Source organism: uncultured Traorella sp. (assembly GCF_944327115.1).
GTDB lineage: Bacteria > Bacillota_I > Bacilli_A > Erysipelotrichales > Erysipelotrichaceae > Traorella.
Genome location: NZ_CALVGS010000047.1, coordinates 1 through 52,793, shown reverse-complemented (window position 1 = coordinate 52,793; position 52,793 = coordinate 1). Strand labels below are relative to the sequence as shown.

Sequence of the window (52,793 nt, the reverse complement as noted above, 5' to 3'; positions counted from 1 at the left end):
TCGCTTTCTTTTCCCAGATAAAGCAGGATCACGGATAGTTTGTCGTAGTCTTCTTTTCTAATCCTATTGTATCCGACATGTACCTTTTTGTCCAGTGAGATTTCCGTAATGCTCCCTCTTTCTTCCTTTGGCGCATTCAAACAGATCCAGATCGAATAGACTTTTTTTAGGTTGCCATAATTGGAATGTCTGATCTGATCTTCATACTGCATGGAAAGCATTCTTCCACCATAATAGACACCCCTTGATGATAAGGGATAGCCGGGATAGAAGTCATCCTGAATTTCGATATTGATATAGAAATCGATATCATGGCTGCTGTCCGGAAGACGTGCCACAAAGAAGATGTCGAAGACAGCTCTACCTTCTTTTAGGGAATCATCTTCAAACTGGGAAAGAAAAGGGGAGAAGCGATGAATATTTTTCTGATTGACATAGATATCACGGATACAGTCCTTAGCAATGACAGAAATATCGACTTGTTTAAACTCGCTGACACATTGTTTGAGGATATGTGCGAGGAAGATAGGACGAGCAAGGACCTGTTTACAAAACGTATCATACTGATAATTGATATTGTTCATAAATTCCTCCTACTCTTATATATCCGTCAAATCGTCAAAATTCCCACTTTTTTTGAAATTTGTTTATTATTTTTGTTTATTAACATTACCATATAAAAATGCAACCGGTTACAAAAATATAATTGATGTATTGACAACTGGTTATAACAAGTTTATAATGCAATTATGAAGAAGGAATATGAAGATAGAATACCTTTATATTATCAGCTGATTGATAAGATCGAAGAGAAAATTGAGAATAACGAATGGCAGCCGGGTGAATGCATACCTTCTGAAAGAGAACTTTGTGAAATATATGGAATGTCGCGAATCACCGTTCGAAATGCAATTTCAAAATTAGAAAATCAAGGTAAATTGAGGAAGGTGCAAGGAAAAGGGACTTACGTTGTTGGGAAAGGGGTTACTCAAAATTTAACAAATCGTGTATATAGCTTTACTTCGGAAATGGAGAAGCAAGGAAAGATATCAAAAACCAAGCTGGTCCGGCGCGAAGTTATGGAATGTACACCTGCAGTTGCACAGAAGCTCGGATTATCTATTCAAGATAAAGTAATCTATATCGAGAGATTACGATGTGATGATACGACAGCGATTATTGTAGAGAAGGCGTATTTTCCTTATGAAGGATTTGAATTTCTGTTAAATCTTGATTTCGAGAAATATTCGTTATATAAAACATTGGAAACAAAGGCGGGAATTTTCATCAATCACGTCGTTGAAACGATTAGCGGTTGTGAGCTTAATGTTCATGAATGTCAGTTGCTGGAATGTAAATCGCCGATGTATGGCTTACTGGTAAAAAGAATTTCTTATTTTAATGATCGGATCATCAGCTATTCGACCATGGTGTCAAAGGGAAACAGCTTTAAGTTTACAGTAAGTCTGGAAAATTAGTTTGAAAGGATCTTTACTTGACAGGTAAAGATTCATTTAAACAGTTACTGGTTATAACGTTATGATGATGTAATGTTTAATCTTAAATCTAACATTTGTCAAAAGCAAATGTATAGATATAAATCAATTCATGACTTGTAAGTGCATGCTCGATCTTTTGCCGGCAGAGCAGGGCGGCTGCAATCTTGAATTGAGATCTCAGTTCTATGAGAGGAAAGGATCAGGTCACACATATTATGGCCTGGGGTGGAGGATGAAGCACTTAGAATTTTATGAAATTGTGAAAGAACAGATGGAAAGGCAGTTTCAGGAAGAAAAAGAGAACATCAATAAGGCAGCAGAATACTGTGCCAACTCAATTCAAAATGAAAGGCTGGTCCATGTGTTTGGATGTGGACATTCACAAATGTTTGCGATGGAAGTGTTTTATAGAGCAGGGGGATTGCTCCCGGTCAATGCGTTACTGATACCGCATTTGTCATTATTTCCAAAAGCAAAACTGAGTACTTATGGTGAGAGAATCGAAGGCTTTAGTGATAAATATCTTCAACAGGTCAATACAAGTCCTTTAGATACGATGATCATTGTTTCTATATCAGGACGTAATGCGGGTGTTGTTGATATGGCACTGGAGGCGAAGAGAATAGGAATGAAAGTAATTGCACTGACATCAAAGGAATTCACAAGTCACGTTTCTTCCAGACATAGCAGTGGAAAGAAATTATGTGATGTTGCTGATTTAGTTATTGATATCAAGTGTGTATTAGGAGATGCTTGTCTGGAAATGCCGGAGATTCAAGGTAAATTTACCGGAACAAGTACCATTTTAGGAATGCTGGTCATGGATTGCATCACATCGAGAACAGTTGAAATTTGTGTTGAGAACGGATATAAACCGCCTCTATATGTCAGCTCCAATTTAGATGATGGGGATGAAGCAAACCAGAAACAGATCAAAAAATATCAGTCACTTATTGATTGCCTGTAAAAAGAGAGGTGAGAAGATGCCAATTGTACATTTTCGTGTTGATCAGCGGATGATCCATGGCCAGGTAGCGATATCATGGTCAAAAGCAGTAAATCCAAATCATATCATTCTGGCAAATGATGCGGTCGCATCAAATGCTTTACAGCAACAGATCTTGAAAATAGCTGCACCTAAACAGGTAAGACTGTCTATGGTAAGCGTGGAAAAGGTCATTGGTTATTTAAATAGGGGCTTGGCACCAAATGAAAATGTATTTCTGTTAACACAAAATATACATGATGCAAGGAAATTGTTTGAAGGTGCTTTGCTGAATAAATATGATAGTTTAAATATTGGCAATATGACATTTAAAGAGGGAGCCAAGAAATTGAATGAAAAAATCTTTGCTACTGATGAGGAAATCAAAGATATTCAATGGTTTATTGATAACAATGTTGATATTTATTTTCAAATGTTGCCAAATGATCAGAAAAGAAGCTTTAAGGATATCATGAAAGGAGTATAGAATGGAATTATCAATACTGCAAATAATTATATTATCGATATGGGCAGCAATTGCCCAGCTGGAAGTTCTTACGACAGGTGTAGGTTTCTGGAATCGTCCGATCATCGCAGGAACGGCAGCCGGACTTATTGCCGGTAATGTGGAGCTTGGTGTTTTAATAGGATCCATGCTGGAAATGACTTCTTTGGGAGTATGGTCTTATGGTGGAGCTGCTGTTCCGGATTATACGACAGGAGCAGTTATCGGTGTCATGGTAGGTGTCTTGACAAACAATTCTGATATTGGTTTAACGACAGGTGTTGCTATGGCTGCCATTACGCAGAATACTGATGTATTAGCACGTACGCTCAATTCCTTCTGTGCACAAAGAGCTGACAAATATGCTGCTGAAGGAAATATCAAGCAGGCCCATATATCCCACTATCTGGGTGTCATTCCTTGGGGATTATCAAGAATCATTCCTGTATTGATCGTAGGTGTGCTTGGAAATACCTTTGCTGCCCAGGTAGTAGAGATGCTGAATGAAAACAGCTTTATATTAAGTGGCTTCCAGGCAATCGGTGCAGCGATGCCGGCTTTAGGATTTGTAATCCTGTTAACATATCTGCCATTTAGAAAACAATGGTGGTGGGTCGTATTAGGATTTGTATTAAGTGCATATTTAGGTGTTCCGACATTGGGCATTGCTTTGCTGGGCCTGGTTTGTGCAATCGTTTATACGACATTATGGTATAGAAATAAAGAAAATAAAACAGATGAGGCAGTTGAACAAATTGGAGGTGAATTCTAATGAGTAAGCAGGAAACAAAAGAATTATTAAAGAAAGTTTATATTCGTGCTTTGACCTTTCAGCTTTCATGGTCATATGAGCGTATGCAAGGCATTGGCTTCTTAAATTCAATTACTCCTGTTTTAGAAGAGGTTTATAAAGATGATCCAAAAGGATTAAAGAATGCCATGATGCGTCATACTCATTTCTTCAATACCTCAACGATTTGGGGAGCCTATCCTATTTTAGGTATGGTTACTGCCTTAGAGCTCGGTAAGGCTGATGGGGAAACTATCGAAGGTATTAAGACCTCTTTGATGGGCCCGATGGCAGGTATCGGAGATACCATGAACTTTTCGATCATTTTGCCTATCTTCTTCTCAATTCCTGCTTCAATGGCTATTGGCGGTAATGCCATGTCTGCGATTGCGGTGTTGGCAATCATAGATCTGTTATTGATCATAGGATTATCTATTGTAAAATGGAAATTGATGAATATCGGATTCTCACAAGGATCGAAGCTGACTCAGTCAATGGAGTTGATGGATAAATTATCTTTTGGTGCAGGTGTCTTAGGCCTGGTAGTCGTTGGTGGTATGGTTGCTTCCATGCTGTCTGTTTCTACACCAATCTCATTTTTGCTGGATTATCAAGGTGTACCGCTTCAAGTCATCACCAGTGCTGTTCCTGAAGACGCAGCAGGAGCTGTCGTACTGCAAAATGTTTTAAATTCTTTCATGCCTAAGTTGCTGCCGGTAGCATTGATGGCTGTTGTCTATTGGATGTATCAGAAGAAAAAGATCACGCCGATCAAGATCACGTTCATTCTCATGGTTGCCATGTTTATCTTAGGCGCTTTAGGAATTATTGCCAGAGGTTGATCAAAATGAGCTTAAGCTTTGATTATTATGATAATGTGATCAATCAGTTGAAGGAAGTAAAGGAGAATGAACAAGAGAATATCCAAAAAGCAGTGGATATGTTCTGTGATACGATCACTAAAGGCGGAATGATTCATGTGTTTGGCAGCGGTCATTCTCATACCCTGTCTATCGAGCTTTGCCATCGTGCGGGCGGACTGGTTCCGATCAAGGCAATGGATGAAGCGGGAAGAGGATTATATGAACAGGTAGAGGGTGTCGGAACAAGATTTATGCAGAACTATGATCTGCAGGAAAATGATCTGGTTTTGATTACTTCTAATTCAAGCCGTAATCCGATAAGCGTAGAAATTGCCCAGTATGCAAAGAATATGGGTGTAAAGGTCATTACCTGCTATGCCAAGAAGTTTGCGGAAAAATGTACACCGCGTCATTCATCAGGAAAGATGGTATATGAACTGGCCGATCTGGTCATTGATAACCATTGTGTTTATGGAGATGCCACGATAACTGTTGAAGGACTTGCAGATAAAGTAGGACCGACTTCTACGATCATAACAGCCTTTATCTATGACTGGATCGTAGTAGAAACAATTAAACAATTGAAACAAAACGGTTATGAGCCGCCTGTTCTGAGAAGTGTTAACATTGACGGCGGAGAGCAATATAATCAGCATCTTCTTGATAAATATAAATATCGTTTATTCTACAAAAAATATCTTAAAAATTAAATGTATCGATACAAAAACAAACCCCTGTATAGAAAGACCTCACATAAATATACATAAATGTATCGTATTTGATTAAAAAAGATATTTAATACATCTGAAACGCTAAAAGCACAATGCATTATTTGCATTGTGCTTTTAAAATATACCCAGATGTTCCAGTAATATCTTAATGCCCAAAAGAATCAAGACGATGCCTCCGGCTAATTCAGCTTTTGATTTTAAACGTGAACCGAAGACATGACCTATTTTTACACCAATTGCTGAAAGTACAAAGGTAATGATACCGATAGATGAAACTGCTGTAACGATATTGACATCTAAAAAAGCAAATGTGATTCCCACAGCTAAGGCATCGATACTGGTAGCAATCGCTAAGATCAGCATGCTTCTAAAAGATAACGAAGCATCTTCACACTCCTCACATTCATCTTTATCCAATGATTCTTTGATCATGTTCAGACCGATAAAGCCTAGAAGAATAAAAGCGATCCAGTGATCGATCGAAGTGATGTAATCTCTGAAATTAATGCCTAGAAGATAACCAAGCAAAGGCATCAAGGCTTGGAAGCCGCCAAACCATAATCCGACGAATGCCTGTTTTTTAAAATTGATTTTTTTTAGTGCCAATCCTTTGCAAATTGCAACTGCAAAGGCATCCATTGATAAACCGATTGCACAAGTAATTAATGTAAATGTGTCCATGTAAACCTCCCAAAATAAAACTCATGGACAATAGAAAAAAACCATTGTCCATGAGTCTTGTTGTTTAAGATAACACCAGATTTTCATCAGTATGTTGATATTACCGCTATATAGCCAACTACTCCCTCAAAGGATAGTATAAATTTAACCAATTTGGACCTCTTTGTCAATAGAAACTAATGAATTATATGGAATTTATTTCAAGCTTATGACTATCTGAATATATTATCGATAAAAATTATATGAATGATCATTTTAATAATAAAAAGTAGAAAATTAATAAAACCAAGTTTTTGTCTGAATCCTTCATGACCGGTTTATGGGCTTATCTGATTGCGAAAAAAATTTTTTGTAAAAATTTATAAAAAAAGTGGGAAAAATGACGATGGAGTGCATATATAAGAGTAGGAGGTGAATAGATGCAGTGTCCTCGCTGCGGGAATGAAGATCCTAAATATTTTTATCAGGATGGGGAACAGATCTATTGTCGTAAGTGTATCCAGTTTGGCAGAGTGAACATAACCGATGTCATTCAACCGAAACCATACAAGTGTAGAAAACACCGTGTAAAAGCTCATTTAAATTTTGAATTGACAGATGCGCAAAAGAGGGCTTCTGTCAGGCTTAAAGAAAATGCACTTGGAGGTATTGATTCTTTGGTGTATGCCTGCTGTGGGGCAGGGAAAACAGAAATCTGCTTTGAAACGATAACTGCCTTTCTTAACGCAGGAAAAAAAGTAGGCTTTGCGATTCCCAGAAGGCAGGTGGTGTTAGAAATCTGTGAAAGATTACGAAAGGCCTATCCACGGCTAAAGGTCATTGCGGTTTGTCAAGGTCATACCGAGGTTGATGATGGGGATTTGATCGTTTGTACGATGCACCAGCTTTATCGTTATCATCATACGTTTGATCTTCTTATTCTTGATGAGGTTGATGCATTTCCTTACAAGGATAATGAAATGCTGGAAGCAATCGCGATGAATGCCTGTAAAGGTGTCAAGGTGCTGCTAAGTGCCACTCCCTCCCGGCAATTGCTTCGAAAAGCAGAAAGTGGCAAGCTATCAATGATCGAGTTATTCACTCGTCCGCATGGTCATCCGTTAATCGTTCCCCAATGCTTCATTCTTCCGCATTATTTTCAATTGATACATTTATTGTGGTTTATGAAAAAATATGGTGGTCAGTGGTTAGTTTTTGTACCTGCGATTGCGATGTCTGATGCTTATGGAAAATGGTTGTCTGTTTTTATGCCGTGTGCTTCATTCACGTCAAAGACGATATGTAAAGAGGAAGTGCTAAGACGATTTAAAGAGCATCAGCTGACTGTACTATTTACCTCCACGATTCTTGAAAGAGGCGTTACCTTTAAGGGAGTTCATGTCGCTGTCTTACAAAGTGCACATCCGGTATTTGATGAAGCCAGTCTGATTCAGATCGTGGGACGTGTTGGAAGGGATCCAAAGGAGCCAAAAGGATTTGCGCTTCTTTATGCCGATAGGAAAAATCACGCAATGAAAAGATGTATCTATGCACTGCAGAAAATGAATGAATCACTGTTTGATTTGCATGAATGCACTGGATGAGGGAGTTACTTTGAAAGAGTACCTTTTTGAAGAGGATATCATTTGTGGAAATTGCCGGCATCGTTTTATAAAAAATGATTGTATCTATACATATGGATATCTGAGGGTACATGCATTTTATCGGTATGATGACTTTTTGGAGAGCCTTTTATATCAATTTAAGGAAGGATGTGATGTGGCTTTAGAGAATGTTTTTTTATGGAAATACAGGAAAAAAATGGTTGACATATTTCGACATCGCCAATGTGTGATCATGCCCAGCAGTGAGGATAAGCTGAAAAGCAGAGGCTTCCATCACCTGAAAAAAATGCTGGCTTGCTGTGAGGTTGAGGTATGCGATTGTTTCATCAAAACTAAAAATTACAAGCAAAGCTTACAACGTGCACAAAACAGGGAAAAAATCCATTCGGTCATTCAACGGACCTCTTTTCCGGCAAAAGATTTTTATCTGTTTGATGATGTGGTAACAAGCGGTCATACGCTGCTTGCGGCAGCTGCTTTATTAAGAAAAAAAGATGAGATCATGGAGGCGTATGCATTGAGCGTGCATCCCCGTTTTGTCGAAATGTGCGATAAACAACAGTTGTAAGTGAAAACGGAATTTCCTATACTGAAAGTGCGGAAAGGAGTAATTATGCAAGGCAAAGTGAAATGGTTCAACCAGGAAAAAGGATTTGGATTTATTGTAGGAGATGACAATAAGGAATATTTTGTACATTATACACAAATTCAGATCACAGGGTTTAAGACTCTTGAAGAGGGTGCTTTGGTAGAGTTTGATCCGATCGAGATTGAAAAAGGGCTTCAGGCCAAAAATGTAGTAAAAAAAGAAGTAAGCGTTGTCTGAATTTTATTTGCAAAAGGAATCAAAAACATTTATAATGATGTGTATGAAGTTGCTTCATAGAAAGGTATAAGATTATGCAAGGAAAAGTAAAGATGTTTAACCAGGAAAAGGGGTATGGTTTCATTACGGTCGAAGGCGGAAAGGATGTATTTTTTCATTATTCACAGCTTGTGATGGAAGGATATAAGACAATTGAAAATGATACGGCCGTTGAATTTGAGCTGGTTGAAACAGATCGTGGCCCGCAGGCTCACAATATCGTCAAACTATAAAAAAATGTAATAACTGAAAAAAGTGGGCATTGCCTCACTTTTTTGTTTAATTGCTTTGATTATTTTGATATAATAAATTAGTAATGCTATATCTATATAGACATGGAGGTACGAAGATGGGATTTTTAACCAATATATTCAATGAAGAAAAACGTATAATGAAACAATACGAAAAAAAAGCCAATGAAGTCGTTGCTTATGAATCAACGATGGCAGCCTTGAGCGATGATGAGCTGAAGGCTAAGACAAATGAATTTAAGGAAAGGCTTAAAAACGGAGAAACCAAGGATGATATTCTCCCGGAGGCCTTTGCGACGATTCGTGAGGCTGCCAAAAGAGTTTTAGGCGAATTTCCGTTCTATGTCCAGATCTTAGGTGCCTTGATCCTCAATGGCGGAGATATTGCCGAGATGAAAACAGGTGAAGGTAAGACATTGACATCTATCATGTGCGTATATCTGAATGCGCTTGAAGGCAAGGGCGTTCATGTCATTACGGTCAATGATTATCTGGCAGGACGTGATGCGGCATGGATGGGACAGATCTATGAATTTTTAGGAATGACGGTCGGTGTAAATAAAAGAGAATTAAATATTTATCAGAAACAGGATGTGTATAAGTGCGATATTACATATACGACGAATGCTGAATTAGGTTTTGATTATCTTCGTGATAATATGGTCACTCGTCCACAGGATCGTGTCATGCGTGGCTTGCATTTTGCGATCATTGATGAGGTCGATTCTATTTTGATCGATGAGGCGCGTACACCGCTGATCATTTCCGGAGGCAAGAAGCAGACGGCTGATTATTATCGTCAGGCAGATATCTTTGCTAAATCATTGTCACCGGAAGATTATGTGATCGATGTCCAGTCAAAAGCGATCAACTTAACAGATTCCGGTGTGGATAGAGCAGAGAAGATGTTTAAGATCAATAATTTGTATGATCTTCAGCATGTCCAGCTGGTACATCATATCTCACAGGCATTAAAAGCCAATTATATCATGACGAAGGATGTGGAATATGTCGTTAGTGATGGTGAGATCGTGATCGTTGACCAGTTTACGGGACGTATCATGAAAGGACGTGCTTTCTCTGATGGTCTGCATCAGGCTTTGGAAGCCAAAGAAGGATGTAAGATCCGGGAAGAAACGGCAACATTAGCTACGATCACATATCAGAATTTCTTCCGTTTATATGAAAAGCTTGCCGGTATGACAGGTACGGCCAAGACTGAAGAAGAAGAATTTTTAGATACTTACAATATGCGTGTTTTGGTGGTTCCTACCAACCGTCCGGTTCAGCGTATCGATTATCCGGATGTTGTTTATCGTACTCCAAAGCTTAAATTTGATGCATTGATGGCTGAGGCAAAGCAGCTGCATGAAAAAGGTCAGCCGGTTCTGATCGGTACGATTTCGGTAGAGGTTTCAGAAAGATTGTCGGAGATGTTTACCAAAGAAGGTATCAAGCATCAGGTATTGAATGCGAAGAATCATGCCCGTGAAGCAGAAATCATCAAGCATGCCGGTGAGAAGGGCGCTGTTACGATTGCGACCAATATGGCCGGACGTGGTACGGATATTAAGATTAATGATGAAGTGCGTGCATTGGGAGGCCTGGCTGTTTTAGGAAGTGAACGTCATGAATCCCGCCGTATCGATAACCAGCTGCGTGGACGAAGCGGACGTCAGGGGGATCCGGGATTCTCACGCTTCTATGTTTCATTAAAGGATGAGCTGATGGTTCGTTTCGGCAGTGAAAGACTGGAAGGCTTATTTGAAAAGATGGGAGATACCCAGATTGAGTCCAGCATGGTAACAAAGGCTATTTCAAGTGCTCAGAAGCGTGTTGAAGGACAGAACTATGATATTCGTAAGTCCTTGTTGGAATACGATGATGTCTTAAGACAACAGCGTGAGGTCATGTATGAACAGAGAGATTATGTATTGAATAATGATGACGTTCATTCAGTTGTATATGAAATGTTTACAAGGGTCTTTAATCAGGTCGTTGCGAATAATTCGGATCCTAAATCTTCAAAGGTCAACGGTGAACAGCTGTTGGCGGGTTTAAAGGTATTGGGATGTCCGGAAGATATGGTAACTTTAGAGGAAATTGACGGTAAGGATCTCAAGAGCGTTGTGGATCTGTGTCTTGAAAGAGATTGGAAGTTCTACAATGATAAGATCGAGGATGTGAAAGAAAATTATCTTCCTTTTGAAAAGACGATCGTTTTGAAAAATATGGATCGTAACTGGATCGATCATATTGATACGATGGATAAATTAAGAAGCGGTATCTATCTTCGTTCATATGCACAGGACCGTCCTTTGCAGGCTTATGTAGAAGAGGGTTATGCAATGTTTGAGGAAATGATGGAAAATATTGCCCGTGAAGTTGTATTCTTTGCCAACAGAATGAAGATTGAAGTAAGATACAGAGAGTATAAGAAATAATGGAATTGTTTGAGATAAGGCAGGGAATTGACCACTATCGTTCACGTTTGGAACAGTTGGGTGAGTCCCTGGATCTTGAAAAGAAAGAGGCAAAGATATCAGAGCTTCAAAAGCAAATGGAACAGGATGGCTTTTGGGATGATGCCAGGGCTGCACAGAAGGTGATCAATGAATGTAATCATCTAAAAGATCTGGTGGAATCTTATAAAAAGCTGGAGGAAACGTTTGAGTCCTTTGCTCAGACAGCGGCTATTTTAAAGGAAGAGATGGATCAGGATCTGATGGATCTTTTGGAAGAGGAATATAACGAAAGCCTGAAAACCTTTGGAGATTTTGAGATCAAGGTTTTGTTGTCGCATGAATATGATCATTCCAATGCGATTCTGGAAATTCATCCGGGTGCCGGCGGAACCGAAAGTCAGGATTGGGCAGAAATGTTGTATCGCATGTATTCCCGCTATGCTGCCAGACATAACTATAAGGTAACGGTGCTGGATTATCTGGCCGGAGAAGAAGCAGGCATCAAATCGGTTTCGATGCTTATTGAAGGTGATCTGGCATATGGTTATCTGAAAGCAGAAAAGGGTGTTCATCGCTTGGTGCGTATTTCACCTTTTGACAGCGGTGGCAGAAGGCATACCTCGTTTGCAAGCGTGGATGTGGTACCTCAGTTCAATAATGAGATTGAAATCGAAATCAATCCGAATGATTTAGAGATCGATACACATCGTGCTTCTGGTGCCGGCGGGCAGCATATCAATAAGACCGATTCTGCTGTACGCATCGTTCATAAGCCGACAGGTATTACCGCAACCTGTCAGGCAGGAAGAAGTCAGCATGAAAATCGTGAGCAGGCGATGCTGATATTAAAGTCCAGGCTGTATCAGCTTCAGATTGAGGAGCAGGAAGCCAAGCTTGCGGCAATTAAGGGTGAACAAAAACGAATAGAATGGGGATCACAGATCCGCTCATATGTATTTCAGCCTTACCGGATGGTGAAGGACCTAAGGACCGGCTATGAAGTCGGAAATGTTCAGGCAGTCATGGATGGTGACTTGGACGGATTTATTTTCGCATATTTGAAATCACAGATCGAGTAGACAGTGTCTACTCTTTTTAAAGGAGGGATGTCGATGAAGAAAGATACGGTTTTAAATATTATTTTGATTTTAGTTGGTAACTTTTTTGTGGCACTGTCTGTTTCCTGCTTCATTGTTCCAAATGAAATCTTATCAGGAGGTGTTGCCGGTGTTGCAGTTGCCCTGCATCCGATTTTACCTTTTATCGACACCACTTTGTTGATCAATGCCATTACGATAGGATTATTTTTGGTGGGGTCGGTATTGCTGGGGAGATCATTTTTCCTCAAGACGCTGCTTAGTACGCTTTGTTATCCTATTTTCTTAAGCGGGCTTACCTATCTGGTTCAAGGCAGGCCTTTGACAGAGAGTCCTATCTTAGCTTCCTTATATTCCGGTGTCTTTATAGGATTAGGTGTCGGTATCGTTTTCCGTACGGGTTCAAGCACAGGTGGAATGGATATTCCTGCTTTGTTAATGGAAAAATATCTGCATATACCGCTGTCAACCGCTTGCCTGATCATTGATGGCCTGACAGTGGTCTTAGGTATCAGCACCTATTCGATCGAAGCAGCATTGATCGGTCTGATTTCTGTATATGCCAGCTCGTTTATGATTGACAAGGCCATCAGCTTTGGCGGACAGAAAACAAAGTCTGTAATGATCATTTCAAATCGTTATGAAGAGATGCTGAAGGCCATTATTGCGGAGATTGATCGCGGTGCTACCCTGCTGCATGCACAGGGCGGTTATACACGGGAGGAACGTGAGGTGGTCCTTGTTGTCATTGACAATAAGCAATATCCTAAATTAAATAAGCTTATAAATGAGATCGATCCGAATGCCTTCCTGGTTGTCCAAGATGCACAGGAGGTTACCGGCAATGGATTTACATATTATCAGGAGCTGGAAAAGATTGCTCCTAATCATAATGAACGATAATGATATGAATGGACATCTAAGGATGTCTTTTTCATAGCCGGAATTTACATGCCGGGGTATTTTATGTGTTATCATGTTGAGATCATATTTATGGACGGATATGAAAGAGTGTGATAGAAAAGGCTAAATAATTAAGTTTTATCGGGATAAAATGGAAAAGAGAGCTTTTTCAAATATATAAAAGGATGTGTTTGGTTTTGATATGATCGATGTAATTTATCACAAATATATCCCACAATTTACCACGAAAAAAAGTCGTTTTGGGAATTCATGAAAACGGAAACTATGTTATAATAATTTGGAGGATGTGATAAAAGTGATATCATTAGAGAATGTTTCTAAATCGTATAAAAACGGTGTGAATGCTCTTAAGAATATTTCATTATATATTGATGAAGGTGAATTTGTTTATATCATCGGTCCTACCGGATCCGGAAAATCGACGTTGATCAAGCTTTTGGATGGTGAAGAAATTCCTGATGAGGGGAAGGTCATTGTAGCCGATACAGATGTAGGAAGCTTAAAACATAAGCATGTACCATTATATAGAAGAAATTTGGGAATCGTATTTCAGGATTATCGTTTATTGCCGAGCCTTACCGTATTTGAAAATATTGCTTTTGCGATGGAGTGCATCGGTCAAGATAAGCTATCGATCCGCAGACGTGTAAGAGAGGTTTTGGAATTAGTTTCGCTGGAGGATAAGGCGAAATCTTTTCCTAATGAGCTTTCAGGCGGACAGCAGCAGCGTGTTACGATCGGAAGGGCGATTGCCAATCATCCAAAAGTGCTGATTGCCGATGAGCCTACGGGAAATCTTGATCCTGAAATGTCCAAGGAGATCATGGAGCTTTTAGAGAAGATCAATGAAAAGGAGAAAACAACGATTGTCATGGTGACTCATGATTCAACGATCGTCAATAATATCAAGAAAAGGACGATTGCGCTTGAAGAGGGGTATATCGTGGCTGATATAAAGAAGGGAGGATATCTAAAGAATGATTAAATTTTTTAAATCAATTCCCTATCATACAAAAACGGCGTTTAAAAGCATTGCCCGTCATTTGGCTCTGACTTTTTCAAGTGCCAGTGCTGTCAGTGTAACGTTAACATTGCTGATGGTGTTTTTGGTGCTTGCGGGTAATGTATCAAGCTTTACATATAGTATCGAAGAATCGCTGCAGATATATGCAACGATCGAAAATACATTGACACAGGAAGAAATTACTGTTCTTCAATCAGAAATAGAAGCGATGGATCATGTGGTCAAAGTTACTTTTTCAGATAAAGAACAGGAATTAGAAAGTTATATTGGCAATAACGATGATGAAGCTTCGCAAAGGTTATATGCTGCTTATCGGGGTGAAGGAAATCCTTTGTTGAATGCGTTTGTCATCGAAGTTGACAATGGAAATAATTTGGAAACAGTAAGTAAGGAACTGCAGGATCTTGAGGGAATCTATGATGCTGCTTATGGTGGTGACAGCGTTGTCATGCTTGTAAAAGCCATGGATGGCGTTCGTATTGCGGGCGGTATCTTTGTGGCGGCACTTAGCGTATTGGCTATATTTTTGATTTCTAATACGATCAAGAGTGCGATCTATTCAAGAAACAGTGAGATTTCGATCATGCGTAACGTAGGTGCTACCAACGGCTTTATCAAAATGCCTTTTATGATCGAGGGAATGATGATCGGAGTTATCGGGGCGATCCTTCCGATATTGCTTACGATCTTCGGTTATAGTTATGTGTACAATGCGCTTAATGGTGTACTGCTGATTCCTATGTTTCGGATGCAGCCCGTGATTCCTTTTGCGGTATATGTATCTTTAGCGCTTTTGGCGACCGGCATGATCGTCGGTATGCTGGGAAGCTTCTTTGCGGTTAATAAGTATCTGAGGTGGAAGAGATGAAGAAGAAGGTCAGTATATTGGTTATCTGCGCAATGCTGTTATATTCGATTTCGCCGGCGTATGCGATCGATTACAGCGGGGATGAAGATTACTGGTACAGTGTCTGCAACGGCCGTATCTCTGAGGATCTGATTGCTTCATGTCAGGGATTTAATGCCTATCTGATTCAAAAGGCAAATAACGTAGAAAACAGCATGGACAGTCTTGATGAACAGATAGCGGCTATTCAGGGCGATATTGATGCATTATATGATGTGCTGCATGATATTCAGAGTCAGATCGAAGCAAAAGACAGTGAGATCCAAACGCTTGAGAATCAAATAAGTGAACTGGAAACAAACATTTCTATTTTAGAAGAAGAAATTGCTGCGAAAGAGCAGGATATCGAACAGCGTGATAGTCAGATCAAAGAACGTATGGTGGAAACGCAGACGTTTAAAAGAACCTTTGGTTTTATTGATTTTCTGATGGGTGCTACGGATTTCGTTGATTTGATTCGCAGATTCAGCATCATGAATCAGATCACCGCTTCTGAACAGGAGCAGATCGAATTGTTAAGTGCGGATATTGCCCAGCTTGAGCTGGATCAGAATCAGCTTGAAGTACAGAAAGAAGGCGTTGAAGCACAGAAGGCGGTTTTGGATAGTGAAAGAAACGATCTTGCCGCTCTTGAAAGTTATCAGAATCAGTTGATTGCGGAACAACATGAAAAAGAAGCAGATTTGATGGATGAATATAGCCGTTTGGAATCTACTGTAAATTCTATACGTAACAGCATGCCGTCATTCAGTGTCGGAGATGGTGATATTTCAGATACTACCGGCTTTGGTATGGTCGTATCAGGTTACCGTTCAGCAGGAACATGGTACTATCCTGCCAGTTTTGGAGGTGCCAGACACTCCGGCATGGATATCGCTGGTTCTCGTGGAACACCGGTATATGCAGCGTTTAACGGAATCGTTGCCATTGCTCAAAATATAACATCGGTAGAAGGTACAAAAAATCCTGCTACGGGAAATAATGTCATGATCATCGGTACGGTCAATGGAACGACATATGCGATCCATATGCTGCATCTGCAGTATAATTCGATTACGGTATCACCGGGTCAGGTCGTGACCCAGGGACAGGTTGTGGCAGCCAGAGGTTCGACCGGAAACTCCACGGGACCTCACGTACATATCGATTTATATAATTTAGGTTCGATGACGGTAGAGGAAGCATATAACTATGTTCGCAATACAGGTAATTATACATTTGGTATGAGTTATCATGCTTATGGCTGGGAATGCAGCAATAAAGCACCTGTATGCCGTGAAAGACCGGAAGATTATATTCCATATTAAAAAAAGATTTCGCTTGATGCGAAATCTTTATTTCATGATACACTGTACAGCAAGACAACCAGGGCCGCCTTGGGTAATGAATACCGGGCTTAAATCATAAATCTCTATCTCTGTATTTGGAAATTCATTTTGGAAATAAGCCTTTGTTTCTAATACTTGTTTTTCAGTTGTCGCATGTGAAATCGTGATGATATAATTTTCATCAACACCTTTTTCCTTAAAGGATTCAGCGATACTTGCCAGTGCTTTTTTATAAGTTCTTGCAACGGCATGTTTCTCAAGGACCTTGCCATCATCTGATTGCTTCATGACGATCGTCAATCTCAAAAGACCGCCAACAGATGCTGACAGTGCTGAGCATCGGCCTCCTCTTTTTAAGAATTCAAAGTTTTGAGGAATCAGGAATGAAACGCTGTTATCAATGGATGGCATGAGTGCCGTAACGATTTCAGCGCTTGATTTTCCTTCTTTTGCTAATTTTAATGCTTTGTTGACAAGATAACGGTGAGGTCCGCACAGCGTTTTTGAATTTAATACGGTAATGTCTTGGTTTGGACATTGCTGCTGGGCCATGATTGCATTTTGATAGGTACCGCTTAAACCATCCGCCATCGTTATATTCAGTAATGGCTGATCAGGATTTGATTCATAAGCATTTAATACGTCACCGATAGAAGGCTGAGATGATGAGGGGATCGCACCGTTTCTTATTTTTTCAAGAAGCTGTTCTGATGTGATTTCTTCATACTCATAATAAGTTTTCTGATCAATGGCAATCTGTAAAGGCAGAATGATCAAATCTTTTTCTTTGCCTTCGGCAACGCTATAAAGAGTTGAGGTGTCGCTGATAATTTGTGTCATAGTTTCTCCTTACCATACTATCTAGTATTCAATACTAGAATAACTTGTAAATGTTATATTGTCAATAGTTGACAATAAAAATGTGTATGATAAAATTATCAAAAGAAGGTGAAAATATGGAAACATCAATACATTTACCGCGATGGGAGGAGCTTCCGGTAATTGACTTATATATCGATCAGGTTGTAACTTTGCTTGAAGAATGGCTTGATTTCATACCGCATAATGATGAAAAATTGATTACAAAATCTATGATCAATAATTATGTCAAGCATGGGATCGTCGATGCACCTAAAAAAAGAAGATATACGACCACTCATATAGCGTATTTGATCGTTGTATGTATTTTTAAACAGGTATATTCCATGAATGAGATCACACAGATGATACGGCTTCAGGTTCATGCGTATCCGATCGAACAGGCCTATAATTATTATATCGAAGATCTCGAGGCTTGTATCTTATCTATTTATAATGGGGAGCCGGTTAAGCATCAAAAGGCAGATACAGATGATCCGTTGACCAAGATCTTACATTCAGTCAATGAATCATTGGTCAATAAATTCAATGTGCAGCGTCTGATTAAAGAGGTCAAAGAGAAGAATGTGGAGTGACATTCTTTTTGTTGTGGAAAGATGTAATAATTAGATAAATCGTGGTATAATACAAAAGTCACAGGAGTATGATTATGAGCGAAGAAAAAAAGGTAGTAAGAGTAAAACTCGTAAAGCATGAATGGCCGGATGAAAGACGTGCCAGACATAGAAAATATATAAAGGTGACGCTGGGTGTCGTATTAGCTGTTGTTTTATTTTTTTGTGGGATGACTGCAGGAACCCTTTTGGCGGAGCCACAGGATTCAAAGAGCATTTCAAGCAGTAAATTGAATACGATCCTTAAGATCATGAATGAGTACTGGTATTTTGGTAATGAAATTGAGAATCTGCCCACACATTTGCTGGATGATGCCATTTACGGTCTTACCTCACAGGAAATAGATATTCATACACAATATATGGACAGTGAGTATGCCAAGCAGTTTATTTCAAGCATGGAGGGTGCATTTGTGGGAATTGGCGTCCAGTATTCGACGGCCACACAAGACTATATCATCCTAAGGGTATTCAAGGACTCTCCTGCGGAGAAAGCAGGATTGAGGGTCGGTGATATCATTCGCAAGGTCGATGGCGTTGCGGTAGAAGATATCGAAGATATTTCGGCTGCGGTAAAAGGTGAAGCAGGAAGCCGGGTAATGATCAGCGTGCAACGGGGCAAGGAACTGTTGGATCTTGAATGTCTTCGCGGGGATGTGAATTCCAGTGCAAACGGTTATATCGATGGTGATGTGGGCGTTTTGGAAATTTTGACAGTGGCTGATAATACGGCTTCGGTCGTTGGAGATATCTTAGCTGATTTTGAAGAACAGGGCATTAAAAAGATATTGATCGATTTACGGGATAATGGCGGTGGATATTTGACTTCTGTGGTTGATATCGCTTCTTATTTTCTGCCTCAAGGAAGCATCGTGCTTCAGGAGCAGGATAAGGAAAAAAATGTTGTCGTGGATCGGACCAATTCGAATATCCAGCCTTATGAATATGATCAGATCGAGGTTTTGATCAATCAGGATACGGCAAGTGCTGCTGAGGTTCTTGCGATTGCTTTAAAGGAAACGCTGAATGCAACGATCATCGGGGATGTTTCTTATGGCAAGGGAACGATTCAGACGACGATTCCGTTCAGTGATGGAAGCATGTTGAAATATACGAAAGCCATTTGGTTGTCACCAAATGGTAATTCGATCAATAATGTCGGAATTACACCGGATATTTTGGTAGAAACGGCGAACGCTTTATTGACACCGGCACCGAAGGATTTCGAAACGGTGGGCGTGGACAGCGTTTCATCTGCCTGTCATACGATGCAGATCTATTTGGATTATCTCGGTTATGATATCGATCGTCAGGACGGTTATTTTTCAACACAAACGTTACAAGCACTGCGCCAATTTGAATCGGATTATGGATTGGATGCCCAAGATGAACTGGATGATGAACTTTTGACGGTGATCTTGTCGAAGGTTATTTATGTCAGTCATGTTGATGAGAGCAAGGATGTTCAGAAGCTTCGAGCTATTGAAGAATTTAATAGATAAAAAAAGGGCATAGATAGTATCTATGCCTCATTCATCAGAAAGGAGCATTGTATGGATTTTGAATTAGTATCAAATTACAAGCCTCAAGGTGATCAGCCTCAGGCAATTGAAAAATTGATCGAGGGCATAAAATCCGGTAAAAAAAGCCAGGTTCTTTTAGGGGCGACAGGAACCGGTAAGACATTTACGGTCAGCAATGTCATTCAGGCGGTCAATAAACCGACCCTGGTATTTGCTCATAATAAGACCTTGGCAGGTCAGCTTTATGCGGAATTAAAAGAATTTTTTCCTCATAATCGTGTCGAATATTTCGTTTCCAATTTTGATTACTATCAGCCGGAGGCCTATATCCCAAGCAGTGATATGTACATTGATAAAACAGCGACGACAAATCAGGAGCTGGATATGCTGAGGATGGCAGCGACCAATGCCGTTTTAGAAAGAAGGGATACAATCATTGTCGCTTCTGTTGCTTGTATCTATGGTGCCAGCAATCCTGCCCAATATAAGGATATGTTTTTTACGATCAGAGTCGGTGAAACGATCGATCGTAAAGAATTATTAAAAAAATTAGTGGATCGGCAATATCATCGTAATGATACGGATCTGGAAAGAGCCAGCTTTCGTGTAAGGGGTGATTCTATCGAAATTGCTCCGGGACATACGGACAGCTACGTATTACGCATTGAATTGTTTGATGATGAGATCGAACGAATCTGTGAGATAGAGCCTGTCAGCGGTAAGGTGCTTAATGCTTATACCGTATATGTCGTTTATCCGGCCAGCGGTTATGCAACTGAAAAAAGCATCATCCTCCATGCCTGCGATACGATCGAAGAAGAGCTTGAAGAAAGGTTGGATGAGCTTGAAAAACAAGGCAAGCTTTTAGAGAAACAGCGCCTGGAACAGCGTACCCGCTATGATATAGAAGCCTTACGAGAGTTTGGTTTCTGTTCGGGAATTGAAAATTATTCAAGGCATATCGACGGCCGAAAGGCGGGTGAGCGTCCTTATACGCTACTGGATTATTTCCCTGATGATTATCTTCTGATCATTGATGAAAGCCATGTTTCATTACCGCAGATCCGTGGTATGTATAATGGTGACCGGGCCCGCAAGGAAACGCTTGTAAATTATGGCTTCCGTCTGCCGAGTGCTTTAGATAATCGTCCGATGCGTTTTGAAGAATTCCAAGAGAAAATCAATCAGGTCATCTATGTATCTGCGACTCCGGGCGATTATGAGCTTGAACAGACGCATGGTGAAGTAATCGAACAGATCATCCGTCCGACGGGATTATTGGATCCGATCGTAGAAGTACGTCCGACCCAGCATCAGATCGATGATCTGGTAGATGAGATCAATGAAAGGATTCAAAGGAATGAGCGTGTATTGATTACGGCTTTGACAGTAAGGATGGCTGAGGAACTGACGAATTATCTTAAACAGCTGGACTTGAAAGTAGCGTGGCTGCACCACGAAATCAAAACGATCGAACGAAGTGAGATTATACGAGATCTTCGTTTAGGAAAAATTGATGTCTTGATTGGTATCAACTTGTTAAGAGAAGGCTTGGATATTCCTGAAGTATCGCTGATTGCGATTCTGGATGCTGATAAAGAAGGCTTTTTAAGAAGTGAACGTTCTCTGATTCAGATCATCGGACGTGCTGCCCGTAATGCACAAGGTAAGGTCATCATGTATGCGGATACGATGACGGACAGCATGCGTAAGGCTATCGAAGAAACGAATCGTCGTCGTTCGATTCAAAAAACATTTAATGAAGAGCATCATATTACGCCACAGACGATCATAAAGCCGGTGCAGGAGGTCATGCATTCGAAAGAAACCCAGCAGATGAGCGCTAACTATCTGAAGAAGAAAAATAAGATGAGCAAGAAAGAAAAGGATAAGCTTTTATCTTCATTAGAAAAAGAAATGAAGCAGGCTGCCAAGGATCTTGATTTTGAAAGAGCAGCAGAACTGAGAGATATGTTAATTGAATTAAGAAATGAATAGATATCAGAATTGATGTCATACTATGAATGAGGGAGAAACTCATTTCCCTAAGACGCAGAAATGCGTCTTTTTTTTATAAAAATCGTTAAAAATCTTTATTTTGTGATAGAATAAAGATGGAGAAATATATGGACTATAAGCAAATTTTATTGAGTAAAAATGGTTATGTGACCCTGACGCTCGCAAAGGAGTTTTTAAAATACAGTGTCGGTGATAAAATTCCTACGGTAACTGAGATCAGTGATCGTTTTAATCTTGCACGCGGAACGGTGCAGAATGCTTTAAAAACGCTTCAGAACAATGATGCGATAAGAATTGAATCAAAGGGACATCTAGGCTCTTATCTCATTAAGAAAAATATGAAGGTATTACTTGAATTTGCGGGGATTACCTCTATTGTCGGTGTGATGCCTCTGCCTTATTCACGACGTTATGAAGGATTGGCCAGCGGTTTATTGGTAGCGATGGAAAATCATTATAATATTCCGGCTTCCATGGCGTATATGCGTGGCTCTTTGAACCGAATCAGCATGCTGGAATCGAATCGTTATGATTATGCCATCATTTCCAGAGATGCGGCTGAACAGATATTGGATAAATATAATAATATCATCATCGTAAAGTCCTTTGGAAGATATTCTTATCTGAGCGAGCATGTCATCATTTTTAAAAACAATAAATATGATGCGGTTGAGGACGGTATGAAAATCGGTGTCGATAATGATTCCGTGGATCAAAAACGTTTGACTGAAGCTATATGTAAAGGAAAAAAAGTAGAATTTGTTCATATTGATTATTCGCAGAGCTTAAAGCGTGTCATGTCCGGTGATATTGATGCCTCTGTATGGAACAAGGATGAGATATTGGATAAGATGATCGAAGTGAATTATGTGGAAATTCAAAATCTGGATATTCTTGCGGATGAAGCAGTTTTGGTCGTAAATAAAGAAGAACCTGAAATGGCCTCATTATTGGATGAGATCATTGATGTCAAGACAGTGACAAACATTCAGAAGCTGGTTTTAGAAGGAAAAATAACACCTAGTTATTAAGAAAATCAAGGTCTGCTTTTTTATAGGGATATTTGTTTGTTTGATTATAAAATACATAAAAATGTATATAAAATATTGACATCAGCAAACGAGTAGTTTAATATAATAATGTAAATATACAAAAATTTGTACGAGGTGATATCTTGACAAGATCGGTGAAATGTTATCGATGCGGACAGCCTATAGAGCTAAATTATAAAAATATAAGACAAACGATCAGCTGTTCTCATTGTCATGCGAAAATGACATATGATCTCAGGTCGATCAGAAAATTAAAGATGGTTCGCTATCTGTTTGTGATGATCGTAGTCGCTTTCTTGATGATTGGTTTTATGCAGGTACAGAATATGAATAATTATGCTTTATTGATTGTTACATGTATGTTTGCAATCGTGATATCTCTATGGGCAGATAAGCTTTGCTTATATATCTCTTATCAATTTTTAAAAGGAGAATATGTTGAATATCATCCTGATGATAAAAGAAAGATGCCGGTAAAGAAGAAAAGGAAGTAGGTGGGATCATGGATTTTAGTGAAAGATTACAGCTTTATCTGGAAGGCGGTATGATTACTGAAAAAGATGTTGAAAATGTGAATAAGGTCATATCTTTATTTGAAAAAGAATATGGTGTTACGTTACAGGAAGAAAATGCTGATACGTTCATCGCTCATTTATGTGCAGCGTATGCACGTCTGCATAGTGAGGAGGATATCGATGAACTTCCTGAGGAAGTATTGAACGAATTAACTTCTCTGGATACTTATCCGCTCTCAACAGAAGTGTTAGATAAGGTTATGAAAGCAACAGATATACCGTTGAATGCAACCGAGCAGGGTTATCTTTTGCTTCATATAAATAACTTAATTTCATTCTTTCAAACAAATGATGAGTGGAATTAAGAGAAAAGAAAAGGAGATAAAATATGGAAGGAATTATTACTAACTTTGAATTTCCAATGTTGGCCAGAACCGTTGTATTAGTAATGATTTGTGCATGGGCAAGCTTATTGTCGCATAAATGTATTTCTAACTTTAACGATGGTGCTAGACCGGTGTTCCCAGAACTGATCGAAAAGAGAATGTCAAGAGCAGAATTTGCTGTTGTTATTACAGGTATGGGCTTTGGTTGGGTGCTTGCTGGTTTCAGTCAGTGGCTCGGTACTGGCTTGATTGCATGTCACTTAACGCTTATTGCGACAGACTGTTTAGGTGCTTGGTCACCAAATAAGTGGGTAGCCTTAGGTATCGGTGCTGGATATGGTTTGCTTTGTGCTTTTGGTACGAATGTTATCAATCAGGCTTTCATGGCATTGCCTTATAATTTCTTAAATGACCTGACGAACATTTCTACCCCTACATTGCCGATTTTCAGTATGTTCCCGGCAGTAGCAATAGCCGGACAGTTTGGTGCAAGAAAAGGTATCGGAACAGGTGTCATTGAAGCAATCGTTTATATCTTATGTACACTTGTTGGAACCGTAACTATCGGCTCTATCAACATCAGCTTATATCCATACACTTTCGCAATGCTGGCAGGTATGATCTGCCTGATCGTCTTTGCCGCAAAAGGAAGCAGCAATTCAGAAAGTGTTGAAACAGATGCAGAAGAAGAAAACTTATTCTCTAAAAATGCAGATCGAATCAAATCAAACTGGAAGTATCTTTGCGTTCAGGGTGCATTGAATGCTTTAGGTATCAAGATCTTAGCTCAGGCATATCAGCCTTATATCTTATCAGCAGCTGTTTTATCAAACGATATGACGCCATTCTACATTGCCATGGTAGGTGTCATCATTGCCTTTATTCCGTTGATCGTATCAACTTCACTGGCTACCGGTGTTTATCAGGCAGTTGGTCTATGTTCAGTTATGTTGTTTGGTGTTTTGGCACCGACATGGTGGCTGGCTCCGATCTTAGGCTTCGCAGCAGAATTTGTTGAAATCCAGTTGATCGGTCTTTTAGGAAAATTGTTATCGAAATTCCCGGAACTCTCGAAATGTGGCGATCATATTCGTGATGGTATGATCTCTACGATCGGTTTGGCATTGACGATTGGTGCTTTCCTTGCTGCTAATGCAACTTGGGGTGAAGTAGGTATCATGCTTGTTGGTGCATTCTATGTTGTAAATGAAGTAACGGGTCAGAGATTACCAAAGAGTGCAGTTGGTCCTATTGCGGCAGTTGCCGTAGGTATCATCTACAATATTGTTGTAGCACTAGGATTTATCGTTATATAATGATTATATAAATAAAGGAGGCTTTCTGTGATTAAGATTGAATGTTGCGGTTTAACGGCAACCCAGACAAAAGATATTATAGATAAAAATTTTGCTGATCAAGTTGAAACTTATACGGATCCGGATATGATAGCTGCACGTAAAGTAAAAAATAAAGAAATCGATTATTATTTAGGCAGCTGCATGACTGGTGGCGGTGGTTCATTAGCGACAGCGATCATGGTTTTGGGATATGGTAATTGTTTAGTAGTTTCAAAACAGGGCAATTGTCCTAATGAAAAGCAAATTCGTCACATGGTTTATAGTGGCAATCATAAGGCATTCGGTTATGTAAAGACGCATACGGATATTGTTGTTCCTGCTTTAGTTAAAGCGCTGGTTGATAAAACGGAAGGCAAGCCTGAATAAAATCGTTCATTAGGGTATCAAGTCAACTTGATGCCCTTCATTTATATGAGGTAAGTTAACATGATTAGAACAGTACTTGGTGATATAGAAAAAAGTGAATTAGGTGCTACGATGTGCCATGAGCATTTTATTATTGATTTAGATCGGGTGCGGCATGATGGTGTTTCGAAGATAGAAACGGTAGAAGAGGTAGTACCGGAAATAAAGATGATGATGGAGCTTGGTGTCAAAAGTGCCATTGAGGTTTCAACGATCGATTTATCAAGAGATGTATTGAAATTAAAAGAAATTGCGCTCCAGACAGGTTTGAATATTATATGCTCGACAGGTTTTTATCTGTCTGAATACCATCCCGACTGGATGGATGGTGCCAGTGTTGAAGAGATTGCGGATATATATGTCAAAGAACTGATGGAGGGCATCGATGATACAGGGATCAAAGCCGGTATTATCGCGGAAATCGCATCAAGTCCGAATTCATTTGTAAAGAATGAGAAAAAGATCTTGGAAGCAGCGGGAATGGCAGCAAAAAAAGTAGGTTGTGCTGTCAGTACGCATACATCACGCTATACAGCAATGGAAACGATTGATACGTTGCTGGCTTGTGGAATGGATCCGGATAAGATCATTATCGGGCATCAGGATCTGATTAATGATTCACAGTATCATTTAAGCTTATTGGAAAGAGGTGTCAATATAGCTTTTGATACTTGTGGAAAGGTAAGCTATATGGCTGATGAAGTAAGGGCAAGAAATGCCGTTAGGATCATTGAAGCTGGATATGGAGATCATTTGATGGTTAGCGATGATGTTTCAAGAAGAAGCTATTTTGTTGCCCATGGCGGTGTCGGTTATCTTGCGGCATATAAGACCGTTTTGCCTTTGATGAAGGAATATGGTGCAACCGATGAAGATATTTATAAGATTACGACACTGACACCTGCAAGAGTTTTAGATAATGAATGGAAATAAAGAGGAGGGAAGGGTATGTTTATAGAAAAAGTACAGGAGAATAATCGTGCTTTAATTGAATTTGCCTTTCATCTTCATCAAAAGGGACTTATTTTACCTGATACCTATGTATTGGATTATGATACGATTATGGAAAATGGCAGGAAAATGAAAGAAATTGCCGATCCATTAGGAGTTAAATTATTTTTCATGCTGAAACAGCTCGGACGTAATCCGGAAATTGCCAAAGGTCTGCAAGAATTAGGTTTTGATGGTGTTGTGGCAGTTGATTTTAAAGAAACACTGGTCATGTTAAAAAATCATATCAAGCTTGGCAATGTAGGTCATCTTGTTCAGATACCAAAAGCATGCATCAAAGAAGTGGTAGCAGCACGACCGACGGTCATGACCGTTTATTCTTATGAAAAGATATTAGAAATCAATCAGGCAGCTCAAGAGCTGGATATGATCCAGCCGATCATGCTGCGCATCAGTGATTCTGATTCAGAATTCTATTCGGGCCAGGTCGGCGGCTTCATGGTGGATGAATTAGAGGCATTGATCGATCGCATCGAAATGCTTAAGCATGTGAGAATCGGTGGCCTGACCATCTTTCCTGCACTTTTATATGATGAAAGCAAAAATGAGATTACTCCGACAGCGAATTATCATGCATTAAAGCGTGGACGTTTATTGCTTGAAAAGAGAGGATATCATGATTTATTGATCAATCTTCCTTCTGCCACTTGTATGGCATCTATCCCACTCATTCATGAGCTTGGCGGTAATAATGGAGAGCCGGGTCATGGACTTACAGGAACGACACCCTTCCATAAAAATAATGACGGATATGAAAGAACGGGTTATGTGTATGTAAGTGAGATCTCACATAATTATCTGGATAAAGCGTATTGTTATGGCGGCGGACATTATCGTCGCGGACATTTGAAATATGCACTTGTGGGTCACTCGGCAGATGATCTGAAGCTGACAAAAGCCTATGCGGTCCATGATGATTCAATCGATTATCATTTTGAGCTGGATGGCAGATTTGATGTAGGTGATACCGTGCTGATGTGTTTTAGGGCACAAATGTTCACGACACGCAGTCATATCGCAGTTGTAAAAGGACTGAAAGATCATAGGCCTGAACTTTTTGGAATCTATGATGCCTATGGTCATATGCTTAAGAAAGGTGAAACAAATGAAGGATAAGTATGAAAAACAGCATCGTCTGGCCTTGTTGAATCCATATCAATCGGTCGTTCGTGTTTTTGATCCCGATGAAGATAGTATTCTTGTAGGAATCAAAAATGTAGCGTCCATACCTAATACGCTTATGAAAAAGCTGGAGCCACATGGTTTTGGATTGCATACGATCGATAAGAAATCACAGTTGGCGGGAAGAGCGGTAGATACCCAGCTGATCAATCCGATCACCGGACATTATATGTCAGGCTCATCCTCAGGTACTGCCTTGAATGTTTTTGCCGGTATCAATGATTTAGGTATTGGCAATGATGGGGGCGGAAGCGTGCTGGCACCGGCCATGTGTGTCAATATCTATGGGATGATCTCAAAGCTGATCGAAAAAGATCGCAATATCTCGCTTAAAGCGAATACGGATGGAATCGTTGCCGGTAATTCAATTGGCTTTATGGCTAGAGATCGTGAGATCTTATTTAAAGCTTTTGAAGTTGCGACAGGGATAACGAAAGCTGATGGATATGGCAAAGTTTTCAGCGATCAGAAATATGAAGGTATCGATTCAACGATCATCGATGTCATGGAAGCACATGCGCCAAGAAATGAATTAACCGCTTATTTAAAAGATGTGTTGAAACAATGTGATGTATTGATGGTTACTGAAGGTCCTGTTGATTTATATGGTTTTGGTGATTCTTTATTTGGTCATTTTGATAGCCGGACTCAAGAGATTCAAAAAGCAGCCAATAAAGGTTATGTACGTGTGTGCAATATCGCTGAGGCAACAGCATTGGCCATTCCTCAAAAGGGATTGGGCATGGCGACCTTGCTGATGTGTGAAAGCAGAAATGATAAGATCGCACGTTTATTGAAGCTAAGTGAAAAGATCGAACATGTTCATGATGAATTGATCGAACGATATTTTTTAGATATTGACTCTTATTTTAATGAGGGTTATCAGGTAGAGTGAGGCAAGTTATGAAAGTATATCCTTTAGAAAGTATTCATATCGAAGAAGCGATGCAGAAGCAGTTTCGTATGAGCGCATGTGCCATGCATTATTTTACGGGAAGTGAATTTCTGACACGTGGTGATCTAGGAGTCCATCAGCCTGAAAATCAGCCATTGACGACCCATAAGGCTGAAAAAGCGATTGCGGAATTTTTTCATGCCGAAGACTGTATTTTAGTCAGAGGTGCCGGTACCGGTGCCATACGTTATGGATTATCTTCGATTTTCAAACCGAAAGATAAGATTTTGGTCCATGATGCTGCCGTTTATTCAACAACTCAGATCAGCTTAGATATGCTTGGACTGGAAATCGTAAAGGCAGATTTCAACTCGTTGGACCAGCTGCGTCATGTCATGGAAGAACATACAGATATCAAGGGTGCTTTGATCCAGTTTACACGACAGAAACCGGATGACCGTTATTCGATGGAAGAAGTGATCAAGACCATTCAAGACTGTCGTGATATTCCTATCATTTGTGATGATAATTATGCAGTCTTAAAAGTAAGCAGAATCAGCTGTGAATTAGGTGCCGACATGTCCTGCTTTTCTTGTTTTAAGCTGCAGGGACCGGAAGGCATCGGCTGTGTCGTAGGTAAGAAGCAATATATTGAAAAAATTCGCAAGATGCATTATTCAGGAGGCTGTCAGGTTCAGGGATGGGAAGCCTTGGAGGTGCTTAGAGGCTTGATCAATGCACCGGTGATGCTGGCCATTTCTGCGCAGACGGGAGAAGAAATCTTAAAAAGAATCCATGAGCAAGGTATTAAAGGTGTAAAACATGCTTATCTGGCTAATGCTCAATCGAAGGTCTTATTGATAGAATTTGAAAGACCGATCGCAAAGAAGGTGTTGATAGAAGCTGAAAAGCTGGGAGCATTGCCGAATCCGGTCGGTGCTGAAAGTAAATATGAATTTGCGCCATTGTTTTATCGGGTATCGGGAACCTTTTTGAAGAGCGATCCTTCCTTTGCTGACACGATGATTCGTATCAATCCGAATCGCTGCGGTGCAGACACTGTTTTAGAGGTTCTCGAAAAAAGCATTATAAAAGCTTTGGAGGAATAAAAATGGATAAGAGGTTTATCGTAATCGTATTGGATGGATTTGGTATGCAGGCGATGGCCGATGCTGCCATCGCTCGCCCGGGTGATGAAAAAAGCTCTACCTTGGGCAGTATCCTCCATGATCATCCTGATTTAAAATTACCGAATCTGGAAGCTTTAGGACTTATGAACGCCTTTGGAAAAGAAAGCGAGAAGATGAAATTCTCTGATAAGGCTGTTTGGGGCAAAAGCGAATTGATGCATTTTGGTGCAGATACGTTTATGGGGCATCAGGAAATCATGGGTTCACTTCCTAAAAAACCGGTGGTCCAGCCATTTCAGGAAAAAGTTGATGAGATCAAAGAACATTTAAAAAAGCATGGTCATAAAGTAGAAGTACGTCAAAATGGTCATTTAAGATATTTGTTGGTCGATGATTATTGTACGGTAGCAGATAATATCGATGCTGATCTAGGTATGGCTTATAATTGTACGGCACCGCTTGATTATCTCTCTTTTGATAAGGAATTGGAAATCGGCCGTCTGGTACGTGAGGTTGCCACCGTGAATCGTGTGATTCCATTTGGCGGCACCAATACTACGATCGATGATATTCTGGCAGCAGAAGAAACACGTGAGGATCGATTCATCGGTATTCATGCTGTTAAATCAAAATCGTATGAACATGGCTATCAGTGTCGTCATTTAGGTTATGGTGTCGATGAAAAAGTACAGGCCCCGACGATTTTAGGTCATGCTCATATACCGGTATCACTGTTTGGGAAGGTAGCCGACATCGTTGCCAATGATGCCGGTAAGTCAGTATCATGTGTTGATACGGCGGAAGTGCTGGATCTTACGATTCAGGAAATCAAAGATATGAAAAACGGTTTTATCTGTACCAATGTACAAGAAACGGATCTTGCCGGTCATTCACAGGATTCGACGTGGTACAAGAATCTTTTGGAAATTGCGGATGAAAAGATCGGTATCATCATGGATCTGATACATGATGATGATGTATTGGTCGTCATGGCGGATCATGGAAATGATCCAAATATCGGTCATAACCGTCATACTCGTGAAAATGTACCACTGTTAATTAAAAAAGCAGGTGTTGAGGGAGTCAGCATCGGACTTCGTAAGACACTTTCAGATGTTGGTGCCAGCGTATGTGATTTCTTTGGAGTCAGTGCACCGCAAAATGGTCAATCCTTTATGAATTTACTTAAATAGGGCTGTAATACAGCCCTTTTACGTGCTAGAATAGTAAACATGGAGGTAATATCATGAAAAGCAATGAATATGAATTATTAGAAAAATTATATTTTGAAAGAATAGGCGGGACAGATCAAGAATTAGAAGCCTGTCATATCATTCAGGATGAATTGAGTAAGATTGGTCTGGAAAGTCATATCGAAGCTTTTGATGTAGTCACCAATCATGTATCAAAAGTTTCACTGGAGGTATTGCAGCCTTATCAGAAAACATATGAGGCAACAGCTTATATGGGCTGCACCAATACTGAAGGGCTTGCCGGAGATCTTTGTTATTTTGAAAGCGATAATGCCGTCAGCAGGAAACAGGTCAGCGGTAAGATTGCCTTGGTAAATGGTTATTTGGGAATGAAGACATTCAAGGCCATTACAGAAGCAAAAGCCATTGGTTTTATCACATATAATGGAAACATTGACAGAGAAGAAAACGATCTTGATCCAAGAGAATTAAGAGAAACCTTACAGGAATTCGGCAACCTTCCGGGAGTTAATATTCGTGTAGATGATGCGATGGAAATGGTGGCAAAAGGGGCCAGCGAAGTCCGTATCGTTGTAAAACAAACCATTGAAAAGGTTCATTCCCATAATCTTGTTTGTGATATAAAAGGTGAAAATGATGATATCCTTGTTTGCACCGCTCACTATGATTCCGTTCCGCATTCAAAGGGAGCTTATGATAATGCGACAGGAAGTGTTTGTCTGTATGGTCTTGCGAAAGAATTGAAGGATAAAAAATTAGGACACAGCATACGGCTTATCTGGTGTGGCAGTGAGGAGCGGGGACTTTTAGGTTCAAAGGCATATGTAGAAGCACATCAGGAAGAGATGGAGCATATCGGGCTATGCGTCAATGTAGATATGATCGGATCGATCATGGGACGTAGAATTGCCGTGTGTACAAGTGATATGTCACTTGTTCATTACATTGATTATTTTGGAAAGATCAAGGGATTCCCGATCGAAGTATCCCAGGGCGTTTATTCCAGTGATTCTACACCGTTTGCTGATAAAGGTGTACCGGCCGTTTCTTTTGCACGTATCACTACATCAGGTACGGGTGAAATTCATTCCCGCTATGATGTAATCGAGCATTTATCTGAGCAGATGCTGGTTCAGGATACTTCTTTTATCTGTGATTTTGTGGAAAAAATGGCGAATGCGTATGTCATTCCGGTACCGAAAGAAATTCCGGATAATATGAAAGAAGAAATAGAAAAATATTATGGAAGAGATTTGAAAAAGAAGAAAGAGGAAGAAAAGAAAGCATGAGCATAAAGCTGGCAGCTGTTGATATGGATGGGACCTTCCTTACCCATGATAAGACATATGACCGGGAAGCTTTTCATCAGTTTTTTAATGATTTCTATCAGAAAGGCGGTCATTTTGTCGTTGCTAGCGGTAATCAATATTATCAATTGAAAAGCTTTTTTGAAGAATATGGTGATAAGATCAGCTATATTGCAGAAAATGGCGCATGGATCATAAGCGAGGGGAAAGAGCTTTACTGCGGTATCATGGAAACAAAAACGGTTAATATGGTTTTAGAAGAGCTTCAGAAATACAGACAGATCAAGATTGTCGTATGTGGAAAAAATTCAGCGTATGTATTAGAAAAAGACGGTCTTGTTTTTTATGAACAGATACATCGCTATTATCATAAGCTGAAGCGGGTGGATGATTTCAAAGCATACATCGTCAGGGATCATATATTGAAATTTGCTTTGATGTGTCCGATAAATGAAACAAAAGAGCTGATGGAAGGTTTATCATTGCCTCCTGATATCGTGTCTACAAGCGGTGGTCAGGGATGCATTGATCTGATCATCAAGAATCAGAATAAGGGAAATGCGCTTTTAAAGCTGTGTGATCATTTTGGTATATCCCCGGATGAATGTATTGCGTTTGGCGATGGCGGTAATGATGTGGAAATGTTGTCGATGGCAGGCTGTGGTTATGCAGTAGCGAATGCAAGTGAGGAAGCAAAGAAAGCAGCGGATAAAATAATTGATTCAAATGAAAATCAGGGAGTGATCAAAGAATTGCTGGAATTGATGGACAAGGCAATCCTTTGATTGCTTTTTATTATATGAAACATTGATTTTGAAAAAGAAAGTGGTAAAATAAATCAGTATTCAAATGGGGTGAAGATATGCTGGATATTTTGATCAAAGCAATAGGGTTTATTTTAATTATCGTTATGGGGTATGTTTTTAAATCAAAGGGAATCTTTCAAAAAGAACATGCCCGATTTTTATCGTTTGTAATCATGAATGTTACTTTGCCATGTGCACTGTTTACTTCAGTCGGTCATATTGAAGTTTCATCATCACTGTTATTAGCCTTGCTGATTGGTTTTGGGTCAAATATCATTACGATCGTTGTAGGATATATGATGGTCAAAAAGGAATCTTTGATGGAAAAAGCAATATATATGATCAATATGTCCGGGTATAATATCGGAACATTTACGCTTCCTTTTGTTCAAAGTTTTTTCCCATCCAGCTTATTGGCCTATGTCATAATGTTTGATACGGGAAATGCGATCATGTGCTTAGGGGGTACTTACTCGGTTGCCAGCTCGATGGTCGTACGATCAAGAGGGATAAAGATCGTAGTTGAGTTTATAAAAAGACTGCTTTCTTCTGTACCGTTTTGTACTTATGTGCTTTTATTCATCCTTTCGTTTTTAAATATAACGATTCCTGAACAATTGATCAGTGTCGCAAGTATTGCAGGTAATGCAAATGCCTTTTTGGCCATGCTCATGATCGGTATATCATTGGAGATAAAGCTGGATTTATCACAGGTAAAAAAAATCCGTGATATCTTGATCGGCAGATATGGCTTGATGATCTTGATCTCAATTTTTGTTTTTGTTTTTTTGCCGGTAGAAGTTACCGCAAAACAGATGATCGTTTTAAGCTTATTTGCACCGATCTCATCAGTAGCTCCTGTTTATTCTTACATGATCGATTCAAAAACACCTGTACCGGCAGCTGTTAATTCCTTAAGCATGATCATAAGTATCATTACTCTTACGATCCTGATCATTCTTTTTTCATAAATCACAAGTAGTTGTTTAAATATTAAATAATGAGTAAAAATGCAGCCATTCATTTGGCTGCATTTTCATGAAGAAAAGCATGACCTTTTTTGGAACGATGCATGTTTTCATCATTTTATAAAATTGAAGGATTGTCCTATTTTTATTTTAATGTTATAAATTAAGAAAGAATAGGAGGAATTAAAAGATGAGTTTTCCAAAAGGATTTTATTGGGGCGGTGCAACAGCAGCTAATCAGTGTGAGGGTGCATGGCAGGAAGGAGGCAAAGGAATTTCCTGTCCTGATATCTGTACAGGAGGAACGGCGACTCGAAGCAAGAGAATCACGCCTGTTTTGGAGGAAGCAACCTTTTATCCAAGTCATGATGCGATCGATCATTATCATCGCTATAAGGAAGATATTGCGTTATTTGCGCAAATGGGTTTCAAAATGTATCGTTTTTCGATTGCATGGACAAGGATCTTCCCAAATGGTGATGAAGAGCGACCAAATGAAGCCGGGCTAAAGTTTTATGAAGGTTTGATCGATGAGTGTTTGAAATATAATATTGAGCCAATGATTACCATTTCACATTATGAAGTACCTTTTGGTCTGACCAAGAAATGGAATGGATGGGCAGATCGCAGGATGATCGAGTGTTATCTGAGATACTGCAGGGCTATCTTTACCCGGTACAAAGGCAAGGTAAAATACTGGCTGACCTTTAATGAGATCAATTCCGCAACTGGAAAGATGGGAGGCTTTTTAAGTCAGGGTATTTTAAATGAGATCAAAACAATGGAGTTCATGGATCAGAAAGATGTTCCTCAGAATCGTTTCCAGGGATTGCATCATCAGTTTATCGCCAGTGCTTTGGCAGTAAGGATGGCGCATGAGATCGATCCGAATTACCAGGTAGGATGCATGAATATCATGGCAACGACCTATGGGCTGACCTGTGATCCGAATGATCAGATTGCGGCACAGAAGCAGAATCATCTGTTTAACTGGTTCTGCAGCGATGTACAGTGCCGGGGAGCTTATCCAAACTATATGCAGCGATATTTCAAAGAAAATAATATAAAAATCAAAAAAGAAGAGAAGGATGATGAGATACTGAAAAACGGCTGTGTTGATTTCTATACCTGTTCTTATTACATGTCAAACTGTCAGAGTGCCGATCCAACAAAACAGGATGCAGGGAAAGGGAATATATTGAATGGAGTGCCAAATCCATATTTAAAGGCCAGTGACTGGGGATGGCAGATCGATCCGATCGGCTTACGGTTTTCGCTCAATGAGATCTGGGATCGCTATCAGCTGCCGATCTATGTGGTAGAGAATGGTTTAGGAGCTTATGATAAGATCGAAGAGGATGGCAGCATTCATGATGACTATCGAATAGACTATCTGCGAAGACATATCGAACAGATGCATGAAGCCATATTGGATGGAGTGGATCTGAGAGGATATACACCATGGGGCTGCATTGATTTGGTGAGTGCATCTACGGGAGAGATGAGGAAGCGATACGGATTTATTTTTGTGGAGCGGTATGATGACGGAAGCGGTGATTATTCGCGAAGAAGAAAAGATTCTTTCTATTGGTATAAAAAAGTTATCGCCAGCAATGGTGAAGATTTAGATTAAGGAACAATGATCGTTGTTCCTTTTTTTGTATATTAGGAAATTTCAATTTTGATGGACAGGAAGATAATGAAAGAGAATGAAAAAAGTTAAGTATACTTATATTATGATTTTATGTGTCATTAATATCTGTGTGAATACTCTTTTTTCTATCAAGGAGACATCTTGAAAGTCTTTTCTCTTTCCAACCGTTTCTATTACCGTGAATTCCCTGATCTGAAGAACAGCATTCTTCATGATCTGAGAGTCTATAACCGTGTTCTTCATAAGGCCTATAAATGTCTTTACGATCGTGCATACGATTTTGGTTACAAAATCATTTTCTTATTGGAGATCGAAGATATTTTTTGCACTGTGACGGGGCAGATCTGATGAATTTTCTTTAAAGTTGCATAACCCTCGTGCAAGAGTGAAGCTTGAAAGAAAGCTTCATTTTAGAAATAATGATAACAGAGGTGATAGTGTGAAAGAAATGAAATATCCGAATCTGTTTGCTCCTTTACAGGTAAATGGAGTGATGTTGAAAAACCGAGTGATAGCAGCTCCTATGGGGGTACCAAGAGCCATGCTTTTATCTTCGACTTACTATGGTGGGATTTCTTTACCGGATAAGGCACAGGGCGGCAGCAGTGCGATCGTTGTTTCAAGCTATGGTACAGCGGATATTGCGAAATGTTCCAGTCCCTTTGATAAATATGCCCGTGATGTGACACGGGAAACCTGGTCATTGATCGAAGAAAGCGGAGCTGTCGGAGTCATGGAGTTTAGTTTTCATCCGCTGAAAAATGAGGATGGTACGATTCAAGCGCCTAGTGATGGCATTGCTTATACGGGTGAGAAGGCTAAGGCGATGACTCATGAACAGATGCGTGCCCAAATTGATGCTTTATGTGCAGAATGCAAGAAGGCAAAGGATTTTGGAATCCGTATGATCATGCTTCATTTTGGTCATGATTCACAATGCTCGATCTTTTTATCTCCTGTATGGAATCAACGCAGTGATGAATATGGCGGCAGCGTGGAAAATCGAACGCGTTTTGCCAGAGAAGCATTGCTTGCTGTTAGAAAAACAGTAGGTAAGGACTATCCGATCATGGTACGTGTTTCTCGTCAATTGGTGATTCCTGAAACTTATTGTGAAGATGATATGCTTTATTTTATTGATTCTGTGAAGGATATCGTTGATATCTTTAATATTTCTGCCGGTATGGATTGTTATGGTGGGGATGTTGATCATTATGAGGCCAATGTATATACGCATACCACGATTTTTGAACCACGGTATTACAATCTTGATTTTGCGCAAAGGGTAAAGAAAGAAACAGGGGCCATGGTATGTCTTGTCGGTGGTGTTTCAGATCCGAAAATTTGTGATGAGTTGATCGGTGAAGGAAAAATTGATGCGGTCATGCTGGGAAGACAATTAGTGGCTGATCCTTATTGGCCATTAAAGGCGGAGAAAGGTTTGGATGAAGAGATCGTACCTTGTTTGCGCTGTTTAAATTGTTATCATATAGCTACGGAACATGCCAATGTCCAGTGTTCGGTCAATCCAAGATTTAGAAGAGAAAATCGAGTTCCGTTAAAGGAAGAAAAAAGTGATCATCCAAGAAATGTCGTCGTTGTCGGCGGTGGCCCTGCAGGCATGAAGGCGGCATTGAGTGCAGATGCGAAAGGACATCATGTGACCCTGATTGAAAAAGCGGATGTGTTAGGCGGGCAGCTCAATGTGGCGGATAAGGGTGTTTATAAAGAAGATTTACGTAAATTTAAAGAATATCTGATTCATCATATTGAGAAAAGCCATGTCAAAGTCATGCTTTCTACTAATGCTGATCAGAAACTTTTGGAATCATTGCAGCCGGATGATGTTATCATCGCAATCGGTGCCGATTATATAACGCCTCCGATCAAAGGTGTTGAGTATGCAAGACAGGCCGTAGAGGCTTATGAGCATGGATTGGAAAATATCTGTGGAAAGACTGTTGTGATCGGTGGTGGTACGATTGGTACAGAGTTAGCACTTGAATTAGCGGAACAGGGAAAAGAAGTATCAATCATTGAGATGAGTGATACGTTATGTGCTAAAGGAAATAAGCTTTATCGTATCGCTTTGCGTCATCATATGGAGAAGTGTGAAAAATTGCATGTTCATTTGAACTCACAAGTAACTGAGATAACAGAGCAAGGTGTATTTGTGGAAGATCGTGAAGGAAATAAGAGCTTTATCGAAGCAGATCAGGTATTCCTTAGCGTTGGCTTACGTTCAAAGAAAAAAGAAGCTTATGGTTTATATGGCGTGACACCGGAAACAACGATGATTGGCGATTGCCGGAGCGTTGCAACGGTGATTGAAGCTGTCAATGACGGATATTTTGCGGGGGTGAATGTAAAATGAATTTGAAGTATCCACATCTTTTTGAACCGATACAAATTAACTCATTACGGTTTCCTAACAGGATCGAAATTGCACCAATGGGCAATGGTGTACCTGAAATCTGTGAAGAATTTGGCCAGTCAGGAGCTTCACTCATGACTCTTGGCAGTTGGCAGATCGATGATGAATGGTCACAGCTGATGGGCTATCCTGACCCTTTTGTCAAACCAAAAGGTCAGCAGGTGCATGGATTGGAAGGTGCGAAGATGCTGCGTCAGCAGATGCTTGCCTTACAGCGTTATGGCATGTATGCATCGGTAGAGCTGATCCATGCCGGACGATATGCGCATAACTTTCCAAAAGATTCAGGAAAGGAAGGACATGCGATCGGAGCGATCACGGAAACATATCTTCATAAAAAAGGATTAACGATTCATGTGCAGGGCATGGATGAGGACATGATCCAGCATGTTGCGGATAATTATGCGAAAGCAGCTGTTAATTTCAAAAATTTCGGGTTTGATATGATCATGCTTCATTTTGCACATGGATGACTGCCTTATCAGTTTTTATCACCGACTTTCAATAAGCGGACAGATCGGTATGGCGGCTCTTTTGAAAACCGTGTACGCTTTCCGCTGCTAATACTTAAAAAAGTACGAGAAGCCGTAGGAAAAGATTATCCGATTGAATTAAGGGTCGGTGCAAGAGAATATCGGGAAGGCGGCTTTGATGTTGATGAATGTATTCGTTTCGTACAGTTGGCTGAACCCTATATTGACTTAGTGCATGTATCGGCAGGCTTAGATTCAGAACCGGAATTATTCCATCACTGTGTATCTAAAAACTTCAAACCTCATCTCGATAAAATTGATCTGGTTCGTCAAGTAAAGCAACATGTCCATGTACCGGTCGTTCTTGTGGGTTCGGTGATCCTGCCGGAAGAAGCGGAATATGCGATCGCATCTAAAGCCTGTGATCTTGTGGCTATCGGACGTGAAGCAATGGTAGATCCTGATTGGCCTAAAAAGGCCTATGATGGAAGACAGGAAGATATTTATCCATGTCTGAGGTGTGCCAGCTGCAGTGAACAAAATGGCATGGGATGTGCCATCAACCCCCGATATGGAAATTATTCATGGGTGGAAAAAGAACCAAAGAAAGCAAAAATAAAAAAACATATCGTTGTCGTGGGCGGAGGACCGGGTGGTATGCGAGCGAGCATCACGGCTGCTCAGAGAGGCCATCAGGTAACGCTGATTGAAAAAGAAGATACGCTGGGTGGACAGATCCGACATTTTCAAAAAGACCGTTTCAAAGTCGATCTGGATATTTTCTGTAAATTCCTGCAAGGACAGGTAGAAAAATATCCGATCCAAGTGCTTTTAAATACGAAGGCAACACCCGAACTGGTAGAAAAATTGCACCCCGATGCTTTGATACTTGCCTTAGGGGCAGAACCGATAACACCAAAGATCAAAGGGCTTGAAAGTACGCAGGCGAAAGTAATGCAGGCCATTGATGTCTATGCCCATCCTGAACAAGTTAAAGGAAAAGTGGTAGTTATTGGCGGCGGTGCTACCGGTATTGAAACAGGTATCTTCTTAGCGGATGAGGGTCATCATGTCAGCGTCATAGAAATGAGCGATCAGATTGCCAAGCAGGAGCAGGATATCAATTGGCGGAGTCAGTTGGATTGGATCCTGAAACAAGTGGACTGTCAGCCTTATACATCTGCCAAGGTCATCGAAATCAAGGATAATAGTGTTGTTATCGAACAAGACAATAAACTTAAAGAAATCCATGCAGATACGATTATTCTTTCAGTCGGCTTCAAACCAAGAAGCCAGGAAGCAGATCTTTTTTATGGCATTACATATCATACATTTAAAATTGGCGACTGTTACAAGGTCAGAAAATTAGGACAGGCAACCAATGAAGGTTATTTCAGGGTCATTAAATTGTAAAAGGAGGAATTATGACATTAAAAAAGGGCTTTTTATGGGGTGGTGCAGTTGCTGCCAATCAGTGTGAAGGTGCTTGGAATGTAGATGGTAAAGGAATGAGCACAGCAGACTGTATGGTTGCTTCACATCATGGCGTACAGCGTGAATTTACTGATGGAATCGTGGAAGGAAAATATTATCCGAATCATGAAGGGATTGATTTCTATCATCATTATAAGGAAGATATTGCTTTATTTGCGGAAATGGGCTTCAAATGCTTTCGCTTATCAATTGCTTGGAGCAGGATCTTTCCCAATGGTGATGATGAAACCCCTAATGAAAAAGGTTTGGAATTTTATGATCATGTATTTGATGAACTGTTGAAATATGGAATTGAACCAGTCGTTACGATTTCCCATTATGAAACGCCTTATGCCCTAGTGAAAAACTATGGAACATGGCGTAATCGTAAGATGATCGATTTTTATTTAAGATTCTGTGAAACGATCTTTAAAAGATATAAGGATAAGGTGAAATATTGGATGACCTTCAATGAAATCAATGTCAACGGTTTTCATCCGGAGATGACGATGGGATTGCGTATCAAGGAAGGTGAAAATCGTAACCAGGTGATCAAACAGGCATCCCATTATGAGTTTGTAGCCAGTGCCAAAGCAGTAAAGATGGGACATGAGATCAATCCTGAATTTAAGATTGGTATGATGATGATGTATCCAACCTTCTATGGAGAAACCTGTAAGCCGGAAGATCAGCTTTGTGCCATGGAACAGGTTGATAAGCAATATTATTTCTCAGATGTTCAATGCCGTGGTTATTATTCAAATAAGGCAAAGGCTTCATGGAAAAAAGAAGGAGTCGTACTTGATATAACGGATGAAGATGTAAAAGCATTAAAAGAAGGAACTGTCGATTATATCGCTTTCTCTTATTATAACTCGAACGTAGCATCTTCAAGAGATGATGTCGAGTGTACCGATGGCAACATGGTAAATGCTGTTAAGAATCCTTATCTGAAAGCCAGTGACTGGGGATGGCAGATTGATCCGATCGGTCTGAGAATTGCCCTTAACAATTTATATGATCGTTATCAAAAACCGGTATTTATCGTTGAAAATGGATTAGGTGCCAAGGATATCGTCAAGGAAGACGGAAGCATTGATGATGATTACCGCATCGATTATTTAAAAGCACATATCCAGGCCATGAAAGAAGCTGTTGAAGAAGATGGGGTCGATTTGATGGGTTATACCCCATGGGGACCAATCGATCTTGTCAGCTGTGGTACCGGTGAAATGCAGAAGCGTTATGGTTTTATTTATGTAGATCGTGATGATTTAGGCAGAGGAACGTTGAAAAGAAGCAAGAAGAAAAGCTTTGAATGGTATAAGAAAGTGATTGCCAGCAATGGTGAAGAATTATAATAGATGATATTAAAACAGATGGCGGATATTGATATCAGCCATCTATTGTTTTATCGTTTATTCCTGATGCTCAGGCTTATAATTATATTTTTTGTATGCCCAGAAATGAAGCTTTGCCATTCTTTGGGCAAGATCTGTTGGGTATTCAATGACTGCATTGCTTCCAAAGCGTGCAAAATAATTGATCAGCTGGTTATAGGAACAGTCAAAATAATAATCATTTCCTTCGATTTTAGTAGGGAGAGGGCGATGAACATAAAAGCGTTCAAACATTCTTTTTCCATAAGGTTCATTGAGATGTACCTTGATAGGCTGGTCATTAGAATGATAAATGAATTGGACACCATTACGTAAAGCTCTGGTATAGACATTTATTTCTTCTTCATGAAACGCATATTTTTGTTCATGGATACTAAGACGTTCGATCTTAGAAAGCCGGAAGGTTGAAGGCTGCTGTGTCAAAGCATCATTATAGCTGAGGATGGTAGCCAGTACATAGTTATGCAATTCCTCATATGAAGCGGCAATCTTATAAGGAGCTGCCATATATTTATCATTTCCCTGATTCATGGTGAAGATGATCGTTTGTTTACTTTCAATAACTTTCTGAATGATGTCATTGATATCTTTGAAAAGAATCAGTTCTCTTTTATCTTGCGGTAAAGATGCATAAGAGGCAAACATGGAAGCATAATAAGAAGATAGGCTATGATTCTGTAATAAGACTCTTTCAATATACTCAACAGCAGTTTCAGAGTTTTTTGTTGGTTTGAAGGATATAGAAGCAGATGCTTTTTTTGATCCTTGATTATTTTTAATAGTTTGAAGCTCATGAGTAATTTCTTCTGAAAGACGATTTCTTTCTTCAACAGAAAGAGAGGAATGGCTGAGGATATTCTGAATCGAAGCATATAAATATTTTTGTTTATTCTGGTGTTCTTCATAGTAATTGACAATCAACGTATTGATGAAATTATTGATATTCACATCACCGTTTGATTTTAAAAATCCGAAATTTGAAGCATCCTTTAATAATGTTTCTTTTAATTCATTTGTAAGATATATTTTTATTTTTTCGCTCATAGTAATAATATACCTAAAAAGGGGTTATATTTCAATATAAAATAATAAATAAGTGCTTTAAATATAATAAAAAAAGGGGTCATTAATAAAAAGAATCTGACCATTTTATTTTTATTGAAATTTAATTATAATAATCATGCAGGAGGAAATCCTGCTGGTCTTTGACAAATGTATCATTGAACCTTATGAAAGATAGGAGGGACACTCCTATAAGGATCAGGCTTGAATCGATGAGTTTAAGGGGAGGCTCTTAAAGGGTATCGTTGAGGCATCAGTAATGCTGTCTTTGAATGAGTGATAACACTCAAAAACAAGTCTGAAGTGGGGTTCGGTTATTATCGTAATGTAGATCATCCAGACGGGGTCATCGCCGACAGTACAGTGTACGTGTAGGGTAGTAATGTCAATGGGGTGGTAGCCAGTGACTAGCTATAGATACCAAATAAGCCCTTTGCAGTTGATGAACAGTAATGTTCTATAAGTCAGGGTGATCGTACAAGTAGGGGAAAGCTGCACAAAGGTTATATCAGCATATGGAAATCCTATGTCCCTGAACGTTGGTCCCAGGAGGACTCAGAGCTTTGAAGCTAACGCTTAGCTGTGATCGCGTAAGTGTCGCTCACTTGCAAGGAATCACAGTTCTCTTGACAGAATAACGCCCTTAACCGAATGCTTAGTGTGAGGAACACCAATGATACATTTGTCAAAGATCAAGGATCATTCATTTGCTCATGTAGATGATTTACATGAGCATTTTGATATTTTATCGTATATAATAGAGATGCCAAAAGGAGAAGATATTATGAGTGAAAAAGAAAAGATGATACGTGGTGAAATCTATAATGCGGCTGATCCCCAATTAGTTCTTGAACGTTTTAAGGCCAATCGCATTTGTAGTAGTTATAATAAAAAAGCCTTGAACGAAATCAATATGCGATCAAGACGGATGAGAAAGCTATTGCATACAGAAGGTAATTTTTGGATCAAACCACCTTTTTTCTGTGATTATGGCTATAACATTTATTTAGGAAAAAATGTAATGATGAATTATGGCTGTGTACTGTTAGATGTATGTCCGATCAAAATAGGTGAACATACGCTGATCGGTCCCGGTACGCATATTTATACCGCAGCACATGCTTTAGATGCGAAAGAAAGGGAACAGGATGTAGAGTTTGGAAAACCGGTGACGATTGGCAGAAATGTCTGGATCGGCGGACATTGTACGATCCTTCCGGGTATCACAATTGGTGATAATACGATTATCGGTGCCGGAAGTGTCGTCACCAAAAATATACCGGCTAATGTGATAGCTGCGGGCAATCCATGCAGGATCATAAGAGAGAATAAATAATTATTGGTGATCAAGATAATGCATCAGAAATCTTTTAGCTAATGAGTTTTCTTTGATATATTGACGTGCTTCTTCAAAAGAAAACCACTTTGCTTCATCTACTTCATTGGTTAATGAAAAGTCCTCGCTGTCACTGACACATGAAAAATTAAACATACAAGTATTTGTCGGTTCAAAATATTCGCTGGAATTAAATGTTAATTCATCCACATGCAAATGTACTTCTTCAAAAACTTCACGTTTGACAGCTTCAAGTGCATTTTCGCCTTTATTGATATAGCCGGCGACTAATATATAAGATGGTTTGCCATACTGCTTGATGAGCAGTATTTTATTTTTATCAGGATTTAAGATGATCATGCTTACAGCACTTGAAAAAATAGGAAAACGATATTCATGACATTTTTCACAATAAGGAATCATTCCTTCATTTTCAAGTTCTTTATAAATCAGCTTTGTACCACATTCAACACAATATTTCATGAGAGTATTTTATCACTATCATCTTAAAAGTAAAAGTGGTATATTATTCAAAAAAGGAGTTATTATGGAAATTAAAAATGTTGGTTACTATGTTCAAAAAGATGGTCTTTTATCTCATCTAAAAGATTATGTCAGTGAATATCAAAGGGTAGTGGTTCTTGCTGATGGCCATGTATTTGAAAAATATCGTAAAACGATCGTAAATGGTTTTGATGAGGGGGTTCGTTTTGTTTTTGATATACAGGACATCGGAAATTGTGATGTTGTCGTAGGGATTGGCGGTGGAAGGATCATGGATCAGGCAAAGCTTGCGGCTCATCGACAGAATATTGATTGTATCCTGGTACCGACAAGTCCCGCAACAGATGCTCCATGTACTTCTGTGGCTGTTATTGATGGTGAATACATTGAATGTGGTTGCCCGAAAAAGGTCCTGGTGGATGAAAGCGTGCTTTCGCAAGTGCCTTTACGTTTTTTCATTAGCGGCATAGGGGATGCGTTATCTACCTATTATGAAGCAAAACATTACAAGGTACCGGTTTCTGTTGAAGTGTTATGTCGCAGCTGCAAAGATACGATACTTAATTACGGCATGCAGGCTAAAAATGATGTTGAAGAAGGACTTATGTCAGAAGCATTGTCAAGATGTTATGAAGCGATTCTGTATATGAGCGGGATCTCTTTTGCGAATAGCGGTGGCAGCGGTGCTCATGCATTGAGTTATGGTTTCTCAAAAAAGTGTCAGAAAAGCTTGCATGGTGAACTGGTCGCTTTTTCCTTGCTGGTACAGCTTTTTTTGGAAAATGATGAAAACATTCATGAGTTAAGAGAATTTTATCATGCTATGGGTCTGCCATGTCATTTGAAGGAGATCGGTCTTGATGATATCAGTGATGAAGAATTATTGGAAATCATTGATGAGAGCATGAGTACGAAGTATTCTATGAATCGTATGCCAATGGTCATTCAAAGAAATGATCTGCTTGAAGCAATTCGTTTGGTGGATGTGTTTGAATAGAAATATGAATATAAAGAAAACATCGGACTTTAATCATGTCGGATGTTTTTAAATATAAAAATAAAGTGAATTGCACAAAATAATGTAAAAAATAGAATTGAAAATAAAAAATAAAATATGCAAATGTTGTTAAAATGAAAATGTAAGGAGGAGAATGATGATACAGCTAAATAATAGACAGCGGGATTTTGTAGATCTAATTTTAAAAGGCAATGATCTTAAATTGGAAGAATTAATAGATAAATTTAAGATAAGTAGACGTACTGTATACAATGATATTGCTAAAATAAGAGAATGGGCTGATGAATCGGAGATTAAACTCATTACAACAACAGATTCATTGCTTGTATTGGCTGATGAAAAAAGTCGTCATATCTTAGGAAATATTTTACAGGATATCATTCCTTTTGCTACTCCTCTTAATCAGCTAAGTCGATCAAATTTTGTAATTGCAATGGTGATGTTTGGTAATGAACCTCCTACATTAAATGAACTATGCAGTACTATTGGTATTAGTCGTACGACTTTTTATAAAGACTTGGAATACGTTCGATATTGGTTCGCAAAGTTTGATATATGCCTTAAAATGACTAAATCTAATGGATTACTGCTGATTGGAAAAGAATCTAAAATAAGAGAAGCCATGGTTCTTTTTATAAGAAAGAATTTTGATGAATTTAATTTATGGATGCTTTTAAGTCATAAGGAAAGTATCCATCGATTTAAAGATGAAAAAATACTGATTTACAGAATGATTCAAAATTATTTCAAAAAAATATCTTTTTCATTACCATTATTAGTGCTTCAGCGTTTACAAAAAAATAGTAATGATTTGATTCAAGATAAGGAACAGCTATTTTTTATATGGATATTCATGGTTAGCTTAGGGAGAATAGAACGAAAACATGAAATTGAGAAGGATGATCGTTTTATAAATTGTCCAGCTATTTATGAAAAAAAAGTAATCGAAGAAATGATGAATCAGAACCTATATTTTAAAGTTAACAGCGATGAAGCACAAGCATTGTCTTTCTACTATATAACCGCACAGAGCAGAAGCCAAAAAAACAATCAGTTAACAATTAACTTTGATTCTCAATTAATGAATTTTGTAGAAAAAATATCTGCAAGATTAGGTATGCCGCTCATACGTGATTCAATTTTGATTGATGGATTACGGGAGCATATTTTAAATACGATAGAAAGAATGAAAATGGGTCTTGTTGAAGTGAATTTGTTGAAAGATGAGATGATGCAAAGATATCCGGGCATATTCGAAATATGTGCACAAGAATTAAATAAAACTTTATTCTTCGAAAAAGAATTAGAGGATGATGAGATTGCCTATATCGTTATTTATGTTGCAGCGGCTGTAGAAAGGTTAAATCAGTCGAGTTGTCGAGTGTATGCAGTTTGTACGAGTGGAAGGGGGAGTGCCGAATTATTATTGGCTAATTTAAAAAATAAACTTCCAGACTTAAATGTTTTAGGAACAATTTCTATTATGAATGCCACACATATTACAAAGGATCAGGCGGATGCAATCATTGCTACTACTCGAATTACAGATACACAGATACCAGTTATTACGGTTAGTCCATTACTATTAAAAGAAGATTTGATAAAAATACGAAAACAATTAAAAATTCAGTCAGAGGATATTCATATTAACCTATCAGAGTCTTTTACAAAAAATGATCTTAGTTTTATGGACACGATGTATCTGATCAGCGATTGTGCTAATGCACTGGATGAAATTATTTCTGAATTGCAATTAAATTTGAGAAATTCAGTATATATAGGTATTTTAATCCATTTAATGCTTCAAATTAATCAATCAGAAAATATAAAAAAAATAGATTTAAATCATTTAAGCAAAGAAGAGGTAATCATATTTAAAAGTTTGGATATCCTCTATAGTAAATATAATCGTGTTTTATCGGAATATGATATACGTTCAATCCAAATGTATATTGGGGGAGAAAAGGAGCAGTATGAAGATATTATTAAAAAATGGAAGAATATATGACCCAAGAAGTGGTGAAAATAGAAAAGCAGATATAGCAATTTGTAATGGAATCATTCATTCAATTGGAAAAGCTATATATGATGCAGACGAGATATTGGATTGTTGTGATAAGTGGATCGTTCCATCAGTGACTGATATGCATGTCCATTGTTTCCATAAAAGGACAAATTTGGGATTGTATGCAGATAAAATAGGGATATGTAATAATGTCAGAAATCTGGTAGATGCCGGAAGCTGCGGTGCAGATGATATCGATGATTTCATGGATGATTTATCTGAGATGAAAACTCGAGTAAAAATATTTATAAATTATTCATCTATCGGATTGACGAAAAATTCATGTGAATTGTCAGAAAACTGCTGGTTAGATGAAGATAAATTAATGAAGGCTATAAAAAAATATCCTGATGTGATATGTGGAGTGAAGTTAAGAGCAAGCAAAAGTGTTGTGAAAGATAAAGGAACAGAACCCATACGATCAGGGATTCAGTTTGCACATAGATTGCATTTGCCGCTCATGATCCATGTGGGTAATGAACCTCCTAAATTAGATGAAGTATTATCATTAGTAGAAAAAGGGGATATTCTTACTCATATCTATCATGGAAAAAAAGGTGGATTGTTTCTTGAAAATGGTGAATTGAATAAATTAGCCATAAAGAAGTATCAAAAAGGTGTTTTATTTGATGTAGGTCACGGTTCAGCAAGTTTTAGCTTTGATGTTGCTGAGAAAGCTTTTAAATTAGGACTTATACCACACTTAATCTCTTCAGATCTGCATGCAAATAATTATCCGGATAAAATTTCTTCCTTGGCAGAAATCGTCACGAAGATTTACAATCTTGGATTGAATGAAAGGCAGATCCTTGATGCCATATCGATTAGACCAGCTAAGATCCTTCATCTTGATAATATGATTCAGGTGGGAAATAAAGCAGATTTATCAATTGTTTCATTTAACAAGACAGATAAAAAAAGATATGTAGATGCAGAAGGAAATGAAAGGATATTTGATAAGCAGGTGGTCTTTGAAAGATTAGTGGGAAGTGAGGTTGAGAATCATGGACTATATTGATATAGATTCTATTATCTCTGAGAGAAGTGAACATTGGTCTGATTTTTCTAATGAGGATCATGAAAAGGTTTATCAAGCATGTATTGAAGTCTTAAAGATATGCAAAAATAAAGGAATTGTCTTTGATGAGAGTGCTGGTATAACTTTTGTGACACATTTAACGACTTTGTATTATCGATTGTTTTTTACGCATGAAGAAGTTGATATTGATGAGGAATTATCTAATCAGATAGAAGAAAAATTGCAGTTCATGGCAAAAGAGATTGCTCATATTATAGAAAAAATTTATAAGAAAGATTTGTCAACAGACGAGGTGTTTCTCATCGCTACACATTTAGGCGCGATGATAGAAAGAATAAAGGAGGAGCAAAATGGAAAAAGTAAAAGTTGTGATCGCTCATAGAATGGGCAAGGGACAAAATGTTGCTAGAGGAGTTGAAATGGCTGGCGGAGAAGCTATTTTGGTTCCGGGAGTTGGTGCTGATATGAAGCTAGGTGAAGTGATGAAAAAAAATAATGCTAATTTTGGTATCAGTTTTTGTGGTGGTGGTGGCGGCGGAGCATTGACTGCTCAAAACCAGTACGGATATAAAGCTATTTATGATATGCGTGATGTGAATGCAGGAGTTTCTGCTATTAAAAATGGATATGAGGCTTTAGGCTTTGGCTTTATGGATACTGAAGAGTTAGGAAAAGCACTTACGGAAGCCTATCAAAAATATAGGATGTGATTTATGAAAGAGTTATTGAGAGAAAAAATATATGAAATTGAAATGAAGACAAGTGGAGAAAGCAGGGAAGAAGCCTATCAGAATGCTTTTAAAAATTTAAGGAAAAATATTCATTCTTATATTGAAGGTTATTTAGTGGAAATGCACGTACAGTCTATAAAACTGGTTAAGGAATCTGAACACACAGAAATAAAAAAATTATTTGGATTATTTATGCCAGTTGAACATACACATTTGGATATCGAATTGATTTTACAAATCAATGTGATGGAAATACTAAAGTAAAGGAGATGAGGTTATGATAGACTTAGTATTTAAATCAGTGATTATTGGTGCTTTAGCAGGAGCAGGAGCGGCAGGAGGAGCTGCACGTATGTATCATGCACCTGAAGTTCAGGGTATGGGGTCCTTTCGTACTTTAGGTGAAATGAATGCTTGTAACGGTGATCCAATTTCACATTTCAGTTATGGATTGGGATTTATTTTTAGTTCGGCAGGAGATGTAGTCGGAATGGGAGCCTTAAGTTCAAATGTACTGCATCGTATTGTTCCTAACTGGTCGGCAGCTTTTAGTGTTTTAGGATTTAAGGATGGCGAAGCATATAAAAATCCGGCCAAGATGACAATTATGGGAGCTATTGTTGGAGCTGTTGTTGTCACTTTTTTAAATACGTTAGCTAGCTTTGTACCAACAACAATGGCACAGATAGCGAGCAATGTTGTATCTCCGGCAGCTACTCTTTTGTTGAATCCAGTATTACCGGTAGCTTTTTGGTTGGCGGCATTGAGTGCTGGAAAAGAACATGGTACATATGCAACGATTTTTGGAATCATCGCACAGTTTGTTATGGAAAATGCAGCACCGGGATGTATCTTAGGTATTTTGATTGGGCAGTCGGTTCAGGATACTGGATTGAAGAGCAAAAGAAGTATATCAATGTTGCTTTTCGTTTCTGCTATGTTCTTTATAATTGCTTATTTTAGAGGCTTGTTGCCATTTTAATTGATGATGGAGGTAAGTATGAATAGTAAGATAGAAAAATTCTTTATGAGTGAATCAGCGTTTATCGTATTGATGGCTATGATCTGTTCAGGTGTATTTGCTGGTTCAAGTCTGTTTCTTGAATATCGAGTAGGTTTTCTAAATGGTGTTTCAATTTCAGTCATGTTAGAAGAAGCCGTAAAAACAGGTGTTTACACAGCCTTGATCGGTTATACAGGTGGCTTTCTGTTTGCACGTATTTTAGAAGGCCCGTTAGTAGGTATTCTCGACATCGGCGGTGGTGTTATGACTGGAGTAGGTGGAGGTATGCCAGCACTCTTTCTTTCTATGGGATTAGATGTACTTATTAAAAATTTTTGGGTTTCATTAATTGTTGGTGCACTGATTGGCATTGTGTTATCTTGTATTATTTTAGTTATTAGAAAATTGATGCCGAATGGATATGGTACAATGGGAACTGAAATTATGGTTGGTGCCGGAAATACTATTGGTACATGGTTTGGTCCAATGCTTCTGATTTCAGCAATCACATTTGATTTATATGCCGGTTTAGGAGCAATGCTTGGTGCTGTTATCTGTCATAGAAAAAAATCACCTATCATTGGTGGTATTACACTTGGTGCCATGATTGTTGGCTATGTAGCTTATTTATTAGGACTGACAACTTTGGGAATTGGAGTTTAATATGAATATTTATGAGCATCTACAGGTTAATGAGATTATCAATTGTAGTGGCAAAATGACACCCTATGGTTCATCAATTTTAGAAAAAGATGTTGCTGAAAGTATGAAGCAGGCATCGGCTGCCTATGTCAAAATGGATGATTTAATGGATAAAGCAGGTGAAGTGATAGCTGAAATATGTCAAGGAGAAGCTGCTTGTGTTTGTGCAGGAGCATCTGCAGGTATCATTTTATCAGTAGCCGCTATTATTACGAAAGGAGATCCATATCTTGTTGAAAAGGTGCCATTTGTAGAAACTAATAAAAAAGATATTATTATTTCATGTGGACATTTAGTACATTTTGGGGCAACGATTCATCAAATGATTCAATTAGGAGGTGGTCGTGTAAAAGAGGTTGGTACAGTATGCAAGACAGTAGAGTATCATTATGAAAATGCCATTGATGAAAATACAGCAGCTATTCTGTATGTGAAAAGTCATCATGCTTCACAAACAGGACAACTTCCATTAGCAGAGGTCGTTAATATCGCTCACAAACATCATTTACCTGTCATTCTTGATGCAGCTGCTGAGGAAGATTTAAAAACATATTTAAGCTGCGGCTGTGATTTAGTAGTCTATAGTGGAGCAAAAGCAATAGGAGGACCGACATCGGGATTTGTTGTTGGTAAAAAAAATTTGATACAGGCGTGCCGTAAGCAGTATGGAGGCGTGGCTAGACCTATGAAAGTGGGAAAAGAAAATATTGCAGGCTTAATAAAGGCAATTGAAAATTATAATACAAAATCGTATGATTATCAGCCAAAATTAGATTATATGTTGCAAGAATTTAATAAAATAAATGGTATAAATGCTTCGCTTATAAAAGATAGTGTTCGCGATATATATCGAGTGAAACTAACACTTGATCCAATTAAAACAAATATGGATGCACATGAATTAGATCAAAAATTAAAAAATGGATATCCTGTTATATTTACTAGAAAGTATGATGTTTCTAATTTAAATCTTGTTTTTGATCCACGACCTATGCGTGATGGTGATGAAATCATTGTATGTAAGCGAGTAAAAGAAATTATAGAAGGTATTTAATATGATTAATTATTATAAAAATAAAATATGCTTAAATGTGTTAGCAGGGGACCATCAAAATGCCCAAGAAATTTATCAAGCTTGTGAAAAACATGTGATAATTGGTGTATTGTCAGCAAATTATCCAGATGTAAAGAGTGCTGTCGAAGATATGAGAATTTACAATGATGAGCTGGAAGGGAATTTATCAGTTGGTTTAGGAGGAGGAAATCCTAATCAGTGTAAATCTGTTGCAGAAATTTCTAGAGAAGTTAATGCCAATCATTTCAATCAAATTTTTTCAGCTGTAGGTTATACGAGGGCCTGTATTGGAAATGATAAGGCTCATGTCAATGCATTAGTATCACCAAGTGGAAAAATTGGAGAAGTAAAAATATCCACTGGCCCTTTAAGTAAAGATATGCCTCCTGCTAATGTTCCTGTTGAAACGGCAATAGCTATGATTAAAGAAATGGGAGGTAACTCGTTAAAGTTTTTTCCTATGCATGGGTTAAAATGCAAAGAGGAGTTAAAGGTGGTAGCACAAGCATGTGCTAAGTATGATTTTATTTTAGAACCTACAGGCGGGATAAATTTGAATAATTTTAGAGAAATTATTCAAATCATTTTAAATGCAGGAGTTGATAAAATGATACCTCATGTATATTCTTCTATTATTGATAAAAAATCTGGTCGGACACGAATTGAAGATGTAAAAAAACTGATGAAAATTATAAAAGAAATGATTTAATCATAGAAAAGGTTCTTTATAAGCTTAGTCTTGATAAGAACCTTTTTGAGTAAATAAGGATTATATTGAATTTTATTAAGGTGGGAAATAAAGCAGATTTATCAATTGTTTATATTAATATTCATCAAAATTTTTAATTCTGATTGCTAAATTATCTATTTCTGCACAAAAGAAATGAGCAAGCATTTTCCTTTTAGATAACTCGCTTCCTTCAATATGAACGATTTCTCCTTTTTTGATGATATTTAAATTTGCAGATTGAAATTTTAAAGTGATTTGTTTGATGATGTTAAAGACGGTTGATTCTGATATGAAGCATTCTTCTGCTATGT

At 38.7% G+C, this 52,793-nt stretch carries 53 protein-coding genes and 2 pseudogenes; 49 read left to right on the top strand and 6 right to left on the bottom strand.

Features of this window, described 5'->3' with window-relative positions; translation table 11 throughout:
* A pseudogene (locus Q0K35_RS04515) lies at positions 1-584 on the bottom strand (hypothetical protein); the annotation flags it as partial.
* Positions 585-749: 165 nt separating this feature from the next.
* On the opposite strand from Q0K35_RS04515, the gene Q0K35_RS04510 reads away from it, so the two are divergent.
* The 6 genes from Q0K35_RS04510 to Q0K35_RS04485 all read left to right on the top strand — a co-directional run bounded on the left by Q0K35_RS04510 (position 750) and on the right by Q0K35_RS04485 (position 5,352).
* Entirely contained in the window at positions 750-1,478 is a 729-nt protein-coding gene (locus Q0K35_RS04510) for a GntR family transcriptional regulator (RefSeq protein WP_294561479.1), read from the top strand.
* A gap of 253 nt (positions 1,479-1,731) precedes the next feature.
* Positions 1,732-2,466: an SIS domain-containing protein gene (locus tag Q0K35_RS04505; protein WP_294561478.1), complete on the top strand. Its 735-nt coding sequence runs from the start codon at positions 1,732-1,734 to the stop codon at positions 2,464-2,466.
* 16 nt (positions 2,467-2,482) lie between these two features.
* On the top strand, positions 2,483-2,971 hold the full coding sequence (locus Q0K35_RS04500; protein WP_294561477.1) for a PTS sugar transporter subunit IIB: 489 nt from the start codon (positions 2,483-2,485) through the stop codon (positions 2,969-2,971).
* Between the two features lies 1 nt (position 2,972).
* Positions 2,973-3,761: a PTS sugar transporter subunit IIC gene (locus Q0K35_RS04495; RefSeq protein WP_294561476.1), complete on the top strand. Its 789-nt coding sequence runs from the start codon at positions 2,973-2,975 to the stop codon at positions 3,759-3,761.
* Positions 3,761-4,621 (top strand): PTS system mannose/fructose/sorbose family transporter subunit IID, encoded by an 861-nt coding sequence (locus Q0K35_RS04490; RefSeq protein ID WP_294561475.1) that lies wholly within the window; start codon positions 3,761-3,763, stop codon positions 4,619-4,621. The genes Q0K35_RS04495 and Q0K35_RS04490 overlap by 1 nt, the downstream gene beginning before the upstream one ends.
* A 5-nt stretch (positions 4,622-4,626) precedes the next feature.
* Positions 4,627-5,352, top strand: coding sequence for an SIS domain-containing protein (locus tag Q0K35_RS04485; protein WP_294561474.1), 726 nt, complete (start codon positions 4,627-4,629; stop codon positions 5,350-5,352).
* A 135-nt stretch (positions 5,353-5,487) separates the two neighbouring features.
* Here Q0K35_RS04485 and Q0K35_RS04480 read toward each other — a convergent pair whose 3' ends face one another.
* Complete coding sequence (locus tag Q0K35_RS04480; RefSeq protein ID WP_294561473.1) at positions 5,488-6,054, bottom strand: manganese efflux pump MntP family protein; 567 nt, start codon at positions 6,052-6,054, stop codon at positions 5,488-5,490.
* 419 nt (positions 6,055-6,473) lie between these two features.
* Between Q0K35_RS04480 and Q0K35_RS04475 the strand changes: the two genes are divergently transcribed.
* The 10 genes from Q0K35_RS04475 (at position 6,474) to Q0K35_RS04430 (ending at position 16,498) form a co-directional block, all read left to right on the top strand.
* Positions 6,474-7,637: a helicase-related protein gene (locus Q0K35_RS04475; protein WP_294561472.1), complete on the top strand. Its 1,164-nt coding sequence runs from the start codon at positions 6,474-6,476 to the stop codon at positions 7,635-7,637.
* Positions 7,638-7,647: 10 nt separating this feature from the next.
* Positions 7,648-8,226 carry a ComF family protein gene (locus Q0K35_RS04470; protein ID WP_294561471.1) on the top strand — a complete coding sequence of 193 codons (579 nt, stop codon included), beginning with the start codon at positions 7,648-7,650 and terminating at the stop codon, positions 8,224-8,226.
* 45 nt (positions 8,227-8,271) lie between these two features.
* Positions 8,272-8,484: a cold shock domain-containing protein gene (locus Q0K35_RS04465; RefSeq protein WP_294561470.1), complete on the top strand. Its 213-nt coding sequence runs from the start codon at positions 8,272-8,274 to the stop codon at positions 8,482-8,484.
* Between the two features lie 74 nt (positions 8,485-8,558).
* Positions 8,559-8,756, top strand: a complete 198-nt coding sequence (locus Q0K35_RS04460; RefSeq protein WP_071441184.1) for a cold shock domain-containing protein — start codon at positions 8,559-8,561, stop codon at positions 8,754-8,756.
* A 116-nt stretch (positions 8,757-8,872) separates the two neighbouring features.
* Complete coding sequence (gene secA, locus Q0K35_RS04455; RefSeq protein WP_294561469.1) at positions 8,873-11,218, top strand: preprotein translocase subunit SecA; 2,346 nt, start codon at positions 8,873-8,875, stop codon at positions 11,216-11,218.
* Positions 11,218-12,318, top strand: coding sequence for a peptide chain release factor 2 (prfB, locus tag Q0K35_RS04450; RefSeq protein ID WP_294561468.1), 1,101 nt, complete (start codon positions 11,218-11,220; stop codon positions 12,316-12,318). The genes secA and prfB overlap by 1 nt, the downstream gene beginning before the upstream one ends.
* A 33-nt stretch (positions 12,319-12,351) precedes the next feature.
* A complete protein-coding gene (locus Q0K35_RS04445; RefSeq protein ID WP_294561467.1) occupies positions 12,352-13,239 on the top strand; it encodes a YitT family protein in 888 nt (295 codons plus the stop codon).
* 316 nt (positions 13,240-13,555) lie between these two features.
* Entirely contained in the window at positions 13,556-14,245 is a 690-nt protein-coding gene (ftsE, locus tag Q0K35_RS04440; protein WP_294561466.1) for a cell division ATP-binding protein FtsE, read from the top strand.
* Positions 14,238-15,152, top strand: a complete 915-nt coding sequence (ftsX, locus tag Q0K35_RS04435) for a permease-like cell division protein FtsX (RefSeq protein ID WP_294561465.1) — start codon at positions 14,238-14,240, stop codon at positions 15,150-15,152. The genes ftsE and ftsX overlap by 8 nt, the downstream gene beginning before the upstream one ends.
* Positions 15,149-16,498, top strand: a complete 1,350-nt coding sequence (locus Q0K35_RS04430; RefSeq protein ID WP_294561464.1) for a peptidoglycan DD-metalloendopeptidase family protein — start codon at positions 15,149-15,151, stop codon at positions 16,496-16,498. The genes ftsX and Q0K35_RS04430 overlap by 4 nt, the downstream gene beginning before the upstream one ends.
* Positions 16,499-16,525: 27 nt before the next feature.
* Here the strand turns inward: Q0K35_RS04430 and Q0K35_RS04425 are convergent, their stop codons facing one another.
* The gene (locus Q0K35_RS04425; protein WP_294561463.1) at positions 16,526-17,359 is read right to left on the bottom strand and encodes a DegV family protein; all 834 of its coding nucleotides are present in this window, start codon (positions 17,357-17,359) and stop codon (positions 16,526-16,528) included.
* Between the two features lie 116 nt (positions 17,360-17,475).
* Here Q0K35_RS04425 and Q0K35_RS04420 point away from each other — a divergent pair, with 116 nt between their 5' ends.
* From Q0K35_RS04420 to Q0K35_RS04315, 22 genes and pseudogenes are all read left to right on the top strand, one after another.
* Positions 17,476-17,973: a DUF1836 domain-containing protein gene (locus Q0K35_RS04420; RefSeq protein WP_294561462.1), complete on the top strand. Its 498-nt coding sequence runs from the start codon at positions 17,476-17,478 to the stop codon at positions 17,971-17,973.
* 74 nt (positions 17,974-18,047) lie between these two features.
* Positions 18,048-19,514 carry a S41 family peptidase gene (locus tag Q0K35_RS04415; protein ID WP_294561461.1) on the top strand — a complete coding sequence of 489 codons (1,467 nt, stop codon included), beginning with the start codon at positions 18,048-18,050 and terminating at the stop codon, positions 19,512-19,514.
* Positions 19,515-19,565: 51 nt separating this feature from the next.
* Positions 19,566-21,533 (top strand): excinuclease ABC subunit UvrB, encoded by a 1,968-nt coding sequence (gene uvrB / locus Q0K35_RS04410; protein ID WP_294561460.1) that lies wholly within the window; start codon positions 19,566-19,568, stop codon positions 21,531-21,533.
* Positions 21,534-21,661: 128 nt separating this feature from the next.
* On the top strand, positions 21,662-22,585 hold the full coding sequence (gene yhfZ, locus Q0K35_RS04405; protein WP_294561459.1) for a GntR family transcriptional regulator YhfZ: 924 nt from the start codon (positions 21,662-21,664) through the stop codon (positions 22,583-22,585).
* Between the two features lie 143 nt (positions 22,586-22,728).
* Complete coding sequence (locus Q0K35_RS04400) at positions 22,729-23,100, top strand: hypothetical protein (RefSeq protein WP_294561458.1); 372 nt, start codon at positions 22,729-22,731, stop codon at positions 23,098-23,100.
* A gap of 8 nt (positions 23,101-23,108) precedes the next feature.
* Positions 23,109-23,486: a PRD domain-containing protein gene (locus Q0K35_RS04395; RefSeq protein WP_294561457.1), complete on the top strand. Its 378-nt coding sequence runs from the start codon at positions 23,109-23,111 to the stop codon at positions 23,484-23,486.
* Between the two features lie 23 nt (positions 23,487-23,509).
* Entirely contained in the window at positions 23,510-24,823 is a 1,314-nt protein-coding gene (locus Q0K35_RS04390) for a YhfT family protein (RefSeq protein ID WP_294561456.1), read from the top strand.
* 27 nt (positions 24,824-24,850) lie between these two features.
* Positions 24,851-25,231 (top strand): DUF2620 family protein, encoded by a 381-nt coding sequence (locus Q0K35_RS04385; RefSeq protein ID WP_294561455.1) that lies wholly within the window; start codon positions 24,851-24,853, stop codon positions 25,229-25,231.
* A 60-nt stretch (positions 25,232-25,291) separates the two neighbouring features.
* The gene (locus Q0K35_RS04380) at positions 25,292-26,203 is read left to right on the top strand and encodes a hypothetical protein (protein ID WP_294561454.1); all 912 of its coding nucleotides are present in this window, start codon (positions 25,292-25,294) and stop codon (positions 26,201-26,203) included.
* Positions 26,204-26,218: 15 nt separating this feature from the next.
* Positions 26,219-27,397: an alanine racemase gene (locus Q0K35_RS04375; RefSeq protein ID WP_294561453.1), complete on the top strand. Its 1,179-nt coding sequence runs from the start codon at positions 26,219-26,221 to the stop codon at positions 27,395-27,397.
* The gene (locus tag Q0K35_RS04370; RefSeq protein ID WP_294561452.1) at positions 27,387-28,358 is read left to right on the top strand and encodes an amidase family protein; all 972 of its coding nucleotides are present in this window, start codon (positions 27,387-27,389) and stop codon (positions 28,356-28,358) included. Before Q0K35_RS04375 ends, Q0K35_RS04370 begins: the two co-directional genes overlap by 11 nt.
* An 8-nt stretch (positions 28,359-28,366) precedes the next feature.
* Positions 28,367-29,467 carry an aminotransferase class V-fold PLP-dependent enzyme gene (locus Q0K35_RS04365; RefSeq protein WP_294561451.1) on the top strand — a complete coding sequence of 367 codons (1,101 nt, stop codon included), beginning with the start codon at positions 28,367-28,369 and terminating at the stop codon, positions 29,465-29,467.
* Between the two features lie 2 nt (positions 29,468-29,469).
* Positions 29,470-30,681, top strand: a complete 1,212-nt coding sequence (locus tag Q0K35_RS04360; protein ID WP_294561450.1) for a phosphopentomutase — start codon at positions 29,470-29,472, stop codon at positions 30,679-30,681.
* A gap of 53 nt (positions 30,682-30,734) precedes the next feature.
* A complete protein-coding gene (locus Q0K35_RS04355; RefSeq protein ID WP_294561449.1) occupies positions 30,735-31,991 on the top strand; it encodes a M28 family peptidase in 1,257 nt (418 codons plus the stop codon).
* Positions 31,988-32,794: a Cof-type HAD-IIB family hydrolase gene (locus Q0K35_RS04350; RefSeq protein WP_294561448.1), complete on the top strand. Its 807-nt coding sequence runs from the start codon at positions 31,988-31,990 to the stop codon at positions 32,792-32,794. The genes Q0K35_RS04355 and Q0K35_RS04350 overlap by 4 nt, the downstream gene beginning before the upstream one ends.
* 77 nt (positions 32,795-32,871) lie before the next feature.
* Positions 32,872-33,786, top strand: a complete 915-nt coding sequence (locus tag Q0K35_RS04345) for an AEC family transporter (RefSeq protein ID WP_294561447.1) — start codon at positions 32,872-32,874, stop codon at positions 33,784-33,786.
* 187 nt (positions 33,787-33,973) lie between these two features.
* A complete protein-coding gene (locus Q0K35_RS04340; protein WP_294561446.1) occupies positions 33,974-35,416 on the top strand; it encodes a glycoside hydrolase family 1 protein in 1,443 nt (480 codons plus the stop codon).
* A gap of 162 nt (positions 35,417-35,578) precedes the next feature.
* Positions 35,579-35,785 carry a hypothetical protein gene (locus tag Q0K35_RS04335; protein ID WP_294561445.1) on the top strand — a complete coding sequence of 69 codons (207 nt, stop codon included), beginning with the start codon at positions 35,579-35,581 and terminating at the stop codon, positions 35,783-35,785.
* A gap of 100 nt (positions 35,786-35,885) precedes the next feature.
* Positions 35,886-37,811, top strand: coding sequence for an FAD-dependent oxidoreductase (locus Q0K35_RS04330; protein ID WP_294561481.1), 1,926 nt, complete (start codon positions 35,886-35,888; stop codon positions 37,809-37,811).
* Positions 37,808-38,830 (top strand): annotated as a pseudogene (locus Q0K35_RS04325) (NADH:flavin oxidoreductase); the annotation flags it as partial. The gene Q0K35_RS04330 and the pseudogene Q0K35_RS04325, both read left to right, overlap by 4 nt.
* A gap of 60 nt (positions 38,831-38,890) precedes the next feature.
* Positions 38,891-39,757 (top strand): FAD-dependent oxidoreductase, encoded by an 867-nt coding sequence (locus tag Q0K35_RS04320; RefSeq protein ID WP_294561480.1) that lies wholly within the window; start codon positions 38,891-38,893, stop codon positions 39,755-39,757.
* 11 nt (positions 39,758-39,768) lie between these two features.
* Entirely contained in the window at positions 39,769-41,178 is a 1,410-nt protein-coding gene (locus Q0K35_RS04315) for a 6-phospho-beta-glucosidase (RefSeq protein WP_294561444.1), read from the top strand.
* A gap of 57 nt (positions 41,179-41,235) precedes the next feature.
* On the opposite strand, the gene Q0K35_RS04310 is transcribed toward Q0K35_RS04315, so the two are convergent.
* On the bottom strand, positions 41,236-42,261 hold the full coding sequence (locus Q0K35_RS04310; RefSeq protein WP_294561443.1) for a WYL domain-containing protein: 1,026 nt from the start codon (positions 42,259-42,261) through the stop codon (positions 41,236-41,238).
* A gap of 691 nt (positions 42,262-42,952) precedes the next feature.
* On the opposite strand from Q0K35_RS04310, the gene Q0K35_RS04305 reads away from it, so the two are divergent.
* The gene (locus tag Q0K35_RS04305) at positions 42,953-43,615 is read left to right on the top strand and encodes a sugar O-acetyltransferase (protein ID WP_294561442.1); all 663 of its coding nucleotides are present in this window, start codon (positions 42,953-42,955) and stop codon (positions 43,613-43,615) included.
* Here Q0K35_RS04305 and Q0K35_RS04300 read toward each other — a convergent pair whose 3' ends face one another.
* Entirely contained in the window at positions 43,616-44,098 is a 483-nt protein-coding gene (locus Q0K35_RS04300) for an NUDIX domain-containing protein (RefSeq protein WP_294561441.1), read from the bottom strand.
* Positions 44,099-44,162: 64 nt separating this feature from the next.
* Here Q0K35_RS04300 and Q0K35_RS04295 point away from each other — a divergent pair, with 64 nt between their 5' ends.
* The 10 genes from Q0K35_RS04295 to Q0K35_RS04250 all read left to right on the top strand — a co-directional run bounded on the left by Q0K35_RS04295 (position 44,163) and on the right by Q0K35_RS04250 (position 52,461).
* The gene (locus Q0K35_RS04295; protein WP_294561440.1) at positions 44,163-45,116 is read left to right on the top strand and encodes an iron-containing alcohol dehydrogenase; all 954 of its coding nucleotides are present in this window, start codon (positions 44,163-44,165) and stop codon (positions 45,114-45,116) included.
* Positions 45,117-45,273: 157 nt separating this feature from the next.
* Positions 45,274-47,145: a PRD domain-containing protein gene (locus Q0K35_RS04290; RefSeq protein ID WP_294561439.1), complete on the top strand. Its 1,872-nt coding sequence runs from the start codon at positions 45,274-45,276 to the stop codon at positions 47,143-47,145.
* Complete coding sequence (locus Q0K35_RS04285; RefSeq protein ID WP_294561438.1) at positions 47,111-48,220, top strand: hypothetical protein; 1,110 nt, start codon at positions 47,111-47,113, stop codon at positions 48,218-48,220. The genes Q0K35_RS04290 and Q0K35_RS04285 overlap by 35 nt, the downstream gene beginning before the upstream one ends.
* Complete coding sequence (locus Q0K35_RS04280; protein WP_294561437.1) at positions 48,207-48,623, top strand: PRD domain-containing protein; 417 nt, start codon at positions 48,207-48,209, stop codon at positions 48,621-48,623. The genes Q0K35_RS04285 and Q0K35_RS04280 overlap by 14 nt, the downstream gene beginning before the upstream one ends.
* On the top strand, positions 48,592-48,951 hold the full coding sequence (locus tag Q0K35_RS04275) for an SFCGS family glycine-rich protein (RefSeq protein ID WP_294561436.1): 360 nt from the start codon (positions 48,592-48,594) through the stop codon (positions 48,949-48,951). The genes Q0K35_RS04280 and Q0K35_RS04275 overlap by 32 nt, the downstream gene beginning before the upstream one ends.
* A gap of 3 nt (positions 48,952-48,954) precedes the next feature.
* Positions 48,955-49,236, top strand: coding sequence for a DUF4312 family protein (locus tag Q0K35_RS04270; protein ID WP_294561435.1), 282 nt, complete (start codon positions 48,955-48,957; stop codon positions 49,234-49,236).
* Positions 49,237-49,249: 13 nt separating this feature from the next.
* On the top strand, positions 49,250-49,954 hold the full coding sequence (locus tag Q0K35_RS04265) for a DUF4311 domain-containing protein (protein ID WP_294561434.1): 705 nt from the start codon (positions 49,250-49,252) through the stop codon (positions 49,952-49,954).
* Positions 49,955-49,972: 18 nt separating this feature from the next.
* The gene (locus Q0K35_RS04260; RefSeq protein WP_294561433.1) at positions 49,973-50,638 is read left to right on the top strand and encodes a DUF4310 family protein; all 666 of its coding nucleotides are present in this window, start codon (positions 49,973-49,975) and stop codon (positions 50,636-50,638) included.
* Position 50,639: 1 nt separating this feature from the next.
* On the top strand, positions 50,640-51,731 hold the full coding sequence (locus Q0K35_RS04255) for a DgaE family pyridoxal phosphate-dependent ammonia lyase (RefSeq protein ID WP_294561432.1): 1,092 nt from the start codon (positions 50,640-50,642) through the stop codon (positions 51,729-51,731).
* A 1-nt stretch (position 51,732) separates the two neighbouring features.
* Entirely contained in the window at positions 51,733-52,461 is a 729-nt protein-coding gene (locus tag Q0K35_RS04250) for a KDGP aldolase family protein (protein WP_294561431.1), read from the top strand.
* Between the two features lie 114 nt (positions 52,462-52,575).
* On the opposite strand, the gene Q0K35_RS04245 is transcribed toward Q0K35_RS04250, so the two are convergent.
* A partial coding sequence (locus tag Q0K35_RS04245) for a helix-turn-helix domain-containing protein (protein WP_294561430.1) occupies positions 52,576-52,793 on the bottom strand: 218 nt, incomplete at its 5' end.

Coding starts and splice junctions, on each gene's coding strand:
- Q0K35_RS04510 (WP_294561479.1), top strand. CDS start 750: ATGAAGAAGGAATATGAAGATAGAATACCTTTATATTATCAGCTGATT.
- Q0K35_RS04505 (WP_294561478.1), top strand. CDS start 1,732: ATGAAGCACTTAGAATTTTATGAAATTGTGAAAGAACAGATGGAAAGG.
- Q0K35_RS04500 (WP_294561477.1), top strand. CDS start 2,483: ATGCCAATTGTACATTTTCGTGTTGATCAGCGGATGATCCATGGCCAG.
- Q0K35_RS04495 (WP_294561476.1), top strand. CDS start 2,973: ATGGAATTATCAATACTGCAAATAATTATATTATCGATATGGGCAGCA.
- Q0K35_RS04490 (WP_294561475.1), top strand. CDS start 3,761: ATGAGTAAGCAGGAAACAAAAGAATTATTAAAGAAAGTTTATATTCGT.
- Q0K35_RS04485 (WP_294561474.1), top strand. CDS start 4,627: ATGAGCTTAAGCTTTGATTATTATGATAATGTGATCAATCAGTTGAAG.
- Q0K35_RS04480 (WP_294561473.1), bottom strand. CDS start 6,054: ATGGACACATTTACATTAATTACTTGTGCAATCGGTTTATCAATGGAT.
- Q0K35_RS04475 (WP_294561472.1), top strand. CDS start 6,474: ATGCAGTGTCCTCGCTGCGGGAATGAAGATCCTAAATATTTTTATCAG.
- Q0K35_RS04465 (WP_294561470.1), top strand. CDS start 8,272: ATGCAAGGCAAAGTGAAATGGTTCAACCAGGAAAAAGGATTTGGATTT.
- Q0K35_RS04460 (WP_071441184.1), top strand. CDS start 8,559: ATGCAAGGAAAAGTAAAGATGTTTAACCAGGAAAAGGGGTATGGTTTC.
- secA (WP_294561469.1), top strand. CDS start 8,873: ATGGGATTTTTAACCAATATATTCAATGAAGAAAAACGTATAATGAAA.
- prfB (WP_294561468.1), top strand. CDS start 11,218: ATGGAATTGTTTGAGATAAGGCAGGGAATTGACCACTATCGTTCACGT.
- Q0K35_RS04445 (WP_294561467.1), top strand. CDS start 12,352: ATGAAGAAAGATACGGTTTTAAATATTATTTTGATTTTAGTTGGTAAC.
- ftsX (WP_294561465.1), top strand. CDS start 14,238: ATGATTAAATTTTTTAAATCAATTCCCTATCATACAAAAACGGCGTTT.
- Q0K35_RS04430 (WP_294561464.1), top strand. CDS start 15,149: ATGAAGAAGAAGGTCAGTATATTGGTTATCTGCGCAATGCTGTTATAT.
- Q0K35_RS04425 (WP_294561463.1), bottom strand. CDS start 17,359: ATGACACAAATTATCAGCGACACCTCAACTCTTTATAGCGTTGCCGAA.
- Q0K35_RS04420 (WP_294561462.1), top strand. CDS start 17,476: ATGGAAACATCAATACATTTACCGCGATGGGAGGAGCTTCCGGTAATT.
- Q0K35_RS04415 (WP_294561461.1), top strand. CDS start 18,048: ATGAGCGAAGAAAAAAAGGTAGTAAGAGTAAAACTCGTAAAGCATGAA.
- uvrB (WP_294561460.1), top strand. CDS start 19,566: ATGGATTTTGAATTAGTATCAAATTACAAGCCTCAAGGTGATCAGCCT.
- yhfZ (WP_294561459.1), top strand. CDS start 21,662: ATGGACTATAAGCAAATTTTATTGAGTAAAAATGGTTATGTGACCCTG.
- Q0K35_RS04395 (WP_294561457.1), top strand. CDS start 23,109: ATGGATTTTAGTGAAAGATTACAGCTTTATCTGGAAGGCGGTATGATT.
- Q0K35_RS04390 (WP_294561456.1), top strand. CDS start 23,510: ATGGAAGGAATTATTACTAACTTTGAATTTCCAATGTTGGCCAGAACC.
- Q0K35_RS04380 (WP_294561454.1), top strand. CDS start 25,292: ATGATTAGAACAGTACTTGGTGATATAGAAAAAAGTGAATTAGGTGCT.
- Q0K35_RS04375 (WP_294561453.1), top strand. CDS start 26,219: ATGTTTATAGAAAAAGTACAGGAGAATAATCGTGCTTTAATTGAATTT.
- Q0K35_RS04370 (WP_294561452.1), top strand. CDS start 27,387: ATGAAGGATAAGTATGAAAAACAGCATCGTCTGGCCTTGTTGAATCCA.
- Q0K35_RS04365 (WP_294561451.1), top strand. CDS start 28,367: ATGAAAGTATATCCTTTAGAAAGTATTCATATCGAAGAAGCGATGCAG.
- Q0K35_RS04360 (WP_294561450.1), top strand. CDS start 29,470: ATGGATAAGAGGTTTATCGTAATCGTATTGGATGGATTTGGTATGCAG.
- Q0K35_RS04355 (WP_294561449.1), top strand. CDS start 30,735: ATGAAAAGCAATGAATATGAATTATTAGAAAAATTATATTTTGAAAGA.
- Q0K35_RS04350 (WP_294561448.1), top strand. CDS start 31,988: ATGAGCATAAAGCTGGCAGCTGTTGATATGGATGGGACCTTCCTTACC.
- Q0K35_RS04345 (WP_294561447.1), top strand. CDS start 32,872: ATGCTGGATATTTTGATCAAAGCAATAGGGTTTATTTTAATTATCGTT.
- Q0K35_RS04340 (WP_294561446.1), top strand. CDS start 33,974: ATGAGTTTTCCAAAAGGATTTTATTGGGGCGGTGCAACAGCAGCTAAT.
- Q0K35_RS04330 (WP_294561481.1), top strand. CDS start 35,886: ATGAAATATCCGAATCTGTTTGCTCCTTTACAGGTAAATGGAGTGATG.
- Q0K35_RS04320 (WP_294561480.1), top strand. CDS start 38,891: ATGGGATGTGCCATCAACCCCCGATATGGAAATTATTCATGGGTGGAA.
- Q0K35_RS04315 (WP_294561444.1), top strand. CDS start 39,769: ATGACATTAAAAAAGGGCTTTTTATGGGGTGGTGCAGTTGCTGCCAAT.
- Q0K35_RS04310 (WP_294561443.1), bottom strand. CDS start 42,261: ATGAGCGAAAAAATAAAAATATATCTTACAAATGAATTAAAAGAAACA.
- Q0K35_RS04305 (WP_294561442.1), top strand. CDS start 42,953: ATGATACATTTGTCAAAGATCAAGGATCATTCATTTGCTCATGTAGAT.
- Q0K35_RS04300 (WP_294561441.1), bottom strand. CDS start 44,098: ATGAAATATTGTGTTGAATGTGGTACAAAGCTGATTTATAAAGAACTT.
- Q0K35_RS04295 (WP_294561440.1), top strand. CDS start 44,163: ATGGAAATTAAAAATGTTGGTTACTATGTTCAAAAAGATGGTCTTTTA.
- Q0K35_RS04290 (WP_294561439.1), top strand. CDS start 45,274: ATGATACAGCTAAATAATAGACAGCGGGATTTTGTAGATCTAATTTTA.
- Q0K35_RS04285 (WP_294561438.1), top strand. CDS start 47,111: ATGAAGATATTATTAAAAAATGGAAGAATATATGACCCAAGAAGTGGT.
- Q0K35_RS04280 (WP_294561437.1), top strand. CDS start 48,207: ATGGACTATATTGATATAGATTCTATTATCTCTGAGAGAAGTGAACAT.
- Q0K35_RS04275 (WP_294561436.1), top strand. CDS start 48,592: ATGGAAAAAGTAAAAGTTGTGATCGCTCATAGAATGGGCAAGGGACAA.
- Q0K35_RS04270 (WP_294561435.1), top strand. CDS start 48,955: ATGAAAGAGTTATTGAGAGAAAAAATATATGAAATTGAAATGAAGACA.
- Q0K35_RS04265 (WP_294561434.1), top strand. CDS start 49,250: ATGATAGACTTAGTATTTAAATCAGTGATTATTGGTGCTTTAGCAGGA.
- Q0K35_RS04260 (WP_294561433.1), top strand. CDS start 49,973: ATGAATAGTAAGATAGAAAAATTCTTTATGAGTGAATCAGCGTTTATC.
- Q0K35_RS04255 (WP_294561432.1), top strand. CDS start 50,640: ATGAATATTTATGAGCATCTACAGGTTAATGAGATTATCAATTGTAGT.
- Q0K35_RS04250 (WP_294561431.1), top strand. CDS start 51,733: ATGATTAATTATTATAAAAATAAAATATGCTTAAATGTGTTAGCAGGG.